Raw genomic sequence first — 57193 nt, forward strand, 5'->3', positions numbered from 1 at the left:
GCGTTGGGGAAACACCCGGTCCCATTCCGAACCCGGTAGTTAAGCCCTTCTGCGCCGATGGTACTGCACTGGTTACGGTGTGGGAGAGTAGGTCGTCGCCGAACATTATTTCCAGAAGACCCCTGAGGGTCGAGCACTTTGGTGCTCCCCTCAGGGGTCTTTTGCATGCCCGGATTTCCGCTTGCGTCCTCTGATCTGATGGACCCATGGACGCCGTCGTGCACGCCACGCTGGACTCGTTCGACGCAGCTACCCACGATCGGCTGACAGCCGATCCGGTGCGAAACACCGTGGCACTCACCTCGCTGGACCGCATCCGCCGCTCGCCGGCCACCGAACAACCGCCGATCCTGATCACGTTCCACGAGAACGGCGAAGTGATCGGCTCCCTGATCCGAACACCACCCTGGCCGTTCCAAGCGGCAGACCTCCCCCTGCCCGCGGCAGAGCTGGCGGCCACCGTTGCCGCCAGGATCGACCCGGACGCTCCCGGCGTGACAGGCCCGCGCGAAAGATCAGAGGCTTTCGCCACAGCAACAGGCAGGAACTACACGGAATCCCTGTCCACCAGGCAGTACCGCCTGAGCACACTGGCACCACCGCGGGTCGAAGGCGCCAGCCGCACGGCCACCGAAGACGACGTAGATCTCCTAGGTGCCTGGCGCACAGCGTTCCTCAGCGAGGCCGTTCCCGAAGCGCCGGCGGCACCGACGGCCGAAGCCATGCGCACCTCGCTGCGTCTCGGCCAGGGCCACGTCCTCTGGGTGATCGACGGCACACCGGTCGCCTGGGCCGTGGCGAGTCGCCCGCAGGCCGGCATGTCGAGGATCGGCCCGGTCTACACCCCGCCCGAGCACCGCAGGCACGGCTACGGCGCCGCGGTCACCGCGGTCGCCACCCGATGGGCACTGGACCAGGGCGCCAGCGACGTCCTGCTCTTCGCGGACCTGACCAACCCGACCTCGAACTCGATCTACCAACGCATCGGCTACGAACCACTCGACGACTGGGCGGAGTTCTGGTGGAAGCACTGAGCCACGACAACATCCACGACTTCCTCGCGGTAGCAGGCGACTTCCTCAACGCCGACCCCGTGAACAACAGCGTGCACCTGACCAGCGTGGACGCCGCAGTGCAGGGGCGCAGGGCACCGACAGCGTTGATCTCGTTGCACGACAACGGAACCGTGGTCGGCGCGGTGACCCAGATGGAGGGTCGTCCGCTCCATGTCGCCGCGATGCCACCGGCCGCGGCTCCGCTCGTCGTCGCAGCACTCGGAGACCGCGAGGTCAACGAGGTCACCGGAACGCGGGAGCGGGTCGACGCCTTCCGCACGCTCTGGCGGGAGGGTGGCAAGGAGCTCTACGCCCTGCGGCTCTACCGGCTGGAGGACCTGGTGGTGCCGGACGTCCTCGGTGAGTCGAGGCTGGCCACGCCCGCCGACGACGACCTGATCACCGACTGGTGGACCGCTTTCGCGGCCGAACTGGACGGACTGCCGCGAGCCGAGGCCGAGAAGAGGGCGGCGGACAGCCGGTGGATGCCGGCCGGGCACGTCGTGTGGCAGGTCGACGGCGTCCCGGTGTCGTGGGCGGCGAGCACCGCTCCGATCGGAGGCGTGTCCAGGGTCGGGCCCGTCTACACCCCTCCCCAACACCGTCGTCACGGCTACGCGGCCGCGGCCACCGCAGCGGTCAGCCAGTGGGCGTACGGCGAGGGAGTCGACCACGTCGTGCTCACCGCGGACCTCGCCAACCCGACGGCGAACTCCGTCTACCAGGGCATCGGCTTCCGCGCCGTCTCCGACTGGTCCGAGTACAGCTGGGGCTAGTGGCGCGACTCGGCACGTTGGCGAGGTGATCCGCGCTCAGCAGGGCGCCTCGCGGCGCCGCCACCACGCCCCCGTACACCTTCCGAGCCACACCACTAGGCCAGCAGGTCGGGTGACAACGGGCGGTTGCGGACGTGGGAGGAGAACACGAGCGAGGTCGTCGTGTCGCCGTAGCGCTGCATCACTTCGACGAGCTCCTCCAGTTCCACCATCGATCGGCAGACGACCCGCAGCAGCCAGCAGTCGTCGCCGGTCACGTGGTCGGCGTCGAGGATCTGCGGCAGGACCAGGACCTGCGAGCGGAACCGCGGCGTGTCGAGCGACCGCACCCGCACGCGCACGATCGACTCGATCGGCAGGCCCAGCCGGGAAGGCGACACGACCGCGGTGAAGCCCGTGATCACGCCCAGCGACTCGAGGCGCCGCACCCGTTCGGTCACCGCCGGCGCGGACAGCGAGACGACACGGCCCAGCGCGCTGAACGACATCCGGCCGTCCCGCTGCAGCAGCGACAGGATCTTCCAGTCCACGGCGTCGAGTTCCACCTGGAAATCATAAGGAGAACGGCTCGAACGCCTGGACTTCCGCATGTCCGAACCGGAGCGCTCCCAGCAGGATCGATGGCATGACGAACGCACTGCGCTTCCCCGCCGCCGACCCGCACGCCGCCGCCGCGCACTTCGCCGCCGAACTCGCGTTCGAGGCCGACCCCGACGACGTGCACCGCGACATGGTGGACGGCAACACCCAGGGCTACGTCCTCGTCGAGACGCGCGCCCCGGAAGCGTTTGCGCAGGCGCGCATCCCCGGCGCCATCAACCTGCCCTACCGCGACCTGCCGGAGCAGCTCGACCTCGATCCGGGCCTGGTCTACATCTGCTACTGCGAGAGCTTCCAGTGCAACGCGGCGACCAAGGGCGCCCTCGCGCTCGCGCAACGGGGATACCGCGTCAAGCGGCTCTCGGGCGGGATCACGGCCTGGCGGGAGGCGGGCTACCCGGTCGAGTCGGACCAGCTCATCGGAGCCGGCGTATCCAAGGTCGCGTGTCATTGCTGACCTGAGCCGACATAGGCTCGGGTGCGTGAACGCACCACGCCTGCTCGTCCTGCAGCCCTCGCAGTCAGACCCGCTGGCCAAGCTCGGGGACTGGCTCGAAGCCGAAGGCATCGTCCTCGACCTCGTGGCGCTCAAGGACGAGCCCGCGCCGGAGAACCTCGACGGCTACCAGGGCGTCGTCTGTCTCGGTGGTGAGATGGGCGCGCTCGACGACCTCGACCACCCGTGGCTCGCGGACGCCCGCCGGTTGCTGTCGAGTGCCGTGTCGAAGCGGCTGCCCACCCTCGCGATCTGCCTAGGTGCGCAGCTGCTCGCGGCCGCCACCGGTGGCCAGGTCCGCAAAGGACCGCAGGGGCCTGAGGTCGGTGTGCTGCTGGTGGCGAAGCGAGACGCCGCGGCCGGCGACCCGCTGTTCGCGGACCTGCCGTTCACGCCGGACGTGCTGCAGTTCCACAACGACGAGGTGCACCTGCTGCCGCCCGGCGCCGAGCACCTCGCGGCGTCCCCGAAATATCCGAATCAGGCGTTCCGGGTCGGCGAGAGCGCTTACGGCCTTCAGTTCCACATCGAGACGACGCCGGAAATCGTCTTGAACTGGGCCGCGAAGGATCCTGAATCCGCTTCATGTGCGCGTGCGCACCACTTCGACCAGGAGTTCCTCGAGCAGGCGCACCGCGACTTCGAAGAGGTGTGGCAGCCGTTCGTCGGCCGATTCGCGAAACTCGTTCGGGGAGAACTGTTGCCCGCGCTGGGCTCGGGAACACGTCTTCCGCTGGTGTGACGTTACTTTCGTAGGTTTTAAGACATCCTCCGTTGGCGGTACCGTAATCTCCTGGACAGCTTGCTCGATCCAGCCGGAGGATCACTGTGGATCCCGCTCTTGTGGTGATCATTGTCGTCATCACTGCTCTCATCTTCGACTTCACCAACGGGTTCCACGACACGGCCAACGCCATGGCCACCTCCATCGCCACGGGTGCGTTGAAGCCCCGCACGGCGGTAGCGCTGTCGGCGGTTCTCAACCTCGTGGGCGCCTTCCTCTCCGTTGAGGTGGCCAAGACCATCTCCGGCGGCATCGTCGACGACGCGCAGATCACGCCCGCCATCATCTTCGGCGGGCTGGTCGGCGCGATCATGTGGAACCTCGTCACCTGGTACGTGGGCCTGCCGTCGAGCTCGTCGCACGCCTTGTTCGGTGGCCTGATCGGTGCGGCGTGGGTCGCGTCCGGTGTGGACGCCATCCACTTCGTCAAGGTCGTCGACAAGGTCCTGGTGCCCGCGATCGTCGCGCCGCTGGTCGCCGGTCTGGTCGCGGCCATCGCCACGATCGTCGTCTACCGGCTCAAGAAGGCGGCGGACCCGCGCGTCTCGCACACCGGCTTCAAGGTCGGCCAGGTCGCGTCCGCCTCGCTCGTCTCCCTCGCGCACGGCACGAACGACGCGCAGAAGACCATGGGCATCATCACCCTCGCGCTGATCACGTCCGGCTCGCTCGCCCCCGGCTCCGGCCCACCCACGTGGGTGATCGTCAGCGCCGGTCTCGCGATCGCGGCGGGCACGTACCTCGGCGGCTGGCGCATCACGCACACGATGGGCCGCGGCCTGACGACCATCGAGCCCGCGCAGGGCTTCGCGGCGCAGACCTCGACGGCCACGGCGATCCTCGCGTCGTCGCACCTCGGCTTCGCACTGTCCACCACGCACGTCGCGTCCGGCGGCATCATGGGCTCCGGCCTCGGCCGCGACCGGCACGGCGTCAACTGGGGCACCATGGGCAAGATGGCCGCCGGCTGGCTGTTCACGCTGCCCGCCGCCGGCATCGTCGGAGCACTCGCGGGCAAGTGGGCGTCGACCGGCGCCGTCGGGATCATCGGCGTCGCCACCATCGGAATCGTGGTGTCGGTCGTCATCTGGATCCTGGCGCGGCGCGAGCCCATCAAGCCGGAGCACATCGTCGACGAGGTCGCGGCTCAGGCCGAGTTGCACAAGGTGGCGGCATGAAGGTCGACTGGACGGCGCTGCTCCAGGTCTTCGGCGCCACGCTGCTGGCCACGGTTCTGGTCGTGACCCTGTTCGTGGTCGGCATCCGCGCACTGTCGGGTGACAAGAAGGTGCTCGCGTACGCGAGCTTCGCCGGTTGCGTGGCGGTCGTGCTCTACGGGCTTTCACTGATCGTCTTCTAGCCGTGTGAGGGCATTAGGGTTGGCTCACGATGAGCGAACCAGTGCGCCACGCGTCACCAGCAAGATTCGGGCTCACCGAACCGCGCAGCGAGGAAGTGCTGCGCGGCCTCGGCCTGTGGGCCGACCGCCGGCCCACCGAGGGTTCCGAAGCGGTGATGTCCGCGTTGTCCCGCTGCCCCGATCCGGATCTCGCCCTACGCGGATTGGAGCGCCTCCAAGCCGTCGCCGACTGGGACGCCCTGTCGGCCGCGCTGCACGAGGACGTCGTGGTGCGCGGGCGTCTGCTCGCGGTGCTCGGCTCGTCCACCGCGCTGTCGGACTTCCTCGTCGCGAACCCCGGCCGGTGGCGTTCGCTGACCGACGGGGTCGACGTGTCGCTGGAGCTGGCAAACGGCGACGTGCTGCGCACGGAGTACCGGGCGAAGCTGCTGCTCGTCGCCGCGAACGACCTTGCGCACGTCGTCGAGCCGGAGTTGCTGTACGTCCCGTACGACACCGTGGCGGCGCAACTGTCCGATCTGGCCGTGTCGGCACTGAAGGCGTCGCTGAAGCTCGCCGCGGAGCGGGTGAACGGCGCGGACCGCTGCCGGCTCGCGGTGATCGCGATGGGCAAGTGCGGCGCGAACGAGCTGAACTACGTGAGCGACGTCGACGTCGTGTTCGTCGCCGAGGGCGATCTGGGTGTGGCGACGCGGCTGGCCAGCACGATGATGCAGATCGCAGGTCAGTCGTGCTTCGAGGTCGACGCGGCGCTGCGGCCCGAGGGCAAGGCGGGTGCGCTGGTCCGCACGCTGGACGGGCACGCGTCGTACTACAAGAAGTGGGCGCGGACCTGGGAGTTCCAGGCGCTGCTGAAGGCACGGCCGGTCGCCGGTGACGCCGAGCTGGGGCAGGCGTACCTCGACGTCGTGCGGCCCTACGTGTGGACGGCGGCCGAGCGCGAGAACTTCGTCGAGGACGTGCAGGCCATGCGGCGCCGGGTCGAGGACCACGTGCCGACCGGGCTCGCCGAACGCGAGCTGAAGCTCGGCCGCGGCGGTCTGCGCGACGTCGAGTTCGCGGTCCAGCTGCTGCAGCTCGTGCACGGGCGTTCGGATGAGGACCTGCGCATCCAGGCGACGACGGCCGCGCTGGCCGCGCTGGGCCAGGGCGGGTACGTCGGGCGCGAGGACGCGGCGGAGTTCGGGCGTTCGTACCGGTTCCTGCGCACGCTGGAGCACCGGCTGCAGTTGCAGCGTTTACTGCGCACGCACCTGTTCCCGGCCGACGACGACGCGACGACGTTGCGGTGGCTGGCGCGTTCGGCGGGCCTCTCGGCGGACGGGCAGAAGTCCGAGGGGCAGGTGCTGCTCGCGGAGTTCCGCAAGCACGCCAACCAGGTCCGGCGGCTGCACGAGAAGCTGTTCTACCGGCCGCTGCTGCAGTCCGTGGCGGGCGTGCCGACCGAGGCGTTGCGGCTCACCACGAAGGAGGCCGTGGCGCGGCTGGCGGCGTTGGGTTACATGTCCGCGGACGGCGCGTTGCGGCACATCCAGGCGTTGACGCACGGGATGTCGCGGCGGGCTCGCATCCAGGGCGCCCTGTTGCCGGTGCTGCTCGACCTCTTCGCCGGCACGCCCGATCCGGACGGCGGGCTGCTCGCGTACCGGAAGGTGTCCGAGGCGCTCGCGGAAACCCCCTGGTACCTGAGGCTCCTGCGCGACGAGGGCGCTGTCGTCGAACGGCTCGCGGTGCTGCTGGGCACGTCGCGCTTCGTGCCGGACCTGCTGGTGCGCGCGCCGGAGGTGTTGCGGCTGCTCGCGGACACCGAGGCGCTGGTCGGCGGTGATCCGCACTCGATCGGGAAACCCTTGCGCAGCGCCGTTTCCCGGTACGGCGACGCGGCGCGGGCGATCGCGGCGGCACGCTCGTTGCGGCGCCACGAGATGTTGCGGATCGCCGCCGCCGACCTGTTGGGGTTCATGCCGCTGGAGACGGTGTGCGTCTCGCTGTCCGAGGTGTGGGGTTCGGTGTTGCAGAGCGCTCTGGACGCGGCGGTGCGCGCGTCCGGCGAACCCGTGGCCGCGCTGTCCGTGATCGGGATGGGACGGCTCGGCGGGCACGAGCTCGGGTACGGCTCGGACGCGGACGTGATGTTCGTGTGCCGGCCGCACGAGGGAGTGTCCGACGCCGAGGCGGTGAAGTGGGCGAGCGGGGTCGTGGAGAAGATCCGGCGGCTGCTCGGCGCGCCGTCGCAGGACCCGCCGTTGCAGGTCGACGCGGACCTGCGGCCGGAGGGCAGGCAGGGGCCGCTGGTGCGGACGCTGGACTCCTATCGCGCGTACTACCGGCAGTGGGCCGAGCTCTGGGAGAAGCAGGCGCTGCTGCGGGCCCGGTTCATCGCGGGCGACGCCGCGCTGGGGGCCGACTTCGAGGAACTGATCGAGCCGCTGCGGTACCCGGCCGCCGGTCTGGACGCGGTGTCCGTGCGGGAGATCCGGCGGATCAAGGCGCGGGTCGACGCGGAACGGCTGCCGCGGGGCGCCGATCCGGGCACGCACACCAAGCTCGGGCGCGGCGGGCTCGCGGACGTCGAGTGGACCGTGCAGTTGCTGCAGCTGCAGCACTCCGGCGCGGTACCGGGCCTGCGCACACCGTCCACAATGGCCGCGATGGGGGCGGCCGTCGAGGCCGGCCTGCTCGCCGCCGAGGACGCCGCCGCGCTGACCACCGCGTGGAACCTCGCGACGCAGGCGCGCAACGCCGTGATGCTGGTGAAGGGCAAGGCCTCCGACCAGCTGCCGACGTCCGGGCGTGATCTCGTCGCGGTCGCGTCGGTGATGGGCTACGAGCCGGGCGGTGATCCGGGCGAGTTCCTGGAGGAGTACCGCAGGACCACTCGTCGTGCACGTGCGGTGGCGGAGCGTGTCTTCTACGGTGAGAAACCGTGAAAGCGATCGCGTATACCCGGTTCGGTGACGCCGAGGTCATGTCGTTGCAGGAACTGCCCGACCCGCTGATCGGGCCTGATCACGTCCTGGTGGACGTGCGCGCGGCCGGGGTGAACCCGGTGGACTGCAAGATCAGAGCCGGGTACCTGCAGGGGCTGCTGCCGCACCACCTGCCGCTGATCCCCGGCTGGGACGTGGCGGGCGTCGTGCGAGCGGTCGGTGTCGGCGTGTACGACTGGAAGCCGGGCGACGAGGTGCTCGCGTACGCGCGCAAGGACCACGTGCAGTTCGGCACCTGCGCCGAGTCGGCCTCGGTGCCGGACCGGATGATCGCGCGCAAACCGTCCACGGTGGACTTCGTGACCGCGGGCGCGTTGCCGCTGGCCGGGCTGACGGCGCTGCAGTCGTTGAAGGCGACCGGCATCGGTTCCGGTGACGTCGTCCTGGTGCACGCGGCCGCCGGCGGCGTCGGGCACCTCCAGGTGCAGATCGCGCGTGAGCTGGGAGCCTCGCGGGTGATCGGCACCGCGTCGCCGCGCAACCACGACTTCGTGCGCTCGCTCGGGGCCGAACCAGTCGCCTACGGTGACGCGCTGGTCGACGCGGTCGCGGAGCTCGTCGGCGGCGACGGCCTGGTCGACGTGGTGGTCGACAACGCGGGAGGGCTCGCGTTCGACCAGTCGTTGCAGCTGGTGCGCGACCGGGCGCGGATGACGTCCATTGTGGATGGAGCGAGGGCGCGGGAGAACGGTGTGGTCAACACCTGGGCGCGGCCGAACGCGGAGCAGACGCAGTGGCTGGTGGACCTGGTCGCGGCCGGGAAGCTGCGCGTCGAGGTGCAACAGACTTTTCCGTTGGCGGAGGCCGTGAAGGCGCACAAGCTGCTCGAAGGTGGCCATGTGCGAGGAAAAGTTGTACTGACCGTCTGAAATCTTCAGGTATTTCTTCAGGTTCGGGGGCACACCTCGCGGCGTGCCCCCACTTCTGGAACTGCTCAGTCCTCGTCGGAATCGGGGTCCACCGCGGGAGCGCTGGTGTAGATCTCGACCACCCACTCCTCCTCCAACGCTTCCGCGTCGTCGGTGTCGGGCACGAGCCGGTTGTAGACGCGGACACCGAGGTCGAGCACGTCAGCGGCCTGAACCGCTTCGAGAGCATCGGGTGCCGAGTCGAAGATGTGGGTGGTGAGCAGCTGCGGAGCCGTGAATTCGGCGACATCTTGAGACACGCGCGGACCCTAGCGCATTGACGTTTCACCCAATCGAGATGAGACTGGGCGCGCTCAGTGGGGGAGCTGTGGTTCGTCGGGGGTCTAGCAGAGGAAGTCATGCAGCATCGCAGGGTCACGCGCCGAGGAAAGACCGTGATCGCCATCGCGGGCGTGGCTGCCGGTGTGCTCGCACTACTCGGTGTGATCGAATATGCACTGAGTGGCAACAACTCCGCCGCGCAGCCGAACGTCACCGCCACGACGACTACGTCGAACGGTGTCGAAACCCCTGATGGCGCACTGGAAACGACCGAGCCGTCCGCGGACGTGAAGGTCACGACGGGCTCCTTCAAGCAGCAGCGCGGCATGCTGACAGTCGAAGTCACTCGCGTGGAAGCCGCGAACGGCCGCGTGAAACTCTTCGTGACGGCCACGAACGCCTCCCAGGCCAGGATGACCCTCCCCGTCGTCGGCATCGCCGTGGTGGACGATCTGAACCGCACCTACGCGGCATCGAGCAGCAAGTGGGACGGCCTCGTCACCCAGGGCACCACCACTTCCGGCACCGTCGTGCTCGACGAGAAGCTCGGCACGGGTGTGAACTCGCTCACTCTGACGTTCTCGTCGATCTCCGGCCAGTTCGCCCCGACGGGCGCCGCCATCACGATCGCGGGAATCCCGCTGCCGAAGTGATTTCCCGTCGGAAGTCCGGGTACGCCTGATGCATGACTCAACGCGGAAGTGATCAGCACGGCTTCGTGAAGGACGACCACCTGAAGAAGGAGGTCGAGAACGAGCTGCGCGCCAACGGGCCGACGAGGTCCGAGCCGTGGCGCGAGCCCGAGATGCTGGAGCCGGACGAAAATCCCGAGGAATCACGCGGCTAGGTCGCTAGCCTGGCGCCTCGTGAAGTACTTGTTCTTCTGGGGCCACCGGCCCGAACGTGACGGCGCCATCGGCAAGGGCTGCCTGTCGCAGTGGTGGCCGTGCTCCTTTTCCCTTGACGGGCAGGACTTCTCGTCGGCCGAGCACTACATGATGTGGCGCAAGGCGTTGCTCTTCGGCGACACCTCCGTGGCCGAGCGCGTGCTGGCCGCCCGCACACCGGGCGAGGCCAAGGCACTGGGCCGTGAGGTTTCGGGCTTTTCTGACGCCGAGTGGGTTTCCGCGCGCCTGGAGATCGTGGTCGAGGGCAACCTGGCGAAGTTCGGCCAGGACCCCGCACTGCGTTCTTACCTGCTGGGCACGGGTTCCCGCGTTCTCGTCGAGGCCAGCCCGCAGGACCGGGTGTGGGGCATCGGCCTCGTCGCGTCCGACCCGCGTGCCGCCGATCCCGCGCAGTGGCTCGGCCTCAACCTGCTCGGCGAGGCCCTGATGGAGGTCCGCTCCCGGCTCGCCGCGTGAGCCCGCAGGTCCTCTTCGGATCATCACGTGAACCCCGCGGCCGCCCTGTACGTGTGTTCCAGCGTCAGGGAGATCCGGCAGGGGAGAACTGATGTTCAGCTACTCAGGACCGGCCCGGCTCATCTACGCGGACGGCAACGCGGTCGTGATGGACCGCGTCGATCTGATCGAGACCGTGAACGACGGCGGTCAGTGGCAGCTGTCCGGCGCCGGCACGGCCGCAGGAGCCCTCACCGGCGGTGAGGCCCGGATCAAGCTGCCGACCGGCGGTGAGGCCGACGTCCTCGTGTCCAACGTCCGGGTCAGCGGGTCGTCGTCCACAGTGACATTGCTCGGTGCCTAGAACGGCCGAAGGCCCGGCGGGACGTCCCGCCGGGCCTTCAACGCAAAGCTCAACCGATCACACGTCGTAGTACAGCGCGAACTCGTAGGGGTTCGGGCGCAGACGCAGCGGGTCGATCTCCTGCTCACGCTTGTACGAGATCCAGGTGTCGATCACGTCCGGCGTGAACACGCCACCCTCGAGCAGGAACTCGTGGTCCGCCTCGAGGTTGTCGAGCACGGCGTCCAGCGTCGCGGGGACCTGCTTGACGTCGCGGGCCTCCTCGGGCGGGAGCTCGTAGAGGTCCTTGTCGATCGGGGCCGGCGGCTCGATCTTGTTCTTCACGCCGTCGAGGCCCGCCATGACCATCGCCGAGAAGGCGAGGTACGGGTTGCCCGAGGAGTCGGGGCAGCGGAACTCGATGCGCTTGGCCTTCGGGTTGTTGCCCGTGATCGGGATGCGGACGCACGCCGAGCGGTTGCGCTGGGAGTAGACCAGCGAGACCGGGGCCTCGTAGCCCGGGACCAGGCGGTGGTACGAGTTCACCGTGGGGTTGGTGAAGGCCAGCAGCGACGGCGCGTGGTGCAGGATGCCGCCGATGTAGTGGCGGGCGGTGTCGGAGAGACCCGCGTAGCCGCTCTCGTCGTGGAACAGCGGCGAGCCGTCCTTCCACAGCGACTGGTGCGTGTGCATGCCCGAGCCGTTGTCGCCGAACAGCGGCTTCGGCATGAACGTGACGGACTTGCCGGCCTGCCACGCGGTGTTCTTGATGATGTACTTGAACAGCATCAGGTCGTCCGCGGCGTGCAGCAGCGTGTTGAACTTGTAGTTGATCTCGGCTTGGCCGCCGGTGCCGACCTCGTGGTGGGCGCGCTCGACCGTGAAGCCCTGGGCCTCCATGTTGAGGACCATCTGGTCGCGCAGGTCGGCGTAGTGGTCGTTCGGGGTGACGGGGAAGTAGCCACCCTTGTACTTGACCTTGTAGCCGAGGTTGCCGCCCTCTTCCTCACGGCCGGTGTTCCACCAGCCGGAGACCGCGTCGATCTTGTGGAAGCTGGCGTTCGCGGTGGTGTCGAACTGGACGGAGTCGAAGATGTAGAACTCCGCCTCGGCACCGAAGTACGCGGTGTCGGCGATGCCCGAGTCGGTGATGTACTGCTCGGCCTTGCGCGCGATGTTGCGCGGGTCGCGGCTGTACGCCTCACGCGTGAACGGGTCGTGCACGAAGAAGTTGACGATCAGCGTCTTCTCGATCCGGAACGGGTCGAGGCGCGCGGTGTACAGGTCGGGCAGCAGCAGCATGTCCGACTCGTGGATGGACTGGAAACCACGCACGGAGGAGCCGTCGAAGGCGAGTCCCTCTTCGATCGCGTCGGCGTCGAACGCCTTGGCGGGCAGCGTGAAGTGCTGCATCACGCCGGGCAGGTCGCTGAACCGCACGTCGACGAACTTGACGCCCTCGTCGGTGATGAACTTCAGCACCTCGTCGGAATTCTTGAACACCCTCGTCGACTCCTTGACTATGGACAACGGCTGGTCATCGCGAGTGACCGTATGTCGGCGGTGTTGCCCGTCCGTCACTCCGATGTTTCGCCAGTGTTAACGGGACCGTCCAAGTGGGCAAGGCGACCTGCCAGTGCTCACCCGTTGAGCACGGCTTTACTCTGGTGGGGTGAGCAGGTGGACCGGTTCGTGGCTGTCAGGACCCAATTCGGTGCTGTCGCCGGGTGAAGACTCGAACGACGGCACGCAACAGCGCTGGCGTGGTGAGCGTCACGGCTTCCCCAAGGAGGGACCGGGCTCCATCGCCTCGATCGGGCGGCGCACGCTGGCCATCCTGGTCGACTTCCTCCTCGCCGCGGGCGTCGCGGCGGTCTTCACCCAGCCTGACCTGCCGAAGAACTGGAGCCTGCTGGCCTGGTTCGTGATCACGGTGGTCGCGGTCGCGTTCTTCGGGTTCACCCCGGGACACGCGCTGCTCGGGCTGCGGGTGGCGCGGATCGACGGCAAGACGTTCGTGCACCTGCCGCGCGCCCTGCTGCGCACCGTGCTCATCTTCCCGCTGATCCCGGCGCTGGTGTGGGACTCGGACGGCCGCTGCCTGCACGACAAGGCGGCCGGCACCGTCGTCATCAAGGTCCGCTAGCCGCTGAGAACGTGAAGAGGCCCGCCGCACATCTCGTGCGGCGGGCCTCTTCGTGCTGGTGGGAGCGGGTTCGGTCAGCCCCGGCGGCGCATGGCGCGCTGGACGTTGCGCATCTTCGCGCCCGCCGGCATCGGGCCCTTGGGCAGTGCGGCGCCACGGCTGGCCAGCGCGGCGAGGCGGGTCTCCAGCGTGTCGACCTGGGCGGCCGTGATGTTGCGCGGCAGCTTCATCAGCTTCGACTGGAGCTTCTTCAGCGGGACCTGGCCCTCTTCGGTGCCGATGATGAAGTCGTAGATCGGGGTCTCGCCGACGACGCGGGCGATGCGCTTCTTCTCCTGCGCGAGGAGCGGCTTGACGCGCTGCGGTGCGCCCTCGGCGACCAGGACGACGCCCGGCCGGCCCAGCACGCGGTGCACGGCGTCCAGCTGCGTGGTGCCCGCGACGGCGGGGGTCACGCGCCAGCGGCCGCGCAGGTTCTCGAGCGCCCAGGCGCCCGCGCCCGGCTGGCCGTCCGCCTTGCGGAAGACGTTGCTCTGGACGCGGCGGCCGAAGATGATGACGGCCAGCAGCGCGCCGATCGCGACGCCCAGCGGCACGAGCATCCACACGGCGTCGAAGACGATGCCCAGGACCACGGCGATCGCGGTGACGCCGAGCAGGGCGCCCAGCATCATCGGAATGAGCGCCTTGTCCTCGCGGCGCTGCATCTTGAACGCCTCGAAGATCTGCTTGCGCCGCTCGCGTGAAGCCGCGCGGCGAACCTTCGCCGCTTCCTTCGCCGCCGCCTTGTCCTGCTTACCAGCCATACCCACAGGATACTGGCCGGAATTGTCGAACACAGCGGGAGCCTGACTTAGCACAGCTCGGCCATCTGCGAGACTGCCGGGCATGGACGCGTTGCTGGAGGGGCTTGATCCGGAACAGCGCGCCGCGGTCGAGGCCCCGCGTGGCCCCGTGTGCGTGCTCGCGGGTGCCGGTACCGGTAAAACGCGCACCATCACGCACCGCATCGCCTACCTGTGCCAACGCGGCCACGTCGCTCCGTCGCAGGTCCTCGCCGTCACGTTCACCAAGCGCGCCGCGGGGGAGATGCGCACACGTTTGCGTTCTCTTGACGTGCACGGCGCACAGGCCGTGACGTTTCACGCCGCCGCCTCACGCCAGCTGCGTTACTTCTGGCCGCGCGTCATCGGCGGCCCGCGCTGGGAGCTCGTCGACCAGAAGATCCGCGTTGTCGCCCGCGCCGCGACCCGGCTGGGCATGCCGACCGAGTCGGACGCGCTGCGCGACCTGACCAGCGAGATCGAGTGGGCGAAGGCGTCCCTGCTGACGCCGGAGGACTACCCGGCCGCCGCCGCACGCGCGGCGCGGGACATCCCGGCGCCCGCCGAGCAGATCATGAAGCTCTACACGACCTACGAGCAGCTCAAGACCGAGGCGCAGCTGCTCGACTTCGACGACCTGCTGCTCTACACGGCGGGCGCGCTGGAGGACAACGCGGAGGTCGCGCAGGAGTTCCGCGACCGCTACCGCTGCTTCGTCGTGGACGAGTACCAGGACGTGACGCCGCTGCAGCAGCGCGTGCTCGACTCGTGGCTGGGCGCTCGCGACGACCTGACCGTGGTCGGTGACGCGAACCAGACCATCTACTCGTTCGCGGGCGCCTCGCCGCAGCCGCTGCTCAACTTCGGGCGCCGGTTCCCCGAGGCGGTCGTCGTGCGGCTGGAGCGCGACTACCGCTCCACGCCGCAGGTCGTCGAGCTCGCCAACGACGTGATCAAGTGGGCGCGCGGGCGCCCGGCCGGCTCTCGGCTGCAACTGATCGGGCAGCGGCCGGACGGGCCGAAGCCGCGGTTCCACGAGTTCGACGACGAGCCGAGCGAGGCCGACGCCGTCGCGGCCCGCGTCAAGACGCTGCTCGACGAGGGCGTCGCGGCGTCCGAGATCGCCATCCTCTACCGCGTCAACGCGCAGTCCGAGGTGTACGAGCAGGCGCTCGCCGGCCTCGGCATCCCGTACCTGGTGCGCGGCGGCGAGCGCTTCTTCGAACGCGCCGAGGTGCGCCAGGCGATGATCACGCTGCGCTCGTCGGGCGCTCCCGATGGCAGCCTGCCCGAGGTCGTGCGCTCGGCGCTCCACCGCGTCGGGCTGACCGACGAGCCGCCGACCGGTGGCAGCGCGCGTGAGCGCTGGGAGTCGCTGCTCGCGCTCGTCGAGCTCGCCGAGGAGTTCGCCGCCGCGACGCCTGACGCCGACCTCCCTAGGTTCTGCGTCGAGCTGGACATGCGTGCCGAGGCACAGCACCCGCCGACGGTCGAAGGCGTGACGCTGGCGTCGCTGCACGCGTCGAAGGGCCTCGAGTGGGACGCCGTGTTCCTCGTCGGACTGGTCGAGGGCACGATGCCGATCCAGTACGCGGACGGCGACGAGGCGAAGATCGAAGAAGAACGCCGCCTCCTATATGTAGGTGTGACGCGCGCGCGTGAGCACATCTGGCTCTCGTGGGCGCTGGCGCGCGCCGCCGGTGGACGCAAGTACCGCCGCCGGTCGCGGTTCCTCTACAACCTCGTTCCCGAGAACCACCCGGCCGCACGGGTGTCCGGTGGCGCGCAACGGCCTCCTCTCATGAAGAAGGAGAAGCCGACCTGCCGGGTGTGCGCGTCGACGCTGGTCGAGTCGCAGGCCGTCAAGCTCGGCCGATGCAGGTCCTGTCCGTCCGATGTGGACGAGGAGCTGCTCGAGTCGCTGCGCCAGTGGCGTGCGGGACGCGCGCGGGAGCTGAAGGTGCCCGCGTACGTCGTCTTCACCGACGCCACGCTGATGGCGATCGCGGAGCAGCGACCCACGGATTCGGCCGGACTCGTCGCGATCTCGGGCATCGGCGCCTCCAAGCTTGATAAGTTCGGCGACGACGTGTTGGGCCTGGTCCGAGCCGGTGTCGGGTACTCCGCCACCTGATCGGGACAAGTTTCGTTAAATAGGTTGCGAGCCCCAGGTACGGGGTCATAACCTGCTCATGCCGGGTCCGGAGGACCCGTCTGGGGAAGAAGAACTACTACTAGCTCTCGATGCAGAGCTCTCTCGTTCGGAGGAGGTGGCCCGTTGTGAAGATCTTCAGCATCTCCCGCGCGCTCGGCCTCCCGTTGACCGAGGGCTTCTGCACGTCCGCATCCGCTCAGGCCATGTGGCACACCTCTGCCCTCAAGCCAGTTGCGCTGCTGGGCCGCGAGCGGGGCACCGCTCTGCGCGGCACCGCTCTGGTTGGTGCCGAAGTGCGCAGCGAGCAGCCGATCGCGCTGCCGGCCATCGATGACGTCGACAACTACACGAATGCGCTGTCCGCGCATCAAGTGAGAAGGCTCCTGCCGACCCCATAGAAGGGGTCGAAGGACCACCAGGCTCACGAAAGCCGCGGACTCGCACAGAGTCCGCGGCTTTCGTGTTTTTGCAGTACCCCACACAAGGAGAAAAACCTGATGTTGACCGCGACTGTCCCGCTCACGGGCGAGGCACTTCCGGACCTCGCGGAGGGGCTCGACATCCCCTGCCGCACCCACAACCCCGACCTCTGGTTCGCCGACGCGCCTGCTGACCTCGAGAAGGCGAAGTCCTTCTGCGGGACCTGCCCGGTCCTCGCGGAGTGCCTCGCCGGCGCGATCGCTCGTCACGAGCCGTGGGGCGTCTGGGGTGGAGAGATCTTCGAGCGCGGTGTCGTCATCGCGCGCAAGCGGCCCCGTGGCCGCCCGCGCAAGGACGCCACTGTTGTCACTGCCAGCAAGACGGAGGCGGCGGCGTGAACACCGTGCATCTGAACCACAACGCAAGCGCAATGCCCGCCTACCTGAACGAGGGCCTGACTCCCATGTCTCTGAATGAAGAACTCGTCCGAATACGAATACAAGAAGCCCAGAGGTTCGCTGAAGAGCAACGCCTGGCGAACCGCCTCGCGTCAGCGCAACGTTGGCGCAGGTTGTCGCGATGGGCGGGACGCAGAGCGGCTCGCTTCGACCTCTGACAGTCTCGAGCTGAGGCCGTCATCCACGAGAAGGTGGATGGCGGCCTCGGCCGTTCCTCCGTACCGTTCCCTTTTGTGCCGCACCACACTCACGACGGAATCGACTGGTCAGCTCGCCTCCACGCGATGAGGCGCTACGGCTCGCTGCAGGCGGAGGCGCTGTCCGCGGTCGCCCGCAGACTGATCGAGCCCTTGCCCGACTCGCCAGTCGTGATGGACGTCGGCTGCGGCGCCGGCTCCATGAGCGTGCCGCTCGCCGCGGCCCTGCGAGACCACGGCGGAGGCGTCCTGGTCCTGGTCGACGCCACCCCCGAACTCCTGGACGCGGCCTGCGCCGCGGCCCGCGCGGAAACCGACGGCGCCGTGTCGGTGAAGCCGGTACTGGCCGACCTCACCGCCGAAGACCCGCTGTCGTACGCCGGCCCGGTCGAGCTCATCTGGGGCTCGCGGGTGATCCACCACCTCCCTGATCAGTTGCGCGGAATGAAACGCCTGGTAGAAGCCCTCGCTCCCGGCGGCTGGCTGGCCCTGGCGGAAGGCGGCCTCGAAACCCGCTTCCTCCCGTGGGACCTCGGCGTCGGCTCGCCCGGCCTGCAGGACCGCATCGCCGCGGCCCGCGCCTCGTGGTTCGTGTCGATGCGCGAGAAGATGACGGGCTCGGTCCGCCTCCCGGTCGGCTGGAACGTCGCCCTCGCCGACGCGGGCCTCGGCGACATCAGCGCCTTCAGCTTCGTCGTCGACCACCCGGCCCCGGCCAAACAACTCGTCCGCGACTGGGCGGTCGACCGCCTGACCTGGCTGGCCGAGATCACCAGCGCCCACCTGCACCCGGCCGACCGCGACGCGCTCCGCCGCCTGCTCAACCCCTCCGACTCGGAGTACGTCGGCGCCCGCGAGGACGTGTTCCTGCTGGAAACCGACACCGTGCACGTGGGGCGGCGCCGGTGACCGCTGGGGCGGAGCCGGCGTGCCACAGATGTGGGCGGCTGCGTTCCTCCGTTTCCGACCTGGAGTTCCTGGCCTGGTCGTCGGAGCGGACCGGTGGGTCCCTCCGGTGGTTGTGTCAGATGTGCTCGAAGACCCACGTTCGGGACATCGAGGGCAAGCTGCCGGACGAGTACTGGCGCTGACTCACCTGGGCCGCGGATCGCGCGGCGGGCCGGGTCGGGTCTGACCTGAGGTAGCGGTCGGGTTGAGGTGGTGCGGGCTCGTGTGTGTGAGCCACCCGGATCAGGTGGTGCGGAACCTGGAAAGCGGGTCGGTGGTCCGGCGCCGGAAGAGTCCGCGAGGCGTGACGGCGTGGCCCTGACTGGAGCACACGCCCTCCTGACCTGCGGTGTCAGAAGTGCCGTGGGTCGATCGGTGTCGAAGAGTCGGCTCGTCGCTGGGCGAGGAGACGTGGTCCGTCGCTCGTGGTGCGAGTAACGCGCCCCGGCACGAGTGGTCCTCGCCGGCTTGTGGTCAGGTCGGATACAGGTGGCGCAAGGCCTGCCTGACCAGCGCCGTTCCACGGCGGCTGCTTACCTGTGGCTCCTTCCGTAGTTCTGACGGCGTCGGCTGGGTTGGAGCGCACGCCCTTTGACCTGCGGTGTCAGGGGTGCGGTGCGCCGATCTGTGCGAAGAGTCGGCTCGTCGCTGGGCGAGGAGACGCGGTTCGTCGTTCATGGAGCGAGCAACATGCCCGGCACGAGCGCTCCACGTCGGCTTGTGGTCAGGTCGGGTACAGGTCGCTCAAGGTGTGCCTGACCAGTGCCGTTCCACGGTGGTTGCTCGCCTGCGGCTCCTTCCGTAGTTCCGTCGGCGTGGGCACGAGCCGGGCACATGTCTCTGATCGGAGTGCCAGAGACACATGGTCCGTTACGCATGGTGCGAGCAACGGACCTCGGCACGAGCGGTCTACATCGGCCTGCGGTCAGGTCGGGTACAGGTGGCTCAGGGCCTGCCTGACCAGCGCCGTTCCACGGCGGCTGCTCACCCGTAACTCTTCCCGAAGTTCCGTCGGCGTGCGCCAAACTGGAGGGCACGCCTGCTGACCTACGGTGCCAGCGACACAGTGGGCCGATCAGTGCCGAAGAGTCGGCTCAGCGCTGGGCGAGGAGACGCGGTCCGTCACTCACGCGGCGAGCAGTGCGTCCGGCACAAGCGGGTCCGCGCCGGCCTGCGATCAAGGCGGGTACAGGTGGCTCAAGGCCTGCCTGACCAGTGCCGTCCCTCGACGGCTGCTCACCCGTAACTCCTCCCGCAGTTCCGCCGCCGTGCACAATCGCGCACTCACCACGGCATCGAGGATCTCTGCGATGGCGCGCGGGTTCAGCTCTCGCCGGGCCAGGTCGAGAGCGGCCCGTGCGGCACTCGCGAGCCTCAGGCCCTGGCGTTCCACCACGGTCGGCGGACGGGTCGTGCGTTCCAGCAGAATCCACGGATTCGCTCTTCGCACATTGCTTCCCGCGAGGACGTGAATGTGTCTGGGAAGAGGAAGAGCGGCTCCTTGGCGAACGAGCGCATCGGCTCCCGTGATCACCGAGGAAGGCCCGGCGAAGGAAAGGACCGCGCGCAGCCGGTCGAGACGAGTGGCCGGGGAAGGCGTGGTCATAACCACGCCGGGCAGCAGCCGCTGCCATGTGCCGGCGGGGGTGCAGTGGCGCAGGACCTCCCGTGAGGAGATCCCGGATTTGCGCAGTTCAGCGGTGGTCGCGATGGGTGCCATGGGTTGATCGTGGCGCAGCTGGCCGTGGTGGAGGTGGGGTGAGGGCCAAGCTGTGGACAACTTCCCTGGGATTCACTCGGACGAGTTAGTCGGCGAATCCCGGTTGCCACCGCGCGACGATTTCGTGCGCGGTCACGTGGGCGTCGAGCTGGCAGAGAATGCCCGTCGCGCCCATTGTCACGCGGTGGATCAGCAGATACTGGGGCGGCAGGTTCAAAGAGCGGCCCGTCTGCGAATCCGGGCTGCGCAGATCGCCCACGCGTTCGGCCTGCGACTGCAGCCAGCGGCGGGTGAAGTGGAACGACTCGGCGCGCAGCGGCTCCACGAACGGCGCCAGGTAGCCGAGCACGTCCTCGCCGTGCAGCTCCATGCCCTCGCGGATGAAGTTCTCGGTGCGCAGCAGTTCGACGAGGTCGGCGGAGCGGCCGTCGAGGGCCAGCCTGGTCATCAAGCCGAGCGTCTTGGGCAGGCCGTCGGGCAGGCGGGCCACGGCGCCGAAGTCGATCACGCGCAGGCGGCCGTCGTCGCCCAGCATGAAGTTGCCGGGGTGCGGGTCGGCGTGCAGCAGGCCGGACCGTGACGGGGCCGAGAAGTGGAACTCGGCGAGGAGCTGGCCCGCCAGGTCGCGGTCCTCGGGCGAGCCCTCGCGGATGATGTGCGACAGGCCCACGCCGGAGGTCCACTCGGTCACCATGACCTTGGGCGCCGAGGCGATGACGCGGGGGACCAGCACGTGCGGGTCGTTCTCGAAGGCCTTCGCGAAAGTGCGCTGGTTCGCGGCCTCGTCGCGGTAGTCGAGCTCCTCCAGGTACCTGTCGCGCAGCTCCTCCAGCAGCGGGCGCACGTCGGTGCCGGGCATGATCGCCTGCAGCAGGCGGCTGAACCGCAGCAGCTGCTTCAGATCGGCGCGCAGGGCCTCGTCGGCGCCGGGGTACTGGACCTTCACCGCCACGTCGCGGCCGTCGTGCCACACCGCGCGGTGCACCTGGCCGATGGACGCCGACGCGGCCGGAACGTCGTCGAACTCCTGGAAGCGCTTCGTCCAGGACGCGCCCAGCTGTTCGGCGAGCACGCGGTGCGTGGTGCGGGCGGGCATCGGCGGGGCCGCGGTCTGCAGCTTCGTCAGCGCCTCGCGGTACGGGGCCGCCAGCTCGTCGGGAACCGCCGCCTCGAACACGCTCAGCGCCTGCCCGAACTTCATCGCGCCGCCCTTGAGCTGGCCGAGCACCGCGAAGACCTGCTCCGCCGTCTTGGCCGTCACCTCGGCGTTGACCTCGTCGGCCGCGCGTCCGGTCAGTCGCTTCCCCCAGCCGCCGACAACCCGGCCGGCCACCCCGAGCGGGAGGCTCGCCAGCTTGGCGGTGCGCTGCACGGCCTTGCGCGGAATCTCGGTCACTCCGCCATGTTATGTGCGGAGCACTGACAGTCCGGGTGCGGATACCAGCTTCGCCTCTCAGCAACACCGGACAGGAGGTCGAGCTCGAGAGTGGCGTTCACCACGGGCGGAGGGACTTGGTCGTGGCCGCGGACGTAGCTCAGCGACTCCAAAACCTGCGCCACGGCCAGCGCCGCCGTCGCCGACGCGAACAGCACGTCGGTCGAGGCGGGCCGGCCGACGAGCTGGGCCGCGATGACGGGCCACGCCGGATCCTGGTCGGTGCGGTGCAGGTCCGCGCAGTTCAAGCACGAAGAACGACCGGGCAGGACCAACGGCCCCACGATCCCCACGCCCTCACGCACGCGCACGGCCAGATGCGGCGTCCGGAACGCCATCAGCGTGCCCACGAGGTTCGGATCGGGGACGAGCGTCGCCGCCAGCACGGTCAGATCGGCGTTGTGGGCGAGCTGAACGCTCGATTCCACCAGGAGTGAAGTGATGGAGAGCGCGAGGTGCCCGGACCCGTGCACGGCGGCCGTTCCGCCCCTCGAGAGGGGACCGTCGTCGAGCAGACCGGCCTCTTCGAGTGAAGAGAGGACTTCACCCAGCTGGGTGGGGTCCCCGCCACGGCTTCGCAGCCTTTCACCCAGTTCAGCGACAGTGTGCCGGCCGTCGAGGGCGATCAGTTCGTCGATCAGCGCCTCGGGCAGCGAGTCGATCACGACGGCGTGCTTCGGGTCGATGCCCACCTGGACGACGCCGGGGGCTCTGCGCACCACGGCCAGTCCTGCACGCACGCGAGGTCTTGTGTCCACGACGGCAAGACTGGCAGGGGGCGTGGCCCCCTGCCAGCGCAAACGTCAGACCTTGGCCTTGCCGAGGATCCGCGTCATCTTCGTACCGCAGACAGGGCAGGTGCCCTTCGCCATGCGCCGCCCATTGGTCTCCTCGACGTTGCCGTCGAAGTCGCGCTTCTCGCGACACTTGACGCAGTAGCCGTTGTAGGTGTCGGCCACAGCCCCTCCCTTGCAGTTGTGAGTGCGGACACACTCGGGGACCTTGGCGCGACGGTACCTCCGCAGGCGTGCGAAATCGCGCATGTCGATCCCGCGCGTGTCCAGCCGCCGTTCGGTGGAACTTCACCCGCCGGGTGCGCGCCTGCCGCCGGTTGGGGGCGGAAATTTGTCGGTGGCGGCGTTTACGGTGACTGCATGGCCGAACCGCGGGTGGAAGTGCGGCGGAGCCCCCGGCGCCGCCGCATGGTCAGCGCGTACCGGGAGGGCGACACCGTCGTCGTCCTTCTGCCGGCACGGATGACCAAGGGGGAAGAGAAGCACTGGGTGGCGGAGATGTTGAGCCGCCTCCAGCGCAGTGAGACGCGCAGGAAGTCCCCTGCGCGCACATCGGACGAGGCGCTCATGGCACGGTGCGCCGAGCTTTCGGCGCGTTACCTGGACTCGCTGGCGGAGCCCGTGAGCGTGCGCTGGGTGCCGCCCATGCGCACGCGCTGGGCGTCGTGCACGCCGACGGAGGGCACGATCCGCGTGTCCGAGCGGCTGCGCGACGTGCCGCCGTGGGTGCTCGACTACGTGCTGGTGCACGAACTCGCGCACCTGCTGGTCCCAGGGCACGGCAAGGACTTCTGGGAGTGGGTCCACCGCTACCCGAAGACCGAGCGGGCCATGGGCTATCTGGAGGGACTCTCGGCCGCCGCAGGCCTGGGGATCACAGAAGACTGAAGCCCGGACGACGTGAAGCGCCCGGCGAGGGTGTGCTCGCCGGGCGCTTCACGTGTTCAGGTGCTGGTCAGGCCTCTTCGGGCTTGTCCGGCTTGTCGCCGTCGTCAGCCTTGCCCTCGCGCATGGTGCGCTCCAGCTCGGCGATCGGGTCCTCCAGCGCGTTGCGCGTGTTCGTCAGGCGCTCGGCGAACTCCAGCGGGTCGTCGAGGTCCTCGGCGGTCGGGACGAGCTCGGCGTGCTCCCACACGCTGTCGCGCACCTCGACGCCGTGCTGGTCGCCGATCAGCTTCCACAGGGCCGAGGCGGCCCGCAGCTTGCGCGGGCGCAGCTCCAGGCCCACGAGCGTCGCGAACGTCTGCTCGGCCGGGCCACCGGAGGCACGGCGGCGGCGCAGCGTCTCGCGCAGGGCCGCGGCACCGGGCAGGCGGTCGGAGACGGCGGCGTCGACCACGACGTCCACCCAGCCCTCGACGAGGGCGAGGAGCGTCTCCAGGCGGTTCAGCGCCGCCTTCTGCTCCGGTGTGGTCTGCGGTTCGAGCAGGCCCGAGCTCATGGCCTCCTCGATGGAGGCCGGGTTCGACGGATCGATCTGGCCGGCGAGCTGCTCCAGGGCCGAGGTGTCGACCTTGATGCCCTTGGCGAACTCCTCGACGGTGTCGAGCAGGCGCTGCCGCAGCCACGGCACGTGCGTGAAGAGGCGCTGGTGGGCGGCCTCGCGGGCGGCCAGGAACACCATGACCTCGGACGCGGGACGCTCCAGGCCCTCGGTGAACTTCTCGATGTTCGCCGGCAGCAGCGCCGCGGTGCCCTCGGGACCGAGCGGCAGGCCGACGTCGGTCGAGGTCAGCACCTCGGCGCCGAGCTGGGCCAGCGCGTTGCCGAGCTGGGAGCCGAACGCCATGCCGCCCATCTGGCCGAGCATCGCCAGCAGCGGGCCGGCCGCCTGCTTGGCCTCGGCGGGCATCGCCTCGACCCACGCGCCGGACATGCGCTGCGCGACCGGGTCGCACAGGCGCTGCCAGGTCGGGATCGTGCGCTCGATCCAGTCGCGCGCGGTCCACGCCTGCGTGGTGCGGGTGCCGGCGGGCAGCGACGTGACCGGGTCCAGCCACATCTCGGCCAGATGCACGGCGTCGGTGACCGCACTCGACTGGTCGGAGGCGAACCCGATCGTGGTCGTCGTCGAGGACAGCTGCTGGAACGCGATCTGCTTGGCGAGGTCGTAGTTCACCGGCCCGCTCGACGAACCCGCGTTGCTCAACATCGAGCCCAGTTGGCTCAGCATGTTGCCCAGCTGGCTGAAGTCGAACGGGTTGTCTCCCGGCTTCCCGCTCTTGTCGTCGGGGTCGTGCGGGCTGAACCCGAACGGCACGTCACTCATGCCTCTACCGTACGCGGACAGACATGGTCGTACGCTGTTCAGCCGTGAGTGAAACCGTCACGACCGCACCCCCGCCCGCGCCCCCGCCGAGGGAACGCGGACTGACCCGCCGGACGTGGACGCTGATCGTCAGCTTCCTAGTGGTGGCGGCACTCGGACTGCTCGGCGGTTTCGCCAGAGTCCCGTACGTCGCGCTGGGCCCCGGCCCGACCTACGACGTGCTCGGCCAGGTGAAGGACGCCGACGTGGTGTCGGTCGAGGGCCAGGACACCTTCCCCACCAAGGGGACCCTGCGCATGACGACGGTCTCGCTCACAGACGACGTGTCGCTGTTCGGCGCCCTGGGCCTGTGGCTGTCCGGCCGCTACGCCCTGGCGCCGCGCGAGGAGTTCTTCAAGCCCGGCGAGTCGGAGCAGCAGGTCCAGGAGAACAACGAGCGCGCGTTCAGCGAGTCGCAGACCGCCGCCGAGGTCGCGGCCCTGAACTACCTCAAGTATCCGGGCATGGTGATCGCGAACCAGGTCACCAAGGGCAGTCCGGCGGAGAACGTCATCCCGCTCGGCGCCCGCATCATCTCGGTCAACGGCAAGCAGGTGCAGAGCGCCGCCGACGTGAGCGGCGCGCTGGAGAACACCAAGCCCGGCGACCGCATCGAGGTGGCGTTCGAGAAGGACGGCACCTTCCAGTCGACCCAGCTCACGCTCGGCACCCGCGACGACGGCCGCCCGGCGGGCTTCATCGGCATCTCGCCGGTCGACCGCGCCGACGTGCCGTTCAAGATCAAGATCAGCCTCTCCGACGTGGGCGGCCCCTCGGCCGGGCTGATCTTCGCGCTGGCGATCGTCGACAAGCTGACGCCGGGCGAGCTCAACGGCGGCAAGTCCATCGCGGGCACCGGCGAGATCACCGGCGACGGCACCGTGAAGCCCATCGGCGGCATCGCGTTCAAGATGGTCGCCGCGAAGGAAGCGGGCGCGACGGCGTTCCTCGTGCCCGCCGACAACTGCACGGACGCGAAGCAGCAGGCGCCGCCCGACCTCAAGTTGATCAAAGTTACGAACCTGACGGACGCCGTGTCGTCGCTGGAGGCGCTCAACGCCGGCAAGGACACGCCGGGCTGCTGACCCGGTCGGCCCGTGGACCGGTGGCGTTCGCCGGCACCAGCTGAAGTCGTGGCTGCGGCCCGCTGTGGCCGCGGCCAGCGCGGGTCCGGGGTGGCAGCGACGTCTGGTCGACGCCGTTGACGGCGCGCTGCGGAGTGGTCGCCGCCCGCGGTCCAGATGCTTCACGCCGGTGATCGGTGCGCACGTCGCCAGCTGGCGCGCACGTCGCCGGCTGGCGAGGTCTCGGTGCCAGGTGGTCATCGACCGCCGCGGACGGCGGCGCACGCTTCCGCGGACGGCGGCGCACGCTTTCGCAGACGTCCGCGCACGCTTTCGCAGGGGTACCCCTGAGCTGGGAACCCCTACATCTCAACGTACTCAGAGGGTCCGACAAGATCGGCGAACGCGCGTCGATCCCACCGGGGCGGCCGGCTTGACCGCGTCGGCGGCGGTCGTCGCTGTCCGCTTGCCGCGAACATCAGGCAACGACATCAACCCCGGCGCGATCAGGTGCCGGGGTTGTGCCAGCCTGGACAGGTGACGACTAGGGCCGCAGCGTGGCGAGCAGGGCGTCGGTGAGGTTGGGCGCCAGTTCGGGGTGCTCGACGAACTCCTCTGGCACCTCGACCGTCCCGCGCAGCCTCAGCACGCAGGAGACGGAGCCGTCGCGCAGCACCGCCGCCACCAGGCGCGCCTCGCGGCGGGCGGGGTGTTCGGCGGCGAAGCGGCGGGCCGCCTCGTCGTCCAGTTCGCCGTGGCTCAGTTCCGTCTCGGCCTCCGGCGGCAGGACGACGATCTCCTGGGCCAGTGCGCACCCGGTCACGGCCGGGGGCCACTCGATGCCCGCGAGCGCGTCGCCCAGGTCGCCCGAGAGCTCGTCCTGGGCGATCGGGGTCAGCGGGCTCGACTCCGGGTCGAGCTGGTCCCGCAGCTCCGGTTGCTGCTTCAGCAGGTCTGAGGTGGCCACTAGGGCGAAGAGCTGCGGAGGCTGCTCCCAGCCGCCTGCCGCTACGAACTCCTCAACCTCGCGGGCGACCGTCGGGAGGATGACCGCTGGCGTTTCACTCGCTGACACGCGTGTCATCGTAAGACTGCGGACTTCACGGGAACCCAGGGCGTCGTCCGTAGAGTTGGACTAAACGTACGTATCGATTTACCGCGATCCAGGAGCGTGCCTCGTGGCCACACGGCCTCCGGTCGGACTGCCGAAACTGTCCCGGCGCAGCCGAATACTGCTCATCGTGGGTGTAGTGCTCCTGTTCGGTCTCATCACGGGATCGCGGCTGCTCGACACCTACGTGAACTGGCTGTGGTTCGGCGAGGTGAAATTCCGCGACGTCTACAGCACCGTCCTGCTCACCCGCCTGGCGCTGTTCGTGGCCGTCGGGGCCGTGGTCGGCGGTGTCGTCGCACTGAACCTCTTCCTCGCGTACCGGGCCCGGCCGGTGTTCGTGCCGGTGTCCGGGCCCGATGACCCGGTGGCGCGCTACCGCACCGTCGTGATGGGGCGGGTGCGGTTCTTCGCGATCGGCATCCCCGTGTTCGTCGGGCTGATCGCGGGCGCGTCGGCGCAGGCCGACTGGCAGCAGATCCAGCTGTTCTTGAACTCCCAGCCGTTCGGCGTGACCGACCCGCAGTTCGGGCACGACATCGGCTTCTACGCGTTCCAGCTGCCGTTCTACGAGTGGCTGCTGTCGTGGCTGTTCATCACGACCGCCGTCTCGTTCATCGGCGCGGTCATCGCGCACTACCTGTTCGGCGGCATCCGGCTGGCCGGTCGCGGCGGCCAGCTCTCGGGCCCCGCGCGGCTGCACCTGGCGCTCGTCGCCGGCACGTTCGTGCTGCTCAAGGCCGTCGCGTACTTCTTCGACCGGTACTCGCTGCTGCTGCACGAGAACGAGAAGTTCGTCGGCGCCAGCTACACCGACCTCAACGCGGTGCTGCCGGCCAAGCTGATCCTGCTGTGCATCGCCGTGTTCTGCGCCGTCGCCTTCTTCGCGGGCGCGTTCATGCGCAACGTGCAGCTGCCCGCCATCGCGACCGTCCTGCTGGTGCTGTCGAGCGTGCTCGTCGGTGCGGCGTGGCCCGCGGTGCTGGAGCAGTTCTCGGTCAAGCCGAACGCCATCCAGAAGGAAGCCGAGTCGATCACCCGCAACATCGCGGCGACACGGCAGTCGTTCGGGCTGACGGACGACAAGGTCGAGACGAAGCCCTACGAGGGCAAGCAGAACGTCACCAACGACCAGGTCAAGACCAACGACGCGGCGACGCTGGGCAACATCCGCCTGCTCGACCCGGCGGTGCTCTCGCGCACCTTCACGCAGTTCCAGCAGCTGCGGCCGTTCTACGGCTTCCCGAACAAGCTCGACGTCGACCGGTACACAGTGGACGGAAAGCTCCGCGACTACATCGTCGCGGTGCGCGAGCTCAAGCTCGACAGCCTGCCGCAGGGCCAGCGCGACTGGATCAACCAGCACCTCATCTACACGCACGGCAACGGCTTCGTCTACGCCGAGGCGAACAAGGTGAACGCGGTCGCCGACGAGTCCAACGGCGGCTACCCGGACTTCAAGACCGGTGAGGTCAAGTCCAACGGCGACGTCGGCAACGTGCCGAACGGCATCAAGGTCGACCAGCCCCGCACCTACTTCGGCGAGCTGTTCGGCGTGAACGACTACTCGATCGTCGGCGGCCGCCCGGCCGGCTCGGCGGCGGAGTACGACACGGACGCCAAGTCCTACACCTACACCGGTGCCGGTGGCGTCCCGATCGGCAGCCTGTTCAACAAGCTCGCCTTCGCGGCGTACTACGGCGAGCGCAACATCCTCTTCAACCAGTCGATCGCGGACGACTCGAAGATCCTGTTCAAGCGCACGCCGCGCGACCGCGTGCAGGCCGTCGCCCCGTGGCTCACGGTGGACAGCGACCCGTACCCGGCCGTCGTCAACGGCCGCATCACGTGGATCGTCGACGGATACACCACGCTCGAGAACTACCCGTACGCGCAGCGCACGCAGCTCGGTGACGCGACGAACGACTCGCTCACCGCGGACGGCGTCGTCATCTCGCAGGTCAACAAGCCCGTCAACTACATCCGCAACTCGGTCAAGGCCACTGTGGACGCCTACGACGGCACGGTGAGCCTGTACCAGATCGACGACAAGGACCCGGTCCTCAAGGCGTGGATGGGCGTCTTCCCGAACACGGTGAAGCCGGGCAGCGAGATCTCCAACGAGCTGCGCCAGCACTTCCGCTACCCCGAGGACCTGTTCAAGGTGCAGCGGCAGATCCTGTCGAAGTACCACGTCTCGTCGCCGTCGGACTTCTACTCCGGTGTCGCCTACTGGGCGCCGCCGCAGGACCCGACGATCGACAACGTGACGACGGCCGACGCCCAGCGCGACGCGGCGAGCAAGCGCCGTGACGCCCAGCCGCCGTTCTACGTCCTCGCCGGTGACCCGAGCGACCCGAGCAAGGTCCGCTTCCAGCTGACCAGCCCGCTCGTCCGCGAGAACCGGGAGTTCATGGCGGCCCACGTCTCGGTCGGATCCGATCCGGACAACTACGGGAAGATCAGCGTCCTGCAACTCAGCCAGGACGCGAAGGGCCCGCAGCAGATCCAGACGCAGTTCCTCACGTCGGACAACGTCAGCCGCGAGCTCAACCTGCTGACCCAGCAGAAGACGACGGTCGTCTACGGCAACCTGCTCACCCTGCCCGTGGGCGGAGCGCTGCTCTACGTCGAACCCGTCTACATCGAGCGGGCGTCGAACAACACGTCGTACCCGCAGCTGTCCAAGGTGCTCGTCTGGTACGGCGACCGGGTCGGCTACGCGTCCACGCTGAACGAGGCGCTGGACCAGGTGCTCAGCGGTGCCGGCGCGGTCGTGCCGCCGCCCAGCGACAACAACGGCAACGGCCAGACCTCCACGCCGCCGACCACACCGCCCACCAACAGCGCGCTGAGCCCCGAGCTGCAGAAGGCGGTCAGCGACATCGACGCCGCACTGGCCGACATCAAGAGGGCCCAGCAGAGCAGCAACTTCACCGAGCTCGGCCAGGCGTACGCCAAGCTGGACGACGCCACGAAGAGGTTCAAGCAGTACAACACCGGGGCGCCCGCGGCGCCGCCTACCGGCCAGTCGTCGGTTGTGCCGAGCCCCACACCGTCCGGCTGACCTACCGATTTGCTTTATCCGCTCCGCCCCGCGTAGAGTTCCAATTACCGACGCGGGGTGGAGCAGCTCGGTAGCTCGCTGGGCTCATAACCCAGAGGTCGCAGGTTCAAATCCTGTCCCCGCTACAAAGCTGGGAGAGCCCTGTTCGCGGAATACGCGAACAGGGCTTTTTCGCATTGCATTGGGGGCGGAGCCCCCAAACCCCACCCCGGGGGCAAGCCCCCGGACCCCCGCCTGCCTTGCCTTCGGCATCGGCAGGCCACCCCCAGGTCGGGTTTCCTGGCCTTGCCTTCGGCATCGGCTGAACAAAACACCTTGCGCTTGGTCGCCTCGTCTTTGATATCGGTGGGGGCAATCCGGTTGTGTGGATGGCTTGCTCTCGGTTGACGGGTCAGCCGTTCGGACGGGGGTCGGCGTGTTAGTCGAACTGGATGGGGTTGTGGACGGCTGACCTGCGGAAATGGCGCTTAAGGGGGGTGGGTGAAAAGGGGTTTTCGGAGGGTGTAGAGTTCTCCTTACAACAGCAAGACAGCAACACGGCAAGACAAGCTAGAAGCGGCGCGGGGTGGAGCAGCTCGGTAGCTCGCTGGGCTCATAACCCAGAGGTCGCAGGTTCAAATCCTGTCCCCGCTACTAGATTAGACAGAAGGCCGGAGCCAAGTGGCTCCGGCCTTCTGCGTTGTTCTGGGGTGCGGACCTTTCAGGTCATGTTCTCCGCCCAGTACTGGGCACACAGCATGCTGGAGCAGATGCGGCCCTCGCCGTTGACGGTGCGGTGCTTGCGGATCTGTTTGCCGCACACCATGCACTCGTCCTTGCCCGCCTGCTCCGGGATGCCTCCCGTGACCCACGCCCTCGTGTGCGCCGCCACCTTCTTGTGGTCCAGCCACTTCAAGTTCAGGTTCATCATGGTCCCCGACCTCCGTGTTCAACCGCGCCTGCCTGGCAATGATCATTTTCCTCGAATGCCGGGCGTAGGAAAGAGGTCTGAGCGGACATCACCAGGTCGTGCGACGTCGGCCCCCTGACCGTCCATTCGGGTGGCTCCGGCCGGTGAGAGTCGTACCGCCGATCGAGTGAGGGCGGGGGACTTTCGTTTCTGCGAAAGGACTTTTCCATCCGGGATGGACACAGACGGTCAAGAGGCCAAACGCGTGAGGCTCGAAAACTGCCGCTTACTCAGCGAGACTTTTCGTTGCTCCGCATGGCCCATCAGACTAGCCCGGTGATCAGCCACTGTGGACAGAACGGCTGACCATTGTGGACAGCTTCCCCCAGACGTGGGAACGTTGTCGTTGTGTCAGACCTGAATGCGACCGCAGCCGCCCTGCTCGGGCTGCTGCACGACGGACCCAAGACCGGTGGCCAGTTGGTTGCGGAGGCAGGAGACCGCTTCGGCGCGTTCTTCAGCGTCACCCGCAGCCAGGTGTACCGCGAGCTGCCCGCGCTGGCTGACCAGGGCCTGCTGCGCCTCGGCAAGCAGGGACCGCGGTCCAGCCAGCAGTACGTGCTGACTGCCGCGGGCAAGAAGGCCTTCAAGAACTGGCTGCTGTCCGAGCCGGGCCCGGACCACCTGCGCAGCCCGCTCATCCTGCGCCTGGTGCACGCCGGCTCGCTGACCGCGAAGCAGCGCGAGTCCCTGATCACGACCGCACGTTCGACGTACGGTCAGGAACAGGAGAGCGCGAAGAGCGCGGCTAAGACGGCGGAGGACCCCTACGCCAAGGCGGTGGCCGAGTTCGGTCTCGCCCACGCGAAGGCCGTTCTCAAGCTGCTCGACGCGATTCCGACCGCCTAGAAGAGAGCGCCAGCACGCACCGGTCGCGACTGACGACCGGTGCTGGCGTAATCTTTTTGCGTGAACCCGGACGTCGAAGCAGACATCAAGGACCTCTCCGCCACCCTTTCGAGCATCGAGGCGGTGCTGGACCTCGATGCGCTGCGTGCCGCTGTCGCGGACCTGGAGGCGCAGGCGACCCGCCCTGACCTCTGGGACGACCAGGAGAAGGCGCAGAAGGTCACCAGCCAGCTCTCCCACAAGCAGGGCGAGCTGCGCCGCGTCACCGGCCTGCGTCAGCGCCTCGACGACCTCCCCCTGCTCTACGAGCTCGCGGAGGAGGCCGAGGACGCGGACGCCCTGGCCGACGCGGACAACGACCGCGTCAAGCTGCGCGACGAGATCGCGAGCCTCGAGGTGCGCACGCTCCTGTCCGGCGAGTACGACGAGCGCAACGCGCTGATCACCATCCGGGCCGAGGCCGGTGGCGTCGACGCCGCGGACTTCGCCGAGATGCTGCTGCGCATGTACTCGCGCTGGGCCGAGCGCCACAACTACGGCGTCGACGTGTTCGACACGTCCTACGCCGAAGAGGCCGGCATCAAGTCCGCCACCTTCCGCGTCAGCGCCCCCTACGCCTACGGCACGCTGAGCGTCGAGCAGGGCACGCACCGCCTCGTGCGCATTTCGCCGTTCGACAACCAGGGCCGCCGCCAGACGTCGTTCGCCGGCGTCGAGGTCGTGCCCGTCGTCGAGCAGACCGACCACGTCGAGATCGACGAGAAGGACCTGCGCGTCGACGTGTACCGCTCGTCCGGCCCCGGCGGCCAGGGCGTCAACACGACGGACTCGGCGGTGCGCCTCACGCACATCCCGACCGGCATCGTGGTGTCCTGCCAGAACGAGCGCTCGCAGCTGCAGAACAAGGCCACGGCCATGAACGTCCTGCAGGCGAAGCTGCTCGAGCGCCGCCGGCAGGAGGAGCAGGCCAAGATGGACGCGCTGAAGGACTCCGGCTCCAGCTGGGGCAACCAGATGCGCTCCTACGTGCTGCACCCGTACCAGATGGTCAAGGACCTGCGCACCGAGCACGAGGTCGGCAACCCGTCCGCGGTGCTCGACGGGGAGATCGACGACTTCCTCGAGGCCGGCATCCGGTGGCGCAAGCAGTCCCAGCAGGCGTAGCCCTGATCTGAGTCCGAGAGCACGTTCAGCCCCGAACGAGGGGCGGACGTGCTCTTTTCGTGAACGGGTCGTGCCTGGTCGGATACGCCGCGTCGAGGTTGCGACCGCCCTTCCGGGGCTGGAAGTTAACCGGAACGGGGGCTTTACCCCGGCCATGAGTAGACTCGCGCCTCGTGATTCGTCTCGAACACGTTTCCAAGGTCTACAAGACCTCCACGCGTCCTGCGCTCGACGACGTGTCCGTCGAGATGGAGAAGGGCGAGTTCGTCTTCCTGATCGGGCCCTCCGGGTCCGGCAAGTCGACGTTCCTGCGCCTGCTGCTGCGCGAAGAGGTGCCGACCAGGGGACGCGTCTACGTCTCCAACTTCGACGTCGCCAAGATGTCGCGACGCAGGGTCCCCCGCCTGCGGCAGTCGATCGGCTGCGTGTTCCAGGACTTCCGTCTTCTGCCCACGAAGACGGTCGCGGAGAACGTCGCCTTCGCGCTCGAGGTCATCGGCAAGCCCCGCAACACCATCGTCAAGGTGGTGCCGGAGGTGCTGCAGCTGGTGGGTCTCGACGGCAAGGAGGACAGGTTCCCGACCGAGCTGTCCGGTGGTGAGCAGCAGCGCGTCGCGATCGCCCGTGCGTTCGTGAACCGCCCGCTGGTGCTGATCGCCGACGAGCCCACCGGAAACCTGGACCCCGACACGAGCCAGGACATCATGTTGCTGCTGGAGCGGATCAACCGCACCGGCACGACCGTCATCATGGCCACCCACGACCACGGCATCGTCGACTCGATGCGCCGCCGAGTGGTGGAGCTCTCGTACGGCAAGGTCGTCCGTGATGACGCGCGCGGCGTTTACGGCGTTGGCCGCTAAGCGTCCCTAAGCCCCCGAACCCCAAGGAACCCCGCCCCCGATGCGTACCAGCTTCGTGTTCAGCGAGGTCATCACCGGACTTCGCCGGAACGTCACGATGACGATCGCGATGATCCTCACGACCGCCATCTCGCTCGGGCTGCTCGGCGGTGGCCTGCTCGTCGTCCGCATGGTCGACAAGATGCAGGCCAACTACGCGGGCAAGCTCGAGGTCTCCGTGCTGCTGACGAACGACGTCAGCGCCAACGACAAGGACTGCACCCAGCAGCCGTGCGCGGGCCTGCGTTCCAACCTGGAGGCGACCTCCGGCGTCGAGTCCGTGGTGTACCAGAACCGGGACGAGGGCTTCGAGCGCTTCAAGCGCATCTTCGAGGCCCAGCCGGAACTGCTCAAGCTCGCGCGTCCCGAAGCCATCCCGGCCACGTTCCGCGTGAAGCTCGAGGACCCGGAGCGCACCGACGTCATCAAGCAGGCCTTCGAGGGCAAGCCCGGTGTGAAGGGCGTCGACGACCAGGGCAAGTTCCTGGAGCGGTTCTTCGAGGGCCTCAACGGCATGCGTGACGTCGCCCTGATCCTGGCGCTCATCCAGGCGTTCGCCGCGCTGCTGCTGATCTCGAACACCATCCAGGTGTCGGCGTTCACCCGCCGCGTCGAGGTCGGCATCATGCGACTGGTGGGCGCGACGCGGTGGTACACGCAGCTGCCGTTCCTCATCGAGGCGGTCGTCGCGGGCATCATCGGCTCGGTCACCGCGGTCGGCGGCCTGGTGCTGTTCAAGGCGTTCTTCCTCGACCGGATCACCAGGAACCTCACCGAGTCGGGCATCATCCCGCCGATCGGTTACCTGGACATCCTGATCGTGTCGCCTTGGCTGTTCCTCGTCGCGATAGTCATCTCGGCGACCACCGGCTACGTGACACTCCGTCTCTACGTGCGGCTTTAAGAGCTTTGCGGACCATTTAGACTGGTCGTCATGGTCAAGGAACGCGGGCAGAAGGTCATCGCGTCGAACCGCAAGGCTCGGCACGACTGGTCCATTCTGGACACCTACGAGGCGGGCATTCAGCTCGTCGGCACCGAGGTGAAGAGCCTGCGCATGGGGCGGGCGTCCCTGGTGGACGCCTTCGCCCAGGTCGACGACGGCGAGATCTGGCTGCACGCGCTGCACATCCCGGAGTACGTCGCGGGCACCTGGACGAACCACGAGGTCCGGCGCAAGCGCAAGCTCCTGCTGCACAAGGCGGAGATCGAGCGGCTGATCGGCAAGACCAAGGAGTCCGGTCTGTCGCTCGTGCCGCTGCAGATGTACTTCAAGGACGGCTACGTCAAGGTCGAGATCGCGCTGGCGAAGGGCAAGAAGTCCTACGACAAGCGGCAGGACTTGGCGAAGCGCGACGCGAACCGCGAGATCGCCAAGGCGCACGGCCGCGCCCTGAAGGGTCGCTACTGATGGCACTGGTGGACGTCCACGTCCACTCGATCGCGGGCAGCTGTGTCCGCGGACAACGCGGACCACTGCGCTCTCGGTAGTACCGCAGGGGCACCCCGCACCCCGGGATGCCGCAGAACGTCCTGGACAAGGTCTGGGCCTGCTTCGACCGCGTGCGTGAATCCGGTGTCGACTGGTTCATCCAGTACCGCACTGACGAGAACGCCCGGCTCACCGCGCTGCGGGAGCTGGGCGTCGTCGCGTTCGCACCCCTGCTCTACCCGCACAAGCCGGGCATGGCGCCGTGGCTGAACGAGTGGGTGGCCGACTTCGCGGCGCGGGTTCCCGAGGCGGTGTCGCCGTTCACCGAGCAGATGGTGCCGCTGCCCGCGGACTGGCGGGCACGCATCGCGGGGCTCGCGGACCGGGTGGTGCTGGGCACCGACTTCCCGAACATCCCGTACCCGTACGAGGTGCAGCTCGACGCCATCAGGTCGTGGGGCCTGGACGCCGCCGCCGAGCAGGCGGTCCTGCACGACAACGGCGTCCGTCTGCTTCAGCTGTCGAGGTAGGCGAGCACGGCCCGCACGCGGCGGTGCTCGGAGTTCGACGGCTCCAGGCCGAGCTTGGCGAAGATGTTGCCGACGTGCTTCTCGACGGCGCCGTCGGACACGACGAGCGTGCCGGCGATGGCCGTGTTGGACAGGCCCTGCGCCATCAGCCCGAGCACCTCGCGTTCGCGGGGCGTCAACTTGTCTACAGGGCTCTTCTTGCTGCGCACCATGAGCTGCGTGATCACCTCGTGGTCGATGCTCGTGCCGCCGTCGGCGACCCTGCGCACCGCGTCGACGAACTCCTTCACGTCCGCGACCCGTTCCTTGAGCAGGTAACCGACCCCGCTCGCGCCGCCCGCGAGGAGCTCCACGGCGTAGCGCTCCTCGACGTACTGCGACAGCACCAGCACCGGCAGCCCCGGATAGCGGCGGCGGCACTCGATGGCGGCCCGCAGTCCCTCGTCGGTGAACGACGGCGGCATCCGCACGTCCACCACGCACAGGTCGGGCCTGTGCTCGGTCACGGCGTCGAGCAGGTCGTCACCGTTCTCCACCGCCGCGACGGTCTCGATGCCCTCGTCGGCGAGCAACCTCTGCACGCCCACCCTCAGCAGCACCGAGTCCTCGGCGATCACCACGCGCACGGCAACTCCGCTCGAATCACGGTCGGCCCACCAGCGGGGCTGACGACGACAACCACACCGTCGATCGTGGCAGCCCGGTCCGCGAGCCCGGCGAGCCCGCCGCCCGGCCGCAGTTCCGCGCCACCCTGACCGTTGTCGGTGACCTCGACCAGCACTCCCGTGTCCACCCTGTTGACCCGCACGGTCGCCTTGGTGCCGTTGGAGTGCTTGGTGATGTTCGTGAGCGCCTCGCCGACGGTGAAGTACGCGGCGCTCTCCACCGACGTCGGCGGCCGCGGCTCCACGTCGACCTGCAGGTCGACCTCGATAGGCACACGGGCGGCGAGCGCGGACAGCGCGGCGTCGAGCCCCCGGTCGCCCAGGACGGACGGGTAGATGCCCCGCGCCAGGTCCCGCAGTTCCTTGATGGCGAGCTTCGCGTCCGCGTGCGCCTCCGCGATGAGCTCGGCCGCGGCCGCCGGATCCGTGTCCAGCTTGGACTTCGCCCGGCCCAGACCCATCGCCACGGCCACGAGCCGTTGCTGCGCGCCGTCGTGCAGGTCGCGCTCGATGCGCCGGCGCTCCGCCTCGGCCGCCTCGACACCGCGGGCCCGGCTGGACGACAGCCGCTCGGCCTCGATCGCCAGCGCGTCGGCCCGCGTCGGCCCGAGCATGCCGCGCGCGAACTTGCCGTGCACCGACCCGAGCCACCGGGTGCCGAGCGCCGCGAACGGGATCAGCGCCAGGCCGATCAGCGAGACGGGCAGCGCCGACGCGAACGAGTCGATGGTCCAGAAGTCGCCCACGATCACCGCGAACGGCGCCGTACCGATCCAGAACGGCACCGCGATGAACGCCGCCGCGACCGACCACATGGCGACGACGGACGCGAATTCCAGGATGCCGACCGGCAACAGCAACAGCAGGTACCCGAAATCACGCCACGTCGCCGGATCGGTGAACTGGGCCTTGAACCGCACCCACAACGTGCCGGTCGGTGGCTCTCGATAGGGCCTGGGGATGTCCGTGCGCAACGCCGCCCTGACCCACGCCCGCTCCATCGTCGCGCCACCCCGCACGACCGCCATCGCCGACCACAGGATCGGCAGACCGACCCAGAGGATCGAGGTCGCGAAGCCGACGACGGTGAGCACGACGGAGAGGGTGAACCAGAAGATGCCGGTCACCAGGTTGGTCAGCAGGTAGAACCCGGCTGCGAGCGCGTTCGGTTTCCTCATGACGTCCATGCTGTCGTTCTCGCTGGTCAGAGACCATCTGGCCAGCCATCCGGTCAGAGGTGGGGACAGCCCTACCTGCCTCGGGAAGAACTCGGTGGCCGCAGTCGTTATGCTATGCGTACCACTACAAGGGGGTGAACGGTTTCGACTGTGGACGTTGATTCAGGGGAAGCGTGTCGGTGCAGGCGAGAGACCACCGTTAAGCGTCATCGCAAACCAATAAGCGCCACGTCTAACGACAAGCGCACCGCGTACGCTCTCGCTGCCTGACAGCGGAGCTAGCGGTTGTCGGCCTAGGAGTGCCTTCGGCCTAGTTCCCGGCATCAGCTAGAGGGCTTACCAGCAGTCTCGGTCGCGGAGACTGCCCGGGAAACTCACAGCGACTGGGCCCGTCACACCTGCTTGTTCGCGTGACAGGTGGGGCCAAGCAGAGACACAGCGGACTGCGCACGGAGAAGCCCTGATGAACCGGCACAGGACCCGGGTTCGATTCCCGGCACCTCCACTCGATGGGCGAGTGCTGTTCGTGGACAGCACTCGCCTTTTCTCGTTCTCGGGTGTCCTCTGGGGGCCGAGCCCCCAGACCCCCACGCCGGGGGCACGCCCCCGGACCCCCGGCCGCCTTGTCGCTTCGCGACGATCGGCGGCCCACCCCGTCATCAAGAGCAGTCTGTGGTCTGAATGACGTCGACCAGGGATTTCAGGAAGTCCGGGGCGTCGAACATCTTGCCCGCTGAGGCTGCTCCGGTGACGTTGAAACGGCCGCTTAGCAGGCGTTCTGTCGCTTCTACGGCTAGCGGGGCGCTTACGGCGTAGATGTCTTTGCCTGAGGCGGTCAGTCGTCGTTCCTCGGTTGCCCTGCGCACGCGTACGTCTACCTCGAACGTTTCCGGCTCCTGCCTCGTCTGGGCGGTCTGGAGGCCGGTGGCCGCTTCTGTTGACATGTAGTTGGTCACCGAGGGGATTCGCAGGTGGCTTGGCACCGTGACGACGTCGGCCATGGAGAACTCGCCGATCACCTGGCGGGTGCCGTCTGAGAACTCCCAAGTCAGGACCGGGGCGGTGTCGCTGTGGTAGGTCAGCTTTCCGTCGTGGAACCGGACGCGTTGGCCGTCACGGCGTTCGCGGGAGACCTTGCCTGCGGTGAGGGTGCTCGCGGTGGGCTGCCAGCCGCTCAGGCCGTACGCGATGTGGGCCTCGTCGGCGTGGTCCCAGCCGGCCATCGCGGCGGTGACCAGGAGGTCGGCGAGGCCGCCGAAAAAGGCCATCGCGGGTACCACCGGGATTGAGGCGCCGCGGGCGAGCGTGTCGGCGTTCGCTTCGATCTCGGCCGCCACGTCGACGTACGGGATGCCGGCGCGTTCGGCTGCGGTGATCAGCGGGCCGGCGGTGACGGCGAACGGGCCCGCCGTGTTGATCACGGCGGCTGCCCCTTCCAGGGCGCGGTCCAGGGCGGCCGGGTTGTCTGCGGTGGCCTGGGCGCGTCCGAACGGTTGCGGTTCGTGGCCGCGTTTCTTCAGCTCTGCCAGGACGAACTGTCCCGTGGTGCCGGATGCGCCGTAGACCGCGATCTTGTGTCCCATGTGGACCAGTCAAGCCGTCGGGCAGAGGCCGAGCCAGTGTCTGGAACGACACGATGCGTACACTTTCGGACATGCTCGCGTTCGCTGTCACCACCGGGATGCTGCACTTCGAGCTGACCGCAACGTACGAGATCTTCACCGCTCCGCAGCTCGACTACCGCGTCGTGATCTGCGGGAACGGGCCGGTGCGCGTCGGCCGGTTCACGCTGGAGCCCGACCTGCCGCTCGACCAGCTCGAGCGGGCGGACACCGTGATCGTGCCCGCCGTCGAGGAACTGGAGGAGCCGCTCGATCCGGCGCTCGTCCAGGCCGTCAAGGCTGCTCATGACAAGGGTGCGCGGATCGTGTCGTTGTGCACGGGCGCGTTCGTGCTGGCCGAGGCCGGGCTGCTCGACGGGCTGCGCGCGACGACGCACTGGGCGCACACCGACGAGCTGGCCCGGCGGTATCCGCGCGTCGAGGTCGACCCGGACGTGCTCTACGTCGACAACGGGCAGGTGCTGACGAGCGCGGGCAAGGCGGCGGCGATCGACCTGAGCCTGCACGTGATCCGCAGCGACCACGGCACCGCGACGGCGAACACGGCGGCGCGCCGGCTCGTCGTGCCGCCGCACCGGGACGGTGGGCAGGCGCAGTTCGTGCTGGCGCCGGTGCCGTCCGGGGAAGGGCATCCGCTCACCGAGCTGTTCGACTGGGTCTCGGCACGGTTCGACCAGACGATCACCGTCGAGGACATGGCGCGGCAGGCCAGCATGAGTTCACGGCACCTCGCCCGGCTCTTCCGGGCGGTGACGGGCACCACGCCGTTGCAGTGGCTGCACACGCAGCGGATCCGGCGTGCGCAGGAACTGCTGGAGAGGACGGACGACAGCGTGGACCAGGTCGCGGAGGCGTCCGGGATGGGCACCGCCACGACGCTGCGCCGGCACTTCCACCGAACCGTCGGTGTGCCACCGGACACATACCGCCGCACGTTCCGCCCCGTTGGTGGCCGCTAGATCCATAGGTGGGCGTTAGGTTGTCCTGATGAGCAACCAACAGCGCATCGGGGCGCGGGTGTTGCGGCGCAAGCCGATCGACCAGCTGACCCATCCAGGTAGCGAGCTCAAGCGCACCATGGGTGTCGGCCACCTCACGATGATCAGCATCGGTGCCACGCTCGGCACCGGCATCTTCGTCGTGCTGGGGGAGGCGGTGCCGCTCGCCGGGCCCGCCATCGTGCTGTCGTTCGTGCTGGCGGGCATCACCGCGTTGTTCTCCGCGCTGTCGTACGCCGAGCTCGCGGGCCTGATCCCCGCGTCCGGCTCCTCGTACTCCTACACCTACGCGACCCTAGGCGAGATCGTCGCCTGGGTCTGCGGCTGGTGCCTCGTGCTGGAGTACGGGGTCTCGGTCGCGGCGGTCGCGGTCGGGTGGGGGCAGTACGTCAACGAGTTGCTGCACCTGGTGACGGGCCTGCGGATTCCGGACGTGCTGAGCCAGCCGCCAGGGGCGGGCGGCATCGTCAACGTTCCCGCCGTGCTGGTCGTGGTGATCTCCATGCTGGTGCTGCTCGGTGGCGCGAAGGGCAGTGCGCGGACGAACACGATCCTGGTGTGGATCAAGGTCGGTGCGCTGCTGATGTTCTGCGCGGTCGCGTTCACCGCGTTGAAGGCGGGCAACTTCCAGCCGCTGTTCCCGCTGGGGCTGGCGGGCATGAGTGCCGGTGCGGCCACGTTGTTCTTCTCCTACATCGGGTTCGACGCCGCGTCGACCGCCGGTGAGGAGGCCAGGAACCCGCAGCGCGACCTGCCGCGCGCGATCATCATCTCGCTGGTCGTGATCACCGCGCTGTACTGCGCGGTCGCCCTCGCCGCCGTGGGCGCCATGCCGTGGCAGACGTTCGAGGGCACGGAGGCGGCGCTGAGCCGGGTGCTGACCGACAACGTCGACGGCGCGATCTGGCCGATCCTGCTGTCGATCGGCGCTGTCGTGGCGACCACTTCGGTCGTGCTCACCGTCCTCTACGGACAGACCCGCATCCTGTACGCCATGTCGCGCGACGGGCTGGTGCCGTCGATCTTCTCGAAGCTCAGCCCGCGCACCGGGGTGCCTTTCGCGAACACCGTTGTCGTCGGGCTGTTCATCGCCGTGCTCGCCGCGATGGTGCCGCTGGGGTCACTGGCGGACGCGACGAGCATCGGCACGCTGTTCGCGTTCGGTCTGGTCAACGTCGCGGTGATCATCCTGCGGCGTACGGAGCCGTACCGGAAGCGCAGTTTCCGCGTGCCGTTCTCTCCCGTGACGCCGTTGCTGGGCCTGGCGTTCTGCGTCTACATGATGTTCAGCCTCGGGCTGGACACGTGGATCGCGTTCCTCGCCTGGATGGCCCTCGGGTTCGTCATCTACTTCGGGTACAGCGTCAGGAAGGCACGCCTTGCGGTTCCAGGTGATCAGTGACGTCGCCGGCATCGCCCGCGTCACCAGGTACTACGCCGAGGTCTGGGAGACCTCCGAGGACGTGTTGTCCTCGGAGACGCTGCACTGCGTCCGGCACGCGGGCGGTGCGACGATCGGGGCGTTCGACGGCGACGCGCTGGTCGGCGCCACGACCGGGCTCTTCTGCCCGGACGGGTCGGTGTACTCGATGATCGCGGCCGCCCGGCACGGAACCGGGCAGGCGTTGAAGCTCGCGCAGAGAGACTGGGCGGTCGCGCTCGGCGCGAAGTCGATGCGCTGGACCTACGACCCGCTGGTGTCGCGCAACGCCCGGTTCAACCTGGTCAAGCTCGGGGCGATCGCCATCGAGTACACAGTGGACTTCTACGGGCCGATGCGCGACGGCGTGAACGACGGCGACGAGAGCGACCGGCTCACCGTGCAGTGGGACCTCACCGGGTCCCGCGAACCGCACGAGTCGGTGCCCGCGGGTGAGGTCACGAAGACCGCGCCGGACGGAGAACCGTTGGCGCGCACGGACGGCGAACGCATCTGGTGCCGGGTGCCGCGCGACATCGTGCGGGTGCGCAAGGAGTCGCGCGACCTCGCGAGGCAGTGGCGGGAGGCGGTCCGGGGCGTGTTCGTGGACGCCTTCGCACAGGGTTACGTCGCTACCTCGATGTCCCGCGAGGGCTGGTACGAACTGGTGCGCCAGGAGGAAGTGCCACGGTGAGGATCGAACGGGTCGAGCTGCTGCACGTCACGATTCCGCTGGTGTCGCCGTTCCGCACGCGGAGTTCGTCGGCGCTGCGGAACTGGTGCTGCACCAGCACCTCGTGCCACGGGTGACGCCCGAGGTCACGGCCGCCGAGGTGGTGCCGCGAACACACGCGGTCAAGGGCCACGGCTTCCTGGGCGTGCCGGGCATCGGCGTCGAACCGATCCCGGAGACCGTCAGGCGCTTCACGACGGCGGCGAAGGTGCTCTACGCCAAGGACTGAAGCTCGCGGGCGAGGTTGGTCCGCGCGGCGTCGTCCCACCGCTGCCGTGCGGGCTCGGTCACGAACAGCACCTCGCGGTCGAGCAGCGTCTTCAGCACCTTCGCCCGGCCCGCCCGCCAGGTCGCGTCGTCGTACTGCGCGTACTCCTGGCGCACGGCCTGGCTGTAGCGGTCGTAGTGCTCCGGCTGCGAGCCGAGGATGGCCAGGTCGGCGTCGAGCAGCACGTGCGCCAGCGGGTCGTCGGACGAGTGCGTGGTCGTGGCCAGCACCAACGACTCCACGCGCGCGATGTGCGCCTCTTGCAGGCCTGCCAGGCGTTCGCGGGCCCACGCGGCCGACGCGCGTTCGTCCTCGCCGGGCTTGCTGTCGTAGATCACGTCGTGCGCGCAGGCCGCCAGTGCGAGGATCGCGCGCTCCTCCACCGTGAACGCGAACGCGTCGGCCAGCGCCGACGAGTCGCGGACGACGGACACCACGTGGAAGGCGTTGTGGTAGGTCCGGTGCGGCTCGGCGTAGCGCTCCATCAGATCGCCCGCGTCCGGCGCACCGCCGAGCGCGCGGACCGCGTCGTCCCAGATCCGTCTCACCGAGCCAGTTCCTCCTCGACCACGTCCGCGGCGAACCTGCTGCCGCCCGCCTGGTGAATCATCCGTTGCATGTCCTTCACCCGCGCGGCGATCGCGGAATCCGACGCCAGCTGATCCACCAACGAGCGCACGCCCTCCACGGTCACGGTGTCGAGCAGCACACCGAGCCCCAGTTCCTCGATCCGCTGGCCGTGCAGCCGCTGGTCGGTCGTGTGCGGCACGACGATCATCGGGACGCCGTGGTGCAGCGCCTCCATCGCCCCGCCCATGCCGCCGCGCGTCACGAACACGCAGGCGTGTTTCAGCACCGCGAGCTGCGGCACCTCGTCACAGGTCTCGACGTTCATCGCGGGACTCAGCACCTTGCCCTTCGTGACCAGGTGCCACGGCATTCCCCGCGCCGCGTCCGCGCACACCTGCGTGCCCGTCGTCGCGAGCACCACCGGCCGGTCGGGCGGAGGTTCCCACGTGCCCTGGAATCCGCGCTCGGTCAGGCAGGGGCCGGTGAAGGCGACGCGCTCGCCGAACGTGTGGCCCTCCGGCTGGAACTCCCTGGGGAACAGGGCGATCCGGCGGCTCGCGCCTGAGACGAACTCCGGCAGCGAGCAGCCGAGAAAGCCGTGCAGCCGGGTGAAGAACCCGATCGCGGCCCGGTCGAACCGGCGCGGCGGCACGACCTCGGCGCCGAGCGACCAGTGCGTGTTGCTGGTCAGGAGCACTTCCAGCAGCACGTTCGGCACGTCCAGCCGGTGCGCGATGACGCCGCCCGACCAGGCCGCGATGTCCCACATCACGAGGTCCGGCCGGTCGTCGCGGAACGTGTGCTCGAACTGGGGCAACGCCGACTCGGCCTCGGTGAGCGCGAGCTGCGCGGCCTCGTAGAGCGACGGCGGCAGTTCGTCCGGAAGCGTTGGCTCGTAAGGGATCGCGGTCGCGCCGCACTCGGTGACGGCGGGAGCGAACCGGGTGGGCGCCGGGCAGCTCACCCGGTGGCCGCGGCGCACGAGTTCGGCGATCACCCCGAGCGCGGGCAGGACGTGCCCCCGCTCGGGCATGAGGAAGATCGCGATGTGCGCCATAGAAGAGATTAACGCTGTTCGATTCCTGATGGTTCAAGGAGGCGTGCCAGGATTCTTCGTCTCATCTTCTGTCGTAAGGCCGTTCCGGCCAGTGGTGCTTGGGATATCTGCCCTTCAGCTCACTGCGGACGCGCAGGTAGCCGTTGCGCCAGAACGACCTGAGGTCGCTGGTCACGGCGGTGGGGCGGCCGGCGGGCGAGAGCAGGTGCACCACCACCGGAATTCCGGCGATCTGCGGGGTGTCGGCCCATTTCATGGCGTCCTGGATGCGGACGGACAGGACGGGCTGGTCCTGCGTGTAGTCGACCTTGCCCTGGCCGATGCGTTCCGGGGCGAGTTTGTCGAACTCCGCCGCTTCGGGCCACGGCAACAGGCTTCTCAGCAGCGCCACGGTGTCGATCTTGGCCAGGTCGGAGCGCTTCTTCGCCTTGCCGAGGTCGAGCGCGCGGATCAGGTGCTCGTCGTCGACGCTCGGCCAGTCGCGGGTCCTGTGCAGGAACGCCATCCGCTCGCGCAGGCGATTGGCGGCATCGGTCCACTTGAGCAGGCCCACGCCCTCGGCTTCCAGGCCGAGGCGGAGTGCCTGCTGCGACTTGGCGAGGTCGTTGAGCGGGCGTTCGCCGAGGGTGATCGCGCCGAGCTTGCGGACCTCGTTCGCGATGACGTCGCCGTTCCACCGGATGTCGTCGACCGTGTGCACGAGGGCCGCCGCGGCGGTGACGGCGAGTTCCTCGTCGGCCGGGGCGGCGAGGCGGACGCGGCCGTGCTTGCTGCCCGGTTCGCGGTCGGCGATCGCGACCGCCAGCCACTGGAACTGCGAGTCGGTGTGCTCGACGGCCGTGCCGTTGGCCATCAGGTAGACGTTGCTGTTCTTGGAGCGGCGTTTCGCCAGCCGTTCCGGGTAGGCGAGGGCGACGACGAGCGCGGGATCGCCGTTGCCCGCCGGGTTGCTGCCCAGCTTCTCCAGCTTCTTGACTTCCTGGCGCCACTTGCCCGGTGCCTTCAGCGCGGTCGCGAGGTCGCTCGTGGAGGTGTGCGTGCTGTCGTCGAGCAGGGCCACGACCTCGGCGGCGGTCCGGTTGCCCGCGAGCGCGCTGCCGTCGATGAGGGCACGGCCGAGCCGGGGGTGCAGGCCGACGCTCGCGATGCGGTCGCGGCGGCCGGGTTCGAGCGCGCCGATGGCGTCGAGGGTCTCCTGCGCCGCCTTGAGCGCGCCCTCCGGAGGGGCGTCCCACCAGTTCAGGGCGCTGCCGTCCGGGGTGCCCCACACCGCCAGTTCGAGGGCGAGCCTGGTCAGGTCGGCGGTCTTGATCTCCGGCTCCGGGTAGCGGGGGAGCGTCGAGTGCTCGTGTTCGGGCCAGCAGCGGTAGACGCGGCCCGGCGCCTCACGTCCCGCACGTCCGGCGCGTTGCTCGGCGACGGCCTGGGAGACGCGGATCGTGGCGAGGCCCGCGAGACCCCTGCGGTGGTCGACTCGCGGGACTCGGGCCAGTCCGGCGTCCACGACCGCTCGCACGCCGGGGACGGTCAGGCTGGACTCCGCGATGCTCGTGGCGAGCACGACCCGCTGGTTCGGGCCGGGCCTGAGGGCCGCGTCCTGGGTCTGGGCGTTGAGCTGGCCGTGCAGGACCACGGTGTCGGCCCTGAGCAGACTCGCGGTCCGGTTGATCTCCCTGACACCGGGCAGGAACGCGAGCACGTCACCATCCACTTCGGACAGTGCTTTGTTGATGGCCCTCGCGACCGTGGTCTCGATGTGCTCGTTGCGCGCGGGCGGGACGTAGGTGATCTCCGTCGGGAACATGCGCGACTCGGTGTGCAGGACCGGCGCGTTCAGCAGGTCCGAGAGTCGTTGCGCGGCAACGGTCGCCGACGTGGCCAGGAGTCTGAGGTCCGGGCGCAGGCCCGCTTTGGCGTCCAGGAGGAGCGCGAGCAGCAGATCGGCGTCGAGGTGGCGTTCGTGGCACTCGTCCAGCAGGACCGTGCCGACGCCCTTCAGCTCTTGGTCGTGTTGCAGCCTGCGGACGAGAAGACCGCTGGTCACGACCTCGATGCGGGTGTGCCTGCTGGTCTTGCGGTCGCCCCTGACCGAGTAGCCGACGGTGTGGCCGACCGGTTCGCCCAGCAGGCTCGCCATGCGCGCGGCGGCGGCTCTGGCGGCGATCCTGCGTGGTTCGGCGACGACGACCCTGCCTTCGAGGGCCAGCGGGACGAGCGTCGTCTTGCCGGTTCCCGGCGGCGCGACCAGCACGGCCGCCCCGTGTTCCTGGAGCTGCTCCAGGAGTTGGGGGAGAACGGATTTCACCGGGAGATCGGGCAGGTCCACGTCGCTGAGTGTGCCAGGGTTGTCGTATGGGGATGATCGGCGTGCTCGCTGGGGTCCTGTCCGCGTTGCGGTCCGGGCGGACCGTGCGGCAATGGCGGCACGTACCGGACGTGTCGGCGTCGTCGGCGACGGCGTCCGTGCTGGCCGTGGTGCCTGCACGCAACGAGGAAGCCACGCTGCCGCGGTTGTTGCCCGGACTGGCCGGCCAGCCGGGTGTGCGTGTCGTGGTGGTCGACGACGCCTCGGAGGACGCCACGGCCGCCGTTGCCCGTTCTCTCGGTGCCGAGGTGGTCGAGTCGTCCGGTCCTGCACCTGGCTGGGCAGGGAAGACGCACGCGATGCACCTCGGTGTCCAGGCCGCTCGGGACGAGGAGTGGTTGCTGTTCGTGGACGCCGACGTGACCTGCACGCCGGACCTGGTGGGACGGTTGCTGGCGTCGGCGTCGGAACTGGGTGCGGACCTCGTGTCGTCGTCGGGGCGCGGCACCGGGGCCGCCTGGTGGTTCCTGCTGCCCGCGTTCAACACGCTGGTGTTCGAGGGGTCGCCGCCGGACGGTCGCGGCGCCAAGGCACTCGCCGTCGGGCACTGCGTCCTGGTGCGCAGGGCCGCCTTCGAGGCCGCCGGGGGCTGGGAGGCACTCGCGGGCACGCACGCCGACGACGTGGGGCTGGGCACGTTGATCAGGGACTCCGGCGGGGTCGTGCGGTTCGTCGACGCCTCGATGCTGCTGACCACGTCGGGGATCGACACGTTCGTGGACTGCTGGCGGTCGTTGCGCAAGAGCATCCAGCCGGCGTTCCGGGAGATGTTCGGGCCGTGGGGGCGCGCGTTGCTGCTGGTCGCGGGGTTGCTGCACCTCGCGTACGGGCTGGTCCCGGTGCTGCGGTGGCGGTCGCCGTGGTCGTGGCTGGCGTGGTTCGCCCAGGCCGTGTCACACCGCGAGTTCGTGCGGCGGGTCGGGCAGCCGGAGATCTCGGCTGTGCTGGCGCCGCTGTCGTGGGCGACGATTGGGGTGTTCCTGTTGGACTGCGCGTTGCGTCCAGGTGCCCAGTGGAAGGACCGCCGCGTTGGTTGACCCGTTGCGCGACCCGGACGACCCGGAGCTGCTCGACCCCTACCAGTCCCGATCGCTCGCGATCCTGGTGGAGGGAGCGCGGCTCGCGTCCGGTGCCGTCCGGTACGGCAAGGTGGGCAAGGTCGGCAGCGCCGCCGTGGTGATCAACCGGGAGAACCCGCTGCCGTCGGGCAACTTCGGGTGCGCCCTGGACGGCTCGTCGGTCGAGGTCGCGTCGACGTTGCTGCAGCTCGAACACACCTTCGCCGCGGTGGGACGCGCGGAGGCCGTCGTGTACGCGTCGCCGACCACGGTGGACGAGATCGAGGGCATCGCCGACGACTCCGGCTGGTACGCGGTCGAGGAGTTGCTGACCGTGGTCCACCGCGGGCCTGCTTCGGTGGCCGAGGGAGTGCGGCCGGCGGCCGACGCGGACGTCGCCGGGATCGTCGAGCTGCTGTCCGACGAGCTCGTCGGCAACCGTGAACGGCTGGGCCGCTGGCTCGGGCATCGGTTGGACGACCCGCGGTGTTCGACCCTGGTGATGGACGACGGCGACCGGATCGGCGGATTCGTGTCGGGATTCGCCGAGCGCGGTGTGGGTCTGGTCGAGCAGTGCGTGGTGCGTCCGGCGCGGCGGCGCCGGGGTGTCGGGCGGTCGCTGGTGGTGTCCGCTGTCGCGACTTTGCGGTCGTCGGGCGCGATGCTGGTCGCGTCCCAGGTGGACGAGGGTCCGGGGGAGCGGTTCGCCGAGGCGTGCGGGTTCATTGCGGCGTATCCGGTGACTGCCTATGTACGCAGGGTGGATGAGCTACTCGACTGAGTTACTTAGTTGCCGCGTGACATATCCTTAGCAGGGCTAAGGGAGGCTTTGTGCGCGAGCGGTTGCCGGTCGAGGTGTGGGTTCTGGTCGCGGCGAGTTTCATCATCGCCGTGGGGTTCGGGATCGTGGCACCTGTTCTGCCGGTGTACGCGGCCTCGTTCGGCGTCGGTCATACCGCTGTCGCGGCTCTGATCAGCGCTTTCGCGTTCGTCCGGCTGGCGTTCGCGCCGATGAGCGGCAAGCTCGTCAACCGCTTCGGCGAGCCTCGGGTGTACATCGTCGGGATCTTGATCGTGGCGATCGGGACCGCGATGTCCGGGTTCTCGACGAGCTACGCCGAGATGCTGTCGTGGCGCGCGCTGGCCGGTGTCGGGTCGACGATGTTCACGGTCGCCGCGCTGGGGCTGCTGATCCGGATCACGCCGGCGCCGATGCGCGGGCGGGCGTCCGGCATGTGGGCGGCGGGGTTCCTCGTCGGCAACATCGCCGGTCCGATCGTCGGTGCCGGCCTGGTGCCGTTCGGGCTGTGGGTGCCGTTCGTGTCGTACGGCGTGTTGTTGTGCATCGCGGCGTTCGTGGTCTGGATCTTCCTCCGGCGGTCGACGCTGGTGGCGCTGGACAGGACCAACACCGAAGTGCCCATGACGGTGCGTGCGGCGGTGCGGCACCCCGCCTACCGGGCGGCGCTGGCGTCCGGGTTCGCGAACGGCTGGGCCGTGTTCGGCGTGCGGATCTCGCTGGTGCCGGTGTTCGTCATCGAGGCGCTGGAACACAGCGCGGCCGTGGCCGGCATCTCGATGTCGGTGTTCGCGGCCGGCAACGCCGCGATGCTGTTCCTGTCCGGCAGGATCGCCGACACGCGCGGCCGCAAGCCCGTCGCCATCGCCGGCCTGCTCATCAGCGGCCTCGCGACGGTCTGGATGGGCTTCACCGGCGACCTGTGGACGTTCATGGCGGCGTCGCTGATCGCGGGCGCGGGCGCCGGACTCCTGAACCCGCCGCAGAACGCCGTGGTGGCCGACGTCATCGGCGCGCGCGGCAAGGGCGGACCCGTCCTCGCGGGCTTCCAGATGGTGACGGACCTGGGCGCCATCATCGGCCCGATGGCCGCCGGCCTGCTGGCCGACTCGTTCGGCTTCGGAGCGTCGTTCGCCATCACCGGCGCCTCGCTGCTGCTGGCCGTGGGCTTCTGGTTCGTCGCTCCCGAGACCCTGCCCACGCACGAGGAGGAGCACACGGCCGCCGCGGTGGCGCCGGAGTGCGGCTGCCTGGACGAAAGCGCCGAAATCCCGACCGGCGAACGGGTCGGCGGCAAGCCACGTCACCCGGAAGCGTGATTGCGCGCTCAGCTTTCTTTTAGTTTGTGTCGCTACCCTCATCGCCGTGGGTGGAGCAGAGCGCAGTGCGCGGAAGAAGAAGCAGGCCGCGCGTGCGGTGGTCCAGGCTCGTTCGTCGGGTTCCGACCGCACCAAGATCATCGCGGGCATCGCCGTCGTGGCGGTGCTGGCCGTCGCCGTCATCGGGTACGTAGTCTTCCAGCAGATGAAGCCGTCCACATCGACAACGGACGCCATCCCGCTGGCGCCGGCGGACCACACGATCTCGGCCCCCGCCGTCCGCGACGGCGGCACCGTCCTCGTCGGCAAGGACACGGCCACCGTGACCGTCGACGTGTACGAGGACTTCCTGTGCCCGATCTGCGGCACCTTCGAGAAGACCTACGGCACCGACATCAAGAAGGCAGTCGAGGACGGCAAGGTCAAGGTCCGCTACCACATCCTGCCGATGCTCAACCGCCTCTCGTCGCCCGAGGGCTACTCGACCGACTCGGCCAACGCCGCCCTGTGCGTGGCCGACGACGGCAAGTTCAACGCGTTCCACGCGGCGCTGTTCAACAAGCAGCCCGAGGAAGGCGAAGCCGGCTACACCAAGGACCAGCTCATCAAGCTGGGCAAGGAAGTCGGCGTCACGTCCGCCTCCTTCGAGTCGTGCGTGCAGAACCAGACCTACAAGTCGCAGCTGGACGAGCTGATGTCCAAGACCAGCAACGACCCCGCCCTCCGCGACGGCGAGTCGGGCCGGTTCCGCGGCACGCCCAGCGTCGCGTCCGGCGGCAAGCTCGTCGACCTGGACAACAAGAACTGGCTATCCGACCTGACCAAGTAAGCCCCTTCGGGCAACGCCGCCCGGTTCCGATCTGTTCGGGGCCGGGCGTTGTTTTTTGTGCCGCGCGTCACTCGTGGCTCGTCGTGATCGTTGTGCGCGGGCTGCTTCGGTTGGCGGTGCTGTTCTTGCAGCTCGTGGCGTGTTTCGGGGGCGCGCACTCGATCTTCGGGGTGGGCGGTGCTGCTGGGTCGTCACCGGGTCCTACCAGGCCGAATGCTCCTTGGATACCCCCGATTTTTATCTTGTGGCATGGGTGTTGTACGGTATTGCCACACGAGAACGACGGGGAAACCCGGCGGGAACGTGGACCTTCAAGGGGCTGTGGCGCAGCTGGTAGCGCATCACACTGGCAGTGTGAGGGTCAGGGGTTCGAGTCCCCTCAGCTCCACTTGTAGGTAGAACCCGTCTGATCTGGCGAATTCGCTGGTCAGGCGGGTTTCTTGCTGTTCGGGTTGATCTCCGGTGATCATCTGTTGGTCGTGTTGTCGGGACGCTGTGGAGCAGTTCTGGAGCACGATTCTCTGGTTTGGTCGTTGTGTTGGCCCCCTGGCCTGGGGTGAACGATGTGACCCTCCTGCCGACGGTGTGAGGGTCAGCGGCATTCGGTATGTGGCGAGTGGTCCGGAGGCATGACGTTTGAACGGCCGTGATGCTGTCGGGCGTGCCTTGGGTTGGTGTCGTGGAGCAGGAACGCGACATCGTCGCTTCCGACCAAGGTGCTTCCGTTGTGGTCGTTCGGTTTGACGGTGTCACCATCCCGCCAGCGATGTGCGCGTCAAGTTCGTTGTACAGCTTCCTCCCGTGATGCGTGTGGGCGGCGCAATAGAGCGGGTTCGACATTTCTTGGTTGCGCTTAGCCAGCTATTGCGGCGCGTTGAGGAGCCGCTGTTCGATTTCGGACGCGACGTCTGAGTAGGCCGCGGCCGTGGAGATGGTGGCCTGGGGCGCTCGAGTTGCTCTCGTCGGTGGGCGTGGGCGCGATGGACGTCGCTGTGGCCGAGCCGGTTGCCGCGCGGAGTCAATGCGCGTGGCTGTAGCCATGCCGTGCTCTGTGGTCACTGTGATCCGCGTGGTGATGCTACTCACTGTGAGACTGGGCTTGCGCTTGGTTACACCGGTCGGTGGATTGATCTCGAGTCGATGTTGGTTGAGGCTGACTGGCGCTCAGGGGGAGTGTCTGACTTGGGGGGGATTTTGGTGCGCCATAGATCGGCGCGCGGCTTTGGGCTGCGCGCGTTTGCTCTTGTGCTCGTTTTGTCGGCTGGTCTCGTCACATCTGACGCACTTGCGGCTCCGGCTCCGGCTGAGTTGCCGGACGAGGGAGCCGCGTTGGCGGCGGCGCGGAAGTTCGACAAGCCGGTGAAGGTGTCCGGGCTGACGACCGAGGCTTCGGAGACCTCGGCGAATCCGGACGGCACGATGACGGTGACTCAGACACTCCGTGCGGAGCGGGTCAAGCGCGGCGACAAGTGGGTTCCGGTCGACACGGAGGTGCGCAAGCATTCGGACGGTCTGATCCGTCCCGAGGCGACCTTGGTGGACCTTCGGCTTGCTGGAAAGGGCAAGGGCACGCCGCTGGCGGTGGTGGCCAAGGACGGCGTCGAGGTAGGTCTGAGCTGGCCTGAGGCGTTGCCAGAACCGACGGTGAACGGTTCTACGACGACGTACGAAGAGGTGTGGTCGGGTGTCGACCTGAGGGTCGATGCGACCTCCACTGGATTCAGTCAGGTGTTGGTGGTCAAGACCGCGGAGGCTGCGAAGTCGGACAAGCTACGCAAGATCACCTACGGCTCCCACGTCAAGGGCGGCAAGCTGAGCCAGCGGGATGGTCTGCTGGAGGTGAAGGACGACAGGGGGCAGGTCCGATTCACCGGTGATGCCTCCCAGATGTGGGACGCGACCGGTCGTCCGGCGAAGATGGCTGTCGAGCTCACCGCCGCCACCTTGTCCGTGGTGCCCGACCAGGCGTTCCTTGCTTCGCCGGAGACGAAGTTCCCGGTCTCGATCGACCCCAGGTACGACTGGGCCGGCTTCAAGAATCATCACCTGGTCCTGCAGGAGTACTTCCCGGACGCCCGCAACTACGACCGCACCGACGGTCAGTTGGGCGATCTCAAGTCGGGCTGGCACAGCAGCACCGGCGCCTCGATCTCGTATGTCGAGATGAACACGGGGCCGCTGGCCGGCAAGAAGGTCCACTCCGCGAAGTTCGCGACGAAGGTGATCCACTCCGCGAAATGCGCAGAAGTACAGCCGACTGCCTTGTGGCACATGGGCGGTTTCGGTCCTGACACCACGTGGCGCGCCGGTGGGCCCGCGTGGTTCAGCAAGCAGGGAACGATCAACACGAAGAACAACGCTGATTACTGCCCCTCCGACGGTCAGACCGAGTTCGACATCACCGGCCTGGTCGACTCCCACGCCAAGAACTCCTATCCCGCGATGACCCTCGGACTCATCAGCGACAGCCTGGACGCGAACGACAAGGCGTGGCGCCGATTCGACCTCAACCCGGTGCTGAGGGTCATCTACAACTCACCCCCGAACAAGGCGCGCGAGCTGAGCATGGAACGCGGCCTGTACGCGTGCGGAAGCAGGGACAAGATCTCGTACGTGCCAACCAGGACGCCGCGCCTGCGTGGCCAGTTGTCCGATCCCGACGGTGGCGTGCTCTGGTCGCACTTCGCGTTGCACAAGGGACCGGTGGGGAACAGCGTCGGTATCGCTGACTACCACTATGCGGACACACCTTCGGGTTCCTTTGTCGAGGCTCAGGTGCAGCCGGACACGATCACTGAGGACGGTGTCTACAACTGGTCGGTGAACGCGAGCGATGGTGAGCTGACTTCCGGTTGGGAGGGCAACTGCGAGTTCATCGTCGACACGGTGAAGCCCGTTGTGCCGCAGGTGAGTTCTGTGGAGTACCCGGCGTCGGCGCCTGGCGGTGGTGCTGGTGTGACCGGCACGTTCGAGCTGGATTCGGTGAAGTCGGCGAGTGGTGACGTGTCCAAGTTCGTCTACTCGTTCACCTCGGACGGCGGTGACGGCCTCGGTAAGGAGATGGCGGCCGGCCCGGACGGCAAGGCGACGATCCGCTGGACGCCGGGCACTGCCAGGTCAGAGACGTTGTTCGTGAAGACGGTGGACCGGGCGGGCAACTTGTCCGACCTCAAGCGGTACAACTTCATCGTGCTGCCCGGCGGGCCGCCTGCGGCGCATTGGGCGTTGGATGGTGCGCTGACCGATTCCAACGGCGGCAATGCGCTGGTGCCGAACGGCAGCCCGAACCTCACTGCGGCGGGCTACTCGGGCAAGGGAACTCGGCTGAACGTGGCGCAGGACTTCCTCAGTGGTGGCGCGGTGGTCGACACGTCGAAGAACTTCACGCTGTCGGCGTGGGCAAAGCTGGACGGCATCGGCGCCGGCCAGGCGGTCGTTTCCACAGCGGACGCCTCCACGCTCAGTTCCAGCCTGTACTACGACCAGGGCGTCAAACGCTGGACGTTCGGCATGACGGCGAAGGACAACAAGGCCGATCTCAGGGTCGTGCGGGCAGGGTCCGATGCAGTGGCCGGTGTCTGGACCCATCTGGCCGGAACCTACGAGGCCACTAAGAAGACGCTCTCCCTGCACGTCGACGGCATCAAGCAGGGCGAGATCGCCGGGTTGGAGGGTTGGCAGGCGTCGCAGCTGCTGGTGGGGCGCCATCGCTGGAACGGCCAGGACATCGCCTCCTTCGTCGGCTCGGTCGACGAGCTCAAGGTGTACAACCGCACGCTGAACGACGCCGAGATCAAGGTGCTGGCGAAGCAGGCAGGGATCCGTGCTCACTACAAGATCGGCGAGGGCACGGGCACGTCCACGAAGGACGAGGTGACCAGCCGTGTCGCCACTGCGGGTGGCAAGGTCGGTTGGGAGACGAGCAGCAGGTACACGTCGTTGCTGCTGAACGGGCCTGATGAACAGGGACAGCCTCAGGACGTCGAGGCGTACGTCTCGGCTCCCGCGCCGGGCATCCGGACCGACCGCTCCTACACCGTTTCCACGTGGGCGAGGCTGGATCTGGACGCGCCAGAGGACAAGCCTCGGACGATTGTGAGCCTGGCGCACAACGGCACCTCGCAGCTGGACCTGAGGTACGGCGGTGCGTCGAGGAAGTGGGAGTTCGTGATGGCCGGCTCCACTGTTGCCACCGCTTATGAAGCGGAGGTGCAGGAGTGGGTGTACCTGACGGCGGTTCACGACACGACCGCTTCTGAGATGCGGTTGTACCTGAACGGTATCTACATCACCAGGGTTTCGTTCACCGGCGGGTCGGCCACATCCGAGTCCACTGTGGAGCTCGGCAGGCTCACGCCTGCGACCGCCGCGGGTGGGTTCTGGAAAGGCGGGATCGACGACGTCCGCGTCTACGCCGGTGCGCTCTCGGACGAAGAGATCCGGGCGCAGGCCGTTCGCAGCTGATCCAGCACACTCACTCCTAACAGAGGAAGTTCATGCGCAACCACAAGAGGTGGTCGCGCGCTCTGGCCCTGTCGCTGGGCTGGGTGATGATCGCCGCTGTCGTTTCCCCGACGCCGGCGCTCGCCCAGCCCACGGGCAGAGACGCGAAAAAACCCGCCACCCAATCCGAGACGAACGTTCCCGGCGAGGCCGCGAAGCTGCGGCCCGTCACACCGATCGTGGCGAGCAACCAGCCTGTCCCGAACGTCAGCTGGCCGTCAGCGAGCAACTCCGAGGTTGCCGCTTCAGGTGACCTCCGCCAAGCCGGTGCGGCCCCGGTCAAGGTCGGCAAGGCGGAGGCGGCCCCGGTGCGGGTCGAGACGTTCGGCCAGGACACGTCAGCGAAGATCGGCGTGGCCGGTGTCGTGCTGAAGGTGTCCGACAAGGCCGGGAAGTCTCCAGGCAAGACGTCGGTCGAGGTCGACTACTCCGGTTTCGAACACGCTTACGGCGGCGACTACGGTTCGCGGCTGCGGTTGGTGCGGCTGCCGGAATGTGCGCTGTCCACTCCGGACAAGGCCGAGTGCAAGACGCGCACCGCGGTGCAGTCGCGCAACGACGTCAAGACGAAGAAGCTGACGGCCACCGATCTCGCGCCGTCCTCGGGCGCGATGGTGCTCGCTGCCGAGCCCGCCGCGGGTGGTGCCGGGGGTTCGTTCCAGGCTACCTCGTTGTCCCCTGCGGGTAGCTGGTCTGCCGGTGGTTCGAGTGGCGACTTCACCTTCAACTACCCGATCAAGCTGCCGGGTTCGGTCGGTGGGAGCGCGCCGGGGGTGTCGCTGGGCTACTCGTCGGGCGGTGTCGACGGGCGCACCAGCGCGACGAACAACCAGGCGTCGTCGTCCGGTGACGGCTGGGACCTCAGCGCGGGCGGGTTCATCGAGCGCCGCTACAAGAGCTGTGGAGAGGACCTCAACACCACGATCGGCCAGAAGAAGACGGCCGACCTGTGCTGGGTGACCGACAACGCCACCATCCAGCTCGCTGGCATCTCGTCGGAGCTCGTCAGGATTGGCACCACGGAGACGTGGCGGGCCAAGAACGACGACGGCTCGAAGGTTGAGCGCCTCTACCGCACGCCGGTCGCGGGCGGTGATGACAACGGCGAGTACTGGAAGGTGACGACCCCGAACGGCACCCAGTACTTCCTCGGCTCGCGCGAGGCGGAGTCGACGTGGACGGTGCCGGTGTTCGGCAACCACTCCGGTGACCAGTGCTGGGCGGCAGGGAAGCCGTTCAAGGACCTGTCGTGCCGCCAGGCGTGGCGGTGGAACGTCGACTACGTGGTGGACCCGAAGGGCAACGTCACCCGGTTCTACTACAAGACCGAGAAGAACCGGTACGGCCGCAACCTCGAGGCCACCGACGGAGTGGAGTACGAGCGCGCCGGACGGTTGGACCGCATCGACTACGGCCTGCACAACTCGGACGAGAACGCTCCGGCTCCGGGACGTGTTCAGTTCCACTACTCGGAGCGATGTATTCCGTCGAGCGGTTTCGACTGTGCTCCGGGCAAGCTGAACAAGGACAACGCGAAGAACTGGCCGGACGTGCCGTTCGACCAGATCTGCGCACCCGGTGCGAGGTGCGAGAACCAGTACTCGCCGACGTTCTTCAGCCAGCAGCGGCTTACGAAGATCACCACGCAGGTGCGCAAGGAGAACGTCGCCGCAGAGTGGCGTGACGTCGACCAGTGGGAGCTCGGCCAGTCGTTCCCGCCGTCCAACGACGGTCTGGACCCGGCGCTGTGGCTCGACAGCATCAAGCACACCGGTCTGGTCGGTGACGCGAAGTCGTTGCCCGCCACGAAGTTCGAGCGCCTCACGATGGCGAATCGGGTGGACGGTGACAGCGACGTGTATCCGCCGCTGCTGCGCGGTCGCGTCAAGCGCGTGCAGCACGAGGCCGGTGGTATCACCGAGGTCGAGTACACCGACAAGGATTGTGTGCCGGGGCAGCGCATGCCGGTTCTCGCGAACGCTCATGAGAACACGATGCGGTGCTTCCCGTCGTACTGGACGCCGGAGGGCGCTACTGAGCCGCAGTTGCACTGGTTCCACAAATACGTCGTGCGCGCGGTCATCGCGGACGATCGTGTTCGTCAGCTCAGCGAGCAGACGAAAACGTATTACGAGTACGAGAGCATCGACAACGCTGCGTTGTGGCACTACGACGAGAACGACTTCGGTGATCCGAAGTACCGGACCTGGTCACAGTGGCGTGGCTACAACAAGGTTCGCACGATCTCCGGTGACACCAACGAGCCCGATCGGCCGGTGACCGAGACGATCTACCTGCGCGGCATGGACGGCGATCCCGTGCCCGGTGACCGGCCGCCCGGCGATCCGGTGCCGAGGGGTAAGCGCGATGCCTGGGTCTCCTACGACGGTGAGCGGATC

53 protein-coding genes, 3 tRNA genes, 1 rRNA gene and 1 other RNA gene (1 of these 58 cut by a window edge) are annotated in these 57193 nt (G+C 68.3%); 41 read left to right on the top strand and 17 right to left on the bottom strand.

The window, feature by feature from the left end:
- From rrf to AB0M48_RS43800, 3 genes are all read left to right on the top strand, one after another.
- Positions 1-104, top strand: a 5S ribosomal RNA gene (gene rrf, locus AB0M48_RS43790); the annotation flags it as partial.
- A 102-nt stretch (positions 105-206) separates the two neighbouring features.
- On the top strand, positions 207-1034 hold the full coding sequence (locus AB0M48_RS43795) for a GNAT family N-acetyltransferase (RefSeq protein WP_363854739.1): 828 nt from the start codon (positions 207-209) through the stop codon (positions 1032-1034).
- Positions 1022-1831 carry a GNAT family N-acetyltransferase gene (locus tag AB0M48_RS43800; protein WP_363854742.1) on the top strand — a complete coding sequence of 270 codons (810 nt, stop codon included), beginning with the start codon at positions 1022-1024 and terminating at the stop codon, positions 1829-1831. Before AB0M48_RS43795 ends, AB0M48_RS43800 begins: the two co-directional genes overlap by 13 nt.
- Positions 1832-1926: 95 nt before the next feature.
- Here the strand turns inward: AB0M48_RS43800 and AB0M48_RS43805 are convergent, their stop codons facing one another.
- Positions 1927-2376 (bottom strand): Lrp/AsnC family transcriptional regulator, encoded by a 450-nt coding sequence (locus AB0M48_RS43805; RefSeq protein ID WP_363854745.1) that lies wholly within the window; start codon positions 2374-2376, stop codon positions 1927-1929.
- An 80-nt stretch (positions 2377-2456) separates the two neighbouring features.
- On the opposite strand from AB0M48_RS43805, the gene AB0M48_RS43810 reads away from it, so the two are divergent.
- The 6 genes from AB0M48_RS43810 to AB0M48_RS43835 all read left to right on the top strand — a co-directional run bounded on the left by AB0M48_RS43810 (position 2457) and on the right by AB0M48_RS43835 (position 8930).
- A complete protein-coding gene (locus AB0M48_RS43810) occupies positions 2457-2888 on the top strand; it encodes a rhodanese-like domain-containing protein (protein ID WP_363854748.1) in 432 nt (143 codons plus the stop codon).
- 25 nt (positions 2889-2913) lie between these two features.
- Positions 2914-3669, top strand: coding sequence for a type 1 glutamine amidotransferase (locus tag AB0M48_RS43815; protein WP_363854751.1), 756 nt, complete (start codon positions 2914-2916; stop codon positions 3667-3669).
- Between the two features lie 86 nt (positions 3670-3755).
- Entirely contained in the window at positions 3756-4889 is a 1134-nt protein-coding gene (locus tag AB0M48_RS43820) for an inorganic phosphate transporter (protein ID WP_363854754.1), read from the top strand.
- Positions 4886-5071: a hypothetical protein gene (locus AB0M48_RS43825; protein ID WP_363854757.1), complete on the top strand. Its 186-nt coding sequence runs from the start codon at positions 4886-4888 to the stop codon at positions 5069-5071. The genes AB0M48_RS43820 and AB0M48_RS43825 overlap by 4 nt, the downstream gene beginning before the upstream one ends.
- A gap of 29 nt (positions 5072-5100) precedes the next feature.
- A complete protein-coding gene (locus tag AB0M48_RS43830; protein WP_363854760.1) occupies positions 5101-8001 on the top strand; it encodes a bifunctional [glutamine synthetase] adenylyltransferase/[glutamine synthetase]-adenylyl-L-tyrosine phosphorylase in 2901 nt (966 codons plus the stop codon).
- A complete protein-coding gene (locus tag AB0M48_RS43835) occupies positions 7998-8930 on the top strand; it encodes an NADP-dependent oxidoreductase (protein ID WP_363854763.1) in 933 nt (310 codons plus the stop codon). Before AB0M48_RS43830 ends, AB0M48_RS43835 begins: the two co-directional genes overlap by 4 nt.
- 65 nt (positions 8931-8995) lie before the next feature.
- Here the strand turns inward: AB0M48_RS43835 and AB0M48_RS43840 are convergent, their stop codons facing one another.
- On the bottom strand, positions 8996-9229 hold the full coding sequence (locus AB0M48_RS43840; RefSeq protein WP_266039400.1) for a hypothetical protein: 234 nt from the start codon (positions 9227-9229) through the stop codon (positions 8996-8998).
- Positions 9230-9364: 135 nt separating this feature from the next.
- Between AB0M48_RS43840 and AB0M48_RS43845 the strand changes: the two genes are divergently transcribed.
- The 4 genes from AB0M48_RS43845 (at position 9365) to AB0M48_RS43860 (ending at position 10958) form a co-directional block, all read left to right on the top strand.
- Positions 9365-9904, top strand: a complete 540-nt coding sequence (locus AB0M48_RS43845; protein ID WP_363854766.1) for a hypothetical protein — start codon at positions 9365-9367, stop codon at positions 9902-9904.
- Positions 9905-9936: 32 nt separating this feature from the next.
- On the top strand, positions 9937-10098 hold the full coding sequence (locus tag AB0M48_RS43850; protein ID WP_363854769.1) for a hypothetical protein: 162 nt from the start codon (positions 9937-9939) through the stop codon (positions 10096-10098).
- Positions 10099-10117: 19 nt separating this feature from the next.
- Positions 10118-10615: an NADAR family protein gene (locus AB0M48_RS43855; RefSeq protein WP_363854772.1), complete on the top strand. Its 498-nt coding sequence runs from the start codon at positions 10118-10120 to the stop codon at positions 10613-10615.
- Between the two features lie 91 nt (positions 10616-10706).
- Positions 10707-10958, top strand: a complete 252-nt coding sequence (locus tag AB0M48_RS43860) for a hypothetical protein (RefSeq protein ID WP_363854775.1) — start codon at positions 10707-10709, stop codon at positions 10956-10958.
- Positions 10959-11015: 57 nt separating this feature from the next.
- Here the strand turns inward: AB0M48_RS43860 and glnA are convergent, their stop codons facing one another.
- Entirely contained in the window at positions 11016-12440 is a 1425-nt protein-coding gene (glnA, locus tag AB0M48_RS43865; protein ID WP_363854778.1) for a type I glutamate--ammonia ligase, read from the bottom strand.
- A 169-nt stretch (positions 12441-12609) separates the two neighbouring features.
- Here glnA and AB0M48_RS43870 point away from each other — a divergent pair, with 169 nt between their 5' ends.
- Positions 12610-13083: an RDD family protein gene (locus AB0M48_RS43870; RefSeq protein ID WP_363854781.1), complete on the top strand. Its 474-nt coding sequence runs from the start codon at positions 12610-12612 to the stop codon at positions 13081-13083.
- 74 nt (positions 13084-13157) lie between these two features.
- Here AB0M48_RS43870 and AB0M48_RS43875 read toward each other — a convergent pair whose 3' ends face one another.
- Positions 13158-13889, bottom strand: a complete 732-nt coding sequence (locus AB0M48_RS43875) for a DUF4191 domain-containing protein (RefSeq protein ID WP_363854783.1) — start codon at positions 13887-13889, stop codon at positions 13158-13160.
- 82 nt (positions 13890-13971) lie between these two features.
- Between AB0M48_RS43875 and AB0M48_RS43880 the strand changes: the two genes are divergently transcribed.
- From AB0M48_RS43880 to AB0M48_RS43895, 4 genes are all read left to right on the top strand, one after another.
- Complete coding sequence (locus tag AB0M48_RS43880; protein ID WP_363854786.1) at positions 13972-16041, top strand: ATP-dependent DNA helicase UvrD2; 2070 nt, start codon at positions 13972-13974, stop codon at positions 16039-16041.
- Between the two features lie 146 nt (positions 16042-16187).
- On the top strand, positions 16188-16460 hold the full coding sequence (locus AB0M48_RS43885) for a hypothetical protein (RefSeq protein WP_363854789.1): 273 nt from the start codon (positions 16188-16190) through the stop codon (positions 16458-16460).
- A gap of 99 nt (positions 16461-16559) precedes the next feature.
- The gene (locus AB0M48_RS43890) at positions 16560-16880 is read left to right on the top strand and encodes a WhiB family transcriptional regulator (protein WP_030481533.1); all 321 of its coding nucleotides are present in this window, start codon (positions 16560-16562) and stop codon (positions 16878-16880) included.
- 344 nt (positions 16881-17224) lie between these two features.
- Positions 17225-18046 carry a class I SAM-dependent methyltransferase gene (locus tag AB0M48_RS43895; protein WP_363854793.1) on the top strand — a complete coding sequence of 274 codons (822 nt, stop codon included), beginning with the start codon at positions 17225-17227 and terminating at the stop codon, positions 18044-18046.
- 1216 nt (positions 18047-19262) lie between these two features.
- Here AB0M48_RS43895 and AB0M48_RS43900 read toward each other — a convergent pair.
- The 4 genes from AB0M48_RS43900 to AB0M48_RS43915 all read right to left on the bottom strand — a co-directional run bounded on the left by AB0M48_RS43900 (position 19263) and on the right by AB0M48_RS43915 (position 22199).
- Positions 19263-19805 carry a hypothetical protein gene (locus AB0M48_RS43900; RefSeq protein WP_363854795.1) on the bottom strand — a complete coding sequence of 181 codons (543 nt, stop codon included), beginning with the start codon at positions 19803-19805 and terminating at the stop codon, positions 19263-19265.
- An 85-nt stretch (positions 19806-19890) separates the two neighbouring features.
- A complete protein-coding gene (locus AB0M48_RS43905; RefSeq protein WP_363854798.1) occupies positions 19891-21201 on the bottom strand; it encodes an AarF/UbiB family protein in 1311 nt (436 codons plus the stop codon).
- Positions 21198-21998, bottom strand: coding sequence for a TOMM precursor leader peptide-binding protein (locus tag AB0M48_RS43910; protein WP_363854800.1), 801 nt, complete (start codon positions 21996-21998; stop codon positions 21198-21200). The genes AB0M48_RS43905 and AB0M48_RS43910 overlap by 4 nt, the downstream gene beginning before the upstream one ends.
- 45 nt (positions 21999-22043) lie before the next feature.
- Positions 22044-22199, bottom strand: a complete 156-nt coding sequence (locus AB0M48_RS43915) for a DUF5679 domain-containing protein (protein ID WP_169746029.1) — start codon at positions 22197-22199, stop codon at positions 22044-22046.
- A 195-nt stretch (positions 22200-22394) separates the two neighbouring features.
- Between AB0M48_RS43915 and AB0M48_RS43920 the strand changes: the two genes are divergently transcribed.
- Positions 22395-22922: a M48 family metallopeptidase gene (locus AB0M48_RS43920; protein WP_090068096.1), complete on the top strand. Its 528-nt coding sequence runs from the start codon at positions 22395-22397 to the stop codon at positions 22920-22922.
- A gap of 67 nt (positions 22923-22989) precedes the next feature.
- On the opposite strand, the gene AB0M48_RS43925 is transcribed toward AB0M48_RS43920, so the two are convergent.
- A complete protein-coding gene (locus tag AB0M48_RS43925; protein WP_363854802.1) occupies positions 22990-24303 on the bottom strand; it encodes a zinc-dependent metalloprotease in 1314 nt (437 codons plus the stop codon).
- 44 nt (positions 24304-24347) lie between these two features.
- Here AB0M48_RS43925 and AB0M48_RS43930 point away from each other — a divergent pair, with 44 nt between their 5' ends.
- Positions 24348-25427: a PDZ domain-containing protein gene (locus AB0M48_RS43930; RefSeq protein ID WP_363854805.1), complete on the top strand. Its 1080-nt coding sequence runs from the start codon at positions 24348-24350 to the stop codon at positions 25425-25427.
- 523 nt (positions 25428-25950) lie between these two features.
- Here AB0M48_RS43930 and AB0M48_RS43935 read toward each other — a convergent pair.
- Entirely contained in the window at positions 25951-26490 is a 540-nt protein-coding gene (locus AB0M48_RS43935; RefSeq protein ID WP_363854808.1) for a PPA1309 family protein, read from the bottom strand.
- 94 nt (positions 26491-26584) lie between these two features.
- Here AB0M48_RS43935 and AB0M48_RS43940 point away from each other — a divergent pair, with 94 nt between their 5' ends.
- The 3 genes from AB0M48_RS43940 to AB0M48_RS43950 all read left to right on the top strand — a co-directional run bounded on the left by AB0M48_RS43940 (position 26585) and on the right by AB0M48_RS43950 (position 30217).
- The gene (locus AB0M48_RS43940) at positions 26585-29584 is read left to right on the top strand and encodes a UPF0182 family protein (RefSeq protein ID WP_363854810.1); all 3000 of its coding nucleotides are present in this window, start codon (positions 26585-26587) and stop codon (positions 29582-29584) included.
- 51 nt (positions 29585-29635) lie between these two features.
- A tRNA-Met gene (locus AB0M48_RS43945) sits at positions 29636-29709 on the top strand.
- Between the two features lie 434 nt (positions 29710-30143).
- Positions 30144-30217, top strand: a tRNA-Met gene (locus AB0M48_RS43950).
- Positions 30218-30284: 67 nt separating this feature from the next.
- Here AB0M48_RS43950 and AB0M48_RS43955 read toward each other — a convergent pair.
- Positions 30285-30491: a hypothetical protein gene (locus AB0M48_RS43955; RefSeq protein ID WP_363854813.1), complete on the bottom strand. Its 207-nt coding sequence runs from the start codon at positions 30489-30491 to the stop codon at positions 30285-30287.
- 390 nt (positions 30492-30881) lie between these two features.
- Between AB0M48_RS43955 and AB0M48_RS43960 the strand changes: the two genes are divergently transcribed.
- From AB0M48_RS43960 to AB0M48_RS43985, 6 genes are all read left to right on the top strand, one after another.
- The gene (locus AB0M48_RS43960) at positions 30882-31382 is read left to right on the top strand and encodes a helix-turn-helix transcriptional regulator (RefSeq protein WP_030470382.1); all 501 of its coding nucleotides are present in this window, start codon (positions 30882-30884) and stop codon (positions 31380-31382) included.
- A gap of 60 nt (positions 31383-31442) precedes the next feature.
- Positions 31443-32546, top strand: a complete 1104-nt coding sequence (gene prfB / locus AB0M48_RS43965) for a peptide chain release factor 2 (RefSeq protein WP_090098595.1) — start codon at positions 31443-31445, stop codon at positions 32544-32546.
- Positions 32547-32719: 173 nt separating this feature from the next.
- On the top strand, positions 32720-33409 hold the full coding sequence (ftsE, locus tag AB0M48_RS43970; RefSeq protein ID WP_030470385.1) for a cell division ATP-binding protein FtsE: 690 nt from the start codon (positions 32720-32722) through the stop codon (positions 33407-33409).
- Positions 33410-33449: 40 nt separating this feature from the next.
- Positions 33450-34352 carry a permease-like cell division protein FtsX gene (gene ftsX, locus AB0M48_RS43975; RefSeq protein WP_030481520.1) on the top strand — a complete coding sequence of 301 codons (903 nt, stop codon included), beginning with the start codon at positions 33450-33452 and terminating at the stop codon, positions 34350-34352.
- 30 nt (positions 34353-34382) lie between these two features.
- Positions 34383-34859: an SsrA-binding protein SmpB gene (smpB, locus tag AB0M48_RS43980; protein ID WP_189160483.1), complete on the top strand. Its 477-nt coding sequence runs from the start codon at positions 34383-34385 to the stop codon at positions 34857-34859.
- Between the two features lie 107 nt (positions 34860-34966).
- Positions 34967-35410 (top strand): hypothetical protein, encoded by a 444-nt coding sequence (locus tag AB0M48_RS43985; RefSeq protein ID WP_363854820.1) that lies wholly within the window; start codon positions 34967-34969, stop codon positions 35408-35410.
- Here AB0M48_RS43985 and AB0M48_RS43990 read toward each other — a convergent pair.
- Positions 35395-36036, bottom strand: coding sequence for a response regulator transcription factor (locus AB0M48_RS43990; RefSeq protein WP_170176439.1), 642 nt, complete (start codon positions 36034-36036; stop codon positions 35395-35397). The genes AB0M48_RS43985 and AB0M48_RS43990 overlap by 16 nt on opposite strands.
- Positions 36024-37253 (bottom strand): sensor domain-containing protein, encoded by a 1230-nt coding sequence (locus AB0M48_RS43995; protein WP_363854824.1) that lies wholly within the window; start codon positions 37251-37253, stop codon positions 36024-36026. The genes AB0M48_RS43990 and AB0M48_RS43995 overlap by 13 nt, the downstream gene beginning before the upstream one ends.
- A 130-nt stretch (positions 37254-37383) precedes the next feature.
- Here AB0M48_RS43995 and ssrA point away from each other — a divergent pair.
- Positions 37384-37761, top strand: a transfer-messenger RNA (tmRNA) gene (gene ssrA / locus AB0M48_RS44000).
- A 151-nt stretch (positions 37762-37912) separates the two neighbouring features.
- On the opposite strand, the gene AB0M48_RS44005 is transcribed toward ssrA, so the two are convergent.
- Positions 37913-38836: a saccharopine dehydrogenase gene (locus AB0M48_RS44005; protein ID WP_363854827.1), complete on the bottom strand. Its 924-nt coding sequence runs from the start codon at positions 38834-38836 to the stop codon at positions 37913-37915.
- A gap of 53 nt (positions 38837-38889) precedes the next feature.
- On the opposite strand from AB0M48_RS44005, the gene AB0M48_RS44010 reads away from it, so the two are divergent.
- From AB0M48_RS44010 to AB0M48_RS44025, 4 genes are all read left to right on the top strand, one after another.
- A complete protein-coding gene (locus AB0M48_RS44010; protein WP_363854830.1) occupies positions 38890-39834 on the top strand; it encodes a helix-turn-helix domain-containing protein in 945 nt (314 codons plus the stop codon).
- 28 nt (positions 39835-39862) lie between these two features.
- Complete coding sequence (locus tag AB0M48_RS44015; RefSeq protein ID WP_363854833.1) at positions 39863-41275, top strand: amino acid permease; 1413 nt, start codon at positions 39863-39865, stop codon at positions 41273-41275.
- Positions 41253-41987, top strand: a complete 735-nt coding sequence (locus AB0M48_RS44020; RefSeq protein WP_363854837.1) for a hypothetical protein — start codon at positions 41253-41255, stop codon at positions 41985-41987. Before AB0M48_RS44015 ends, AB0M48_RS44020 begins: the two co-directional genes overlap by 23 nt.
- A 112-nt stretch (positions 41988-42099) precedes the next feature.
- Positions 42100-42255: a hypothetical protein gene (locus AB0M48_RS44025; protein WP_363854840.1), complete on the top strand. Its 156-nt coding sequence runs from the start codon at positions 42100-42102 to the stop codon at positions 42253-42255.
- Here AB0M48_RS44025 and AB0M48_RS44030 read toward each other — a convergent pair.
- From AB0M48_RS44030 to hrpB, 3 genes are all read right to left on the bottom strand, one after another.
- Positions 42240-42842, bottom strand: a complete 603-nt coding sequence (locus AB0M48_RS44030) for a hypothetical protein (protein ID WP_363854843.1) — start codon at positions 42840-42842, stop codon at positions 42240-42242. The two genes, AB0M48_RS44025 and AB0M48_RS44030, sit on opposite strands and share 16 nt — an antisense overlap.
- Positions 42839-43921 carry a nucleotide disphospho-sugar-binding domain-containing protein gene (locus AB0M48_RS44035; protein WP_363854846.1) on the bottom strand — a complete coding sequence of 361 codons (1083 nt, stop codon included), beginning with the start codon at positions 43919-43921 and terminating at the stop codon, positions 42839-42841. The genes AB0M48_RS44030 and AB0M48_RS44035 overlap by 4 nt, the downstream gene beginning before the upstream one ends.
- Positions 43922-43982: 61 nt before the next feature.
- A complete protein-coding gene (gene hrpB, locus AB0M48_RS44040) occupies positions 43983-46247 on the bottom strand; it encodes an ATP-dependent helicase HrpB (protein WP_363854848.1) in 2265 nt (754 codons plus the stop codon).
- Positions 46248-46273: 26 nt separating this feature from the next.
- On the opposite strand from hrpB, the gene AB0M48_RS44045 reads away from it, so the two are divergent.
- From AB0M48_RS44045 to AB0M48_RS44075, 7 genes are all read left to right on the top strand, one after another.
- Positions 46274-47323, top strand: a complete 1050-nt coding sequence (locus AB0M48_RS44045) for a glycosyltransferase family 2 protein (RefSeq protein WP_363854851.1) — start codon at positions 46274-46276, stop codon at positions 47321-47323.
- Positions 47316-48125 carry a GNAT family N-acetyltransferase gene (locus AB0M48_RS44050; RefSeq protein ID WP_363854854.1) on the top strand — a complete coding sequence of 270 codons (810 nt, stop codon included), beginning with the start codon at positions 47316-47318 and terminating at the stop codon, positions 48123-48125. The genes AB0M48_RS44045 and AB0M48_RS44050 overlap by 8 nt, the downstream gene beginning before the upstream one ends.
- A gap of 50 nt (positions 48126-48175) precedes the next feature.
- On the top strand, positions 48176-49462 hold the full coding sequence (locus AB0M48_RS44055; RefSeq protein ID WP_363854857.1) for an MFS transporter: 1287 nt from the start codon (positions 48176-48178) through the stop codon (positions 49460-49462).
- 46 nt (positions 49463-49508) lie between these two features.
- Positions 49509-50291, top strand: coding sequence for a thioredoxin domain-containing protein (locus AB0M48_RS44060; protein WP_363854860.1), 783 nt, complete (start codon positions 49509-49511; stop codon positions 50289-50291).
- Between the two features lie 315 nt (positions 50292-50606).
- Positions 50607-50679: transfer RNA gene (locus AB0M48_RS44065), tRNA-Ala, on the top strand.
- A 794-nt stretch (positions 50680-51473) separates the two neighbouring features.
- Positions 51474-54755: a LamG domain-containing protein gene (locus tag AB0M48_RS44070; RefSeq protein ID WP_363854863.1), complete on the top strand. Its 3282-nt coding sequence runs from the start codon at positions 51474-51476 to the stop codon at positions 54753-54755.
- Positions 54756-54787: 32 nt separating this feature from the next.
- Positions 54788-57193, top strand: the beginning of a protein-coding gene (locus tag AB0M48_RS44075) for an RHS repeat-associated core domain-containing protein (protein ID WP_363854865.1). The gene runs 4368 nt beyond the window's last position; only the first 2406 of its 6774 coding nucleotides appear in the window; its start codon is at positions 54788-54790; its stop codon lies beyond the right edge, outside the window.

Source organism: Lentzea sp. NPDC051208 (genome assembly GCF_040682435.1).
Classification (GTDB): domain Bacteria; phylum Actinomycetota; class Actinomycetes; order Mycobacteriales; family Pseudonocardiaceae; genus Lentzea; species Lentzea kristufekii.

What these genes read in the sequence shown, in the direction of transcription:
- ftsX (WP_030481520.1), top strand. Translation starts at nt 33,450, where the DNA reads ATGCGTACCAGCTTCGTGTTCAGCGAGGTCATCACCGGACTTCGCCGG.
- AB0M48_RS43920 (WP_090068096.1), top strand. Translation starts at nt 22,395, where the DNA reads ATGGCCGAACCGCGGGTGGAAGTGCGGCGGAGCCCCCGGCGCCGCCGC.
- AB0M48_RS43995 (WP_363854824.1), bottom strand. Translation starts at nt 37,253, where the DNA reads ATGAGGAAACCGAACGCGCTCGCAGCCGGGTTCTACCTGCTGACCAAC.
- AB0M48_RS44005 (WP_363854827.1), bottom strand. Translation starts at nt 38,836, where the DNA reads ATGGGACACAAGATCGCGGTCTACGGCGCATCCGGCACCACGGGACAG.
- AB0M48_RS43955 (WP_363854813.1), bottom strand. Translation starts at nt 30,491, where the DNA reads ATGAACCTGAACTTGAAGTGGCTGGACCACAAGAAGGTGGCGGCGCAC.
- AB0M48_RS43900 (WP_363854795.1), bottom strand. Translation starts at nt 19,805, where the DNA reads ATGGCACCCATCGCGACCACCGCTGAACTGCGCAAATCCGGGATCTCC.
- smpB (WP_189160483.1), top strand. Translation starts at nt 34,383, where the DNA reads ATGGTCAAGGAACGCGGGCAGAAGGTCATCGCGTCGAACCGCAAGGCT.
- AB0M48_RS43875 (WP_363854783.1), bottom strand. Translation starts at nt 13,889, where the DNA reads ATGGCTGGTAAGCAGGACAAGGCGGCGGCGAAGGAAGCGGCGAAGGTT.
- AB0M48_RS43810 (WP_363854748.1), top strand. Translation starts at nt 2,457, where the DNA reads ATGACGAACGCACTGCGCTTCCCCGCCGCCGACCCGCACGCCGCCGCC.
- AB0M48_RS43935 (WP_363854808.1), bottom strand. Translation starts at nt 26,490, where the DNA reads ATGACACGCGTGTCAGCGAGTGAAACGCCAGCGGTCATCCTCCCGACG.
- AB0M48_RS44045 (WP_363854851.1), top strand. Translation starts at nt 46,274, where the DNA reads ATGGGGATGATCGGCGTGCTCGCTGGGGTCCTGTCCGCGTTGCGGTCC.
- AB0M48_RS43850 (WP_363854769.1), top strand. Translation starts at nt 9,937, where the DNA reads ATGACTCAACGCGGAAGTGATCAGCACGGCTTCGTGAAGGACGACCAC.
- AB0M48_RS43830 (WP_363854760.1), top strand. Translation starts at nt 5,101, where the DNA reads ATGAGCGAACCAGTGCGCCACGCGTCACCAGCAAGATTCGGGCTCACC.
- AB0M48_RS43925 (WP_363854802.1), bottom strand. Translation starts at nt 24,303, where the DNA reads ATGAGTGACGTGCCGTTCGGGTTCAGCCCGCACGACCCCGACGACAAG.
- AB0M48_RS44015 (WP_363854833.1), top strand. Translation starts at nt 39,863, where the DNA reads ATGAGCAACCAACAGCGCATCGGGGCGCGGGTGTTGCGGCGCAAGCCG.
- AB0M48_RS43880 (WP_363854786.1), top strand. Translation starts at nt 13,972, where the DNA reads ATGGACGCGTTGCTGGAGGGGCTTGATCCGGAACAGCGCGCCGCGGTC.
- AB0M48_RS43825 (WP_363854757.1), top strand. Translation starts at nt 4,886, where the DNA reads ATGAAGGTCGACTGGACGGCGCTGCTCCAGGTCTTCGGCGCCACGCTG.
- AB0M48_RS43890 (WP_030481533.1), top strand. Translation starts at nt 16,560, where the DNA reads ATGTTGACCGCGACTGTCCCGCTCACGGGCGAGGCACTTCCGGACCTC.
- AB0M48_RS44010 (WP_363854830.1), top strand. Translation starts at nt 38,890, where the DNA reads ATGCGTACACTTTCGGACATGCTCGCGTTCGCTGTCACCACCGGGATG.
- AB0M48_RS43795 (WP_363854739.1), top strand. Translation starts at nt 207, where the DNA reads ATGGACGCCGTCGTGCACGCCACGCTGGACTCGTTCGACGCAGCTACC.
- AB0M48_RS44035 (WP_363854846.1), bottom strand. Translation starts at nt 43,921, where the DNA reads ATGGCGCACATCGCGATCTTCCTCATGCCCGAGCGGGGGCACGTCCTG.
- AB0M48_RS43895 (WP_363854793.1), top strand. Translation starts at nt 17,225, where the DNA reads ATGAGGCGCTACGGCTCGCTGCAGGCGGAGGCGCTGTCCGCGGTCGCC.
- AB0M48_RS43985 (WP_363854820.1), top strand. Translation starts at nt 34,967, where the DNA reads ATGCCGCAGAACGTCCTGGACAAGGTCTGGGCCTGCTTCGACCGCGTG.
- AB0M48_RS43860 (WP_363854775.1), top strand. Translation starts at nt 10,707, where the DNA reads ATGTTCAGCTACTCAGGACCGGCCCGGCTCATCTACGCGGACGGCAAC.